This is a genomic window from Sivoneniella epilithica UHCC 1019, from assembly GCF_040830845.1.
Classification (GTDB): Bacteria; Cyanobacteriota; Cyanobacteriia; order Leptolyngbyales; family Leptolyngbyaceae; genus ULC077BIN1.
On sequence record NZ_JBFPDP010000036.1, the window covers coordinates 1 to 55,679 of the forward strand.

General features: G+C 46.4%; 59 protein-coding genes. 30 read left to right on the forward strand and 29 right to left on the reverse strand.

Annotation, left to right across the window (positions count from 1 at the left end; genetic code table 11):
* Positions 1-297: 297 nt before the first annotated feature.
* From AB3R30_RS18935 to AB3R30_RS18955, 5 genes are all read right to left on the reverse strand, one after another.
* Entirely contained in the window at positions 298-1,926 is a 1,629-nt protein-coding gene (locus AB3R30_RS18935) for a hypothetical protein (RefSeq protein WP_458650774.1), read from the reverse strand.
* A gap of 358 nt (positions 1,927-2,284) precedes the next feature.
* The gene (locus tag AB3R30_RS18940; RefSeq protein WP_458650775.1) at positions 2,285-2,968 is read right to left on the reverse strand and encodes a hypothetical protein; all 684 of its coding nucleotides are present in this window, start codon (positions 2,966-2,968) and stop codon (positions 2,285-2,287) included.
* Between the two features lie 64 nt (positions 2,969-3,032).
* Positions 3,033-3,233, reverse strand: coding sequence for a hypothetical protein (locus tag AB3R30_RS18945; protein WP_458650776.1), 201 nt, complete (start codon positions 3,231-3,233; stop codon positions 3,033-3,035).
* A gap of 115 nt (positions 3,234-3,348) precedes the next feature.
* Positions 3,349-4,692 carry a guanine deaminase gene (guaD, locus tag AB3R30_RS18950; RefSeq protein ID WP_458650777.1) on the reverse strand — a complete coding sequence of 448 codons (1,344 nt, stop codon included), beginning with the start codon at positions 4,690-4,692 and terminating at the stop codon, positions 3,349-3,351.
* A gap of 60 nt (positions 4,693-4,752) precedes the next feature.
* Positions 4,753-4,938, reverse strand: coding sequence for a hypothetical protein (locus AB3R30_RS18955; protein ID WP_458650778.1), 186 nt, complete (start codon positions 4,936-4,938; stop codon positions 4,753-4,755).
* Between the two features lie 29 nt (positions 4,939-4,967).
* Between AB3R30_RS18955 and AB3R30_RS18960 the strand changes: the two genes are divergently transcribed.
* From AB3R30_RS18960 to AB3R30_RS18975, 4 genes are all read left to right on the forward strand, one after another.
* A complete protein-coding gene (locus AB3R30_RS18960) occupies positions 4,968-6,440 on the forward strand; it encodes an N-acetylmuramoyl-L-alanine amidase family protein (protein ID WP_458650779.1) in 1,473 nt (490 codons plus the stop codon).
* 107 nt (positions 6,441-6,547) lie between these two features.
* A complete protein-coding gene (locus tag AB3R30_RS18965) occupies positions 6,548-7,534 on the forward strand; it encodes a tetratricopeptide repeat protein (protein ID WP_458650780.1) in 987 nt (328 codons plus the stop codon).
* A 216-nt stretch (positions 7,535-7,750) separates the two neighbouring features.
* Entirely contained in the window at positions 7,751-8,008 is a 258-nt protein-coding gene (locus AB3R30_RS18970; protein ID WP_458650781.1) for a hypothetical protein, read from the forward strand.
* Complete coding sequence (locus tag AB3R30_RS18975; protein WP_458650782.1) at positions 8,001-8,414, forward strand: pepsin/retropepsin-like aspartic protease family protein; 414 nt, start codon at positions 8,001-8,003, stop codon at positions 8,412-8,414. Before AB3R30_RS18970 ends, AB3R30_RS18975 begins: the two co-directional genes overlap by 8 nt.
* Before the next feature lie 123 nt (positions 8,415-8,537).
* Here the strand turns inward: AB3R30_RS18975 and AB3R30_RS18980 are convergent, their stop codons facing one another.
* The 8 genes from AB3R30_RS18980 to AB3R30_RS19015 form a co-directional block, all read right to left on the reverse strand.
* Entirely contained in the window at positions 8,538-9,800 is a 1,263-nt protein-coding gene (locus AB3R30_RS18980) for a SufS family cysteine desulfurase (protein WP_458650783.1), read from the reverse strand.
* Positions 9,801-9,856: 56 nt separating this feature from the next.
* Entirely contained in the window at positions 9,857-11,191 is a 1,335-nt protein-coding gene (gene sufD / locus AB3R30_RS18985; protein ID WP_458650784.1) for a Fe-S cluster assembly protein SufD, read from the reverse strand.
* A complete protein-coding gene (sufC, locus tag AB3R30_RS18990) occupies positions 11,188-11,973 on the reverse strand; it encodes a Fe-S cluster assembly ATPase SufC (RefSeq protein WP_458650785.1) in 786 nt (261 codons plus the stop codon). Before sufC ends, sufD begins: the two co-directional genes overlap by 4 nt.
* A 49-nt stretch (positions 11,974-12,022) precedes the next feature.
* Complete coding sequence (locus AB3R30_RS18995) at positions 12,023-12,646, reverse strand: restriction endonuclease subunit R (RefSeq protein WP_458650786.1); 624 nt, start codon at positions 12,644-12,646, stop codon at positions 12,023-12,025.
* A 27-nt stretch (positions 12,647-12,673) separates the two neighbouring features.
* The gene (locus AB3R30_RS19000; protein ID WP_458650787.1) at positions 12,674-13,108 is read right to left on the reverse strand and encodes a retroviral-like aspartic protease family protein; all 435 of its coding nucleotides are present in this window, start codon (positions 13,106-13,108) and stop codon (positions 12,674-12,676) included.
* 22 nt (positions 13,109-13,130) lie between these two features.
* On the reverse strand, positions 13,131-13,544 hold the full coding sequence (locus AB3R30_RS19005) for a hypothetical protein (RefSeq protein ID WP_458650788.1): 414 nt from the start codon (positions 13,542-13,544) through the stop codon (positions 13,131-13,133).
* Positions 13,545-13,598: 54 nt separating this feature from the next.
* Positions 13,599-15,035: a Fe-S cluster assembly protein SufB gene (sufB, locus tag AB3R30_RS19010; RefSeq protein WP_458650789.1), complete on the reverse strand. Its 1,437-nt coding sequence runs from the start codon at positions 15,033-15,035 to the stop codon at positions 13,599-13,601.
* A gap of 106 nt (positions 15,036-15,141) precedes the next feature.
* A complete protein-coding gene (locus tag AB3R30_RS19015) occupies positions 15,142-15,504 on the reverse strand; it encodes a ferredoxin-thioredoxin reductase catalytic domain-containing protein (RefSeq protein ID WP_458650790.1) in 363 nt (120 codons plus the stop codon).
* A gap of 170 nt (positions 15,505-15,674) precedes the next feature.
* Between AB3R30_RS19015 and sufR the strand changes: the two genes are divergently transcribed.
* Together sufR and AB3R30_RS19025 are read left to right on the forward strand one after the other, a co-directional pair.
* A complete protein-coding gene (gene sufR / locus AB3R30_RS19020; protein WP_458650791.1) occupies positions 15,675-16,325 on the forward strand; it encodes an iron-sulfur cluster biosynthesis transcriptional regulator SufR in 651 nt (216 codons plus the stop codon).
* Between the two features lie 21 nt (positions 16,326-16,346).
* Complete coding sequence (locus tag AB3R30_RS19025) at positions 16,347-16,724, forward strand: hypothetical protein (RefSeq protein ID WP_458650792.1); 378 nt, start codon at positions 16,347-16,349, stop codon at positions 16,722-16,724.
* A gap of 13 nt (positions 16,725-16,737) precedes the next feature.
* Here the strand turns inward: AB3R30_RS19025 and AB3R30_RS19030 are convergent, their stop codons facing one another.
* A complete protein-coding gene (locus AB3R30_RS19030; protein WP_458650793.1) occupies positions 16,738-16,917 on the reverse strand; it encodes a hypothetical protein in 180 nt (59 codons plus the stop codon).
* Positions 16,918-17,096: 179 nt separating this feature from the next.
* Positions 17,097-18,227, reverse strand: a complete 1,131-nt coding sequence (locus AB3R30_RS19035) for a CHAD domain-containing protein (protein WP_458650794.1) — start codon at positions 18,225-18,227, stop codon at positions 17,097-17,099.
* Between the two features lie 361 nt (positions 18,228-18,588).
* Here AB3R30_RS19035 and AB3R30_RS19040 point away from each other — a divergent pair, with 361 nt between their 5' ends.
* Positions 18,589-19,719 (forward strand): glycosyltransferase family 4 protein, encoded by a 1,131-nt coding sequence (locus AB3R30_RS19040; protein ID WP_458650795.1) that lies wholly within the window; start codon positions 18,589-18,591, stop codon positions 19,717-19,719.
* Here AB3R30_RS19040 and AB3R30_RS19045 read toward each other — a convergent pair.
* Positions 19,703-20,467 (reverse strand): HAD family hydrolase, encoded by a 765-nt coding sequence (locus AB3R30_RS19045; RefSeq protein ID WP_458650796.1) that lies wholly within the window; start codon positions 20,465-20,467, stop codon positions 19,703-19,705. The two genes, AB3R30_RS19040 and AB3R30_RS19045, sit on opposite strands and share 17 nt — an antisense overlap.
* 251 nt (positions 20,468-20,718) lie before the next feature.
* Between AB3R30_RS19045 and AB3R30_RS19050 the strand changes: the two genes are divergently transcribed.
* Together AB3R30_RS19050 and AB3R30_RS19055 are read left to right on the forward strand one after the other, a co-directional pair.
* The gene (locus AB3R30_RS19050; RefSeq protein WP_458650797.1) at positions 20,719-21,417 is read left to right on the forward strand and encodes a queuosine precursor transporter; all 699 of its coding nucleotides are present in this window, start codon (positions 20,719-20,721) and stop codon (positions 21,415-21,417) included.
* 185 nt (positions 21,418-21,602) lie between these two features.
* Positions 21,603-22,751 carry a hypothetical protein gene (locus tag AB3R30_RS19055; protein ID WP_458650798.1) on the forward strand — a complete coding sequence of 383 codons (1,149 nt, stop codon included), beginning with the start codon at positions 21,603-21,605 and terminating at the stop codon, positions 22,749-22,751.
* Positions 22,752-22,848: 97 nt separating this feature from the next.
* Here AB3R30_RS19055 and AB3R30_RS19060 read toward each other — a convergent pair whose 3' ends face one another.
* Positions 22,849-23,220, reverse strand: coding sequence for a hypothetical protein (locus AB3R30_RS19060; protein WP_458650799.1), 372 nt, complete (start codon positions 23,218-23,220; stop codon positions 22,849-22,851).
* A 175-nt stretch (positions 23,221-23,395) separates the two neighbouring features.
* Positions 23,396-24,781 carry a 3-phosphoshikimate 1-carboxyvinyltransferase gene (aroA, locus tag AB3R30_RS19065; protein ID WP_458650800.1) on the reverse strand — a complete coding sequence of 462 codons (1,386 nt, stop codon included), beginning with the start codon at positions 24,779-24,781 and terminating at the stop codon, positions 23,396-23,398.
* 56 nt (positions 24,782-24,837) lie between these two features.
* Between aroA and AB3R30_RS19070 the strand changes: the two genes are divergently transcribed.
* Positions 24,838-25,341 carry a hypothetical protein gene (locus tag AB3R30_RS19070; protein WP_458650801.1) on the forward strand — a complete coding sequence of 168 codons (504 nt, stop codon included), beginning with the start codon at positions 24,838-24,840 and terminating at the stop codon, positions 25,339-25,341.
* Between the two features lie 17 nt (positions 25,342-25,358).
* On the opposite strand, the gene AB3R30_RS19075 is transcribed toward AB3R30_RS19070, so the two are convergent.
* From AB3R30_RS19075 to AB3R30_RS19085, 3 genes are all read right to left on the reverse strand, one after another.
* Positions 25,359-25,829 (reverse strand): SufE family protein, encoded by a 471-nt coding sequence (locus tag AB3R30_RS19075; RefSeq protein WP_458650802.1) that lies wholly within the window; start codon positions 25,827-25,829, stop codon positions 25,359-25,361.
* An 85-nt stretch (positions 25,830-25,914) separates the two neighbouring features.
* Positions 25,915-26,286 carry a hypothetical protein gene (locus AB3R30_RS19080; protein WP_458650803.1) on the reverse strand — a complete coding sequence of 124 codons (372 nt, stop codon included), beginning with the start codon at positions 26,284-26,286 and terminating at the stop codon, positions 25,915-25,917.
* A gap of 257 nt (positions 26,287-26,543) precedes the next feature.
* Entirely contained in the window at positions 26,544-27,446 is a 903-nt protein-coding gene (locus AB3R30_RS19085; protein WP_458650804.1) for a DNA-methyltransferase, read from the reverse strand.
* A gap of 275 nt (positions 27,447-27,721) precedes the next feature.
* On the opposite strand from AB3R30_RS19085, the gene AB3R30_RS19090 reads away from it, so the two are divergent.
* Entirely contained in the window at positions 27,722-28,459 is a 738-nt protein-coding gene (locus AB3R30_RS19090) for an SH3 domain-containing protein (protein ID WP_458650805.1), read from the forward strand.
* 14 nt (positions 28,460-28,473) lie between these two features.
* Positions 28,474-29,601, forward strand: a complete 1,128-nt coding sequence (gene pheS / locus AB3R30_RS19095; RefSeq protein WP_458650806.1) for a phenylalanine--tRNA ligase subunit alpha — start codon at positions 28,474-28,476, stop codon at positions 29,599-29,601.
* Between the two features lie 36 nt (positions 29,602-29,637).
* On the opposite strand, the gene AB3R30_RS19100 is transcribed toward pheS, so the two are convergent.
* On the reverse strand, positions 29,638-29,838 hold the full coding sequence (locus AB3R30_RS19100) for a hypothetical protein (protein ID WP_458650807.1): 201 nt from the start codon (positions 29,836-29,838) through the stop codon (positions 29,638-29,640).
* A gap of 341 nt (positions 29,839-30,179) precedes the next feature.
* A complete protein-coding gene (gene gndA / locus AB3R30_RS19105; RefSeq protein ID WP_458650808.1) occupies positions 30,180-31,625 on the reverse strand; it encodes an NADP-dependent phosphogluconate dehydrogenase in 1,446 nt (481 codons plus the stop codon).
* Positions 31,626-31,866: 241 nt separating this feature from the next.
* On the opposite strand from gndA, the gene AB3R30_RS19110 reads away from it, so the two are divergent.
* On the forward strand, positions 31,867-33,285 hold the full coding sequence (locus AB3R30_RS19110) for a glycosyltransferase (RefSeq protein WP_458650809.1): 1,419 nt from the start codon (positions 31,867-31,869) through the stop codon (positions 33,283-33,285).
* 142 nt (positions 33,286-33,427) lie between these two features.
* Positions 33,428-34,768 carry a Ycf66 family protein gene (locus AB3R30_RS19115; protein WP_458650810.1) on the forward strand — a complete coding sequence of 447 codons (1,341 nt, stop codon included), beginning with the start codon at positions 33,428-33,430 and terminating at the stop codon, positions 34,766-34,768.
* Here AB3R30_RS19115 and AB3R30_RS19120 read toward each other — a convergent pair.
* Positions 34,731-36,971, reverse strand: a complete 2,241-nt coding sequence (locus tag AB3R30_RS19120) for a hypothetical protein (RefSeq protein WP_458650811.1) — start codon at positions 36,969-36,971, stop codon at positions 34,731-34,733. The genes AB3R30_RS19115 and AB3R30_RS19120 overlap by 38 nt on opposite strands.
* A 680-nt stretch (positions 36,972-37,651) precedes the next feature.
* On the opposite strand from AB3R30_RS19120, the gene ileS reads away from it, so the two are divergent.
* The 8 genes from ileS to AB3R30_RS19160 all read left to right on the forward strand — a co-directional run bounded on the left by ileS (position 37,652) and on the right by AB3R30_RS19160 (position 44,284).
* Positions 37,652-40,621: an isoleucine--tRNA ligase gene (gene ileS, locus AB3R30_RS19125; protein WP_458650812.1), complete on the forward strand. Its 2,970-nt coding sequence runs from the start codon at positions 37,652-37,654 to the stop codon at positions 40,619-40,621.
* 57 nt (positions 40,622-40,678) lie between these two features.
* Positions 40,679-41,404, forward strand: coding sequence for a GIY-YIG nuclease family protein (locus AB3R30_RS19130; RefSeq protein WP_458650813.1), 726 nt, complete (start codon positions 40,679-40,681; stop codon positions 41,402-41,404).
* 49 nt (positions 41,405-41,453) lie between these two features.
* Complete coding sequence (locus AB3R30_RS19135; protein ID WP_458650814.1) at positions 41,454-41,675, forward strand: hypothetical protein; 222 nt, start codon at positions 41,454-41,456, stop codon at positions 41,673-41,675.
* Entirely contained in the window at positions 41,672-42,112 is a 441-nt protein-coding gene (locus AB3R30_RS19140; RefSeq protein WP_458650815.1) for a type II toxin-antitoxin system VapC family toxin, read from the forward strand. The genes AB3R30_RS19135 and AB3R30_RS19140 overlap by 4 nt, the downstream gene beginning before the upstream one ends.
* A 103-nt stretch (positions 42,113-42,215) precedes the next feature.
* Entirely contained in the window at positions 42,216-42,437 is a 222-nt protein-coding gene (locus AB3R30_RS19145; RefSeq protein ID WP_458650816.1) for a type II toxin-antitoxin system HicB family antitoxin, read from the forward strand.
* Positions 42,427-42,639 carry a type II toxin-antitoxin system HicA family toxin gene (locus AB3R30_RS19150; RefSeq protein WP_458650817.1) on the forward strand — a complete coding sequence of 71 codons (213 nt, stop codon included), beginning with the start codon at positions 42,427-42,429 and terminating at the stop codon, positions 42,637-42,639. The genes AB3R30_RS19145 and AB3R30_RS19150 overlap by 11 nt, the downstream gene beginning before the upstream one ends.
* A gap of 52 nt (positions 42,640-42,691) precedes the next feature.
* Complete coding sequence (locus AB3R30_RS19155) at positions 42,692-43,471, forward strand: class II glutamine amidotransferase (RefSeq protein ID WP_458650818.1); 780 nt, start codon at positions 42,692-42,694, stop codon at positions 43,469-43,471.
* Positions 43,472-43,531: 60 nt separating this feature from the next.
* Positions 43,532-44,284, forward strand: a complete 753-nt coding sequence (locus AB3R30_RS19160) for a HEAT repeat domain-containing protein (RefSeq protein ID WP_458650819.1) — start codon at positions 43,532-43,534, stop codon at positions 44,282-44,284.
* A gap of 139 nt (positions 44,285-44,423) precedes the next feature.
* Here AB3R30_RS19160 and AB3R30_RS19165 read toward each other — a convergent pair whose 3' ends face one another.
* A complete protein-coding gene (locus tag AB3R30_RS19165) occupies positions 44,424-45,818 on the reverse strand; it encodes a hypothetical protein (protein ID WP_458650820.1) in 1,395 nt (464 codons plus the stop codon).
* A 217-nt stretch (positions 45,819-46,035) separates the two neighbouring features.
* Here AB3R30_RS19165 and AB3R30_RS19170 point away from each other — a divergent pair, with 217 nt between their 5' ends.
* Entirely contained in the window at positions 46,036-46,740 is a 705-nt protein-coding gene (locus AB3R30_RS19170; RefSeq protein WP_458650821.1) for a DUF2459 domain-containing protein, read from the forward strand.
* Positions 46,741-46,889: 149 nt separating this feature from the next.
* The gene (accC, locus tag AB3R30_RS19175; RefSeq protein WP_458650822.1) at positions 46,890-48,239 is read left to right on the forward strand and encodes an acetyl-CoA carboxylase biotin carboxylase subunit; all 1,350 of its coding nucleotides are present in this window, start codon (positions 46,890-46,892) and stop codon (positions 48,237-48,239) included.
* Here accC and AB3R30_RS19180 read toward each other — a convergent pair whose 3' ends face one another.
* A complete protein-coding gene (locus AB3R30_RS19180) occupies positions 48,240-48,533 on the reverse strand; it encodes a YggT family protein (protein ID WP_458650823.1) in 294 nt (97 codons plus the stop codon).
* A 200-nt stretch (positions 48,534-48,733) separates the two neighbouring features.
* On the opposite strand from AB3R30_RS19180, the gene psbX reads away from it, so the two are divergent.
* The 4 genes from psbX (at position 48,734) to AB3R30_RS19200 (ending at position 51,253) form a co-directional block, all read left to right on the forward strand.
* Positions 48,734-48,853, forward strand: coding sequence for a photosystem II reaction center protein PsbX (gene psbX / locus AB3R30_RS19185; protein WP_458650824.1), 120 nt, complete (start codon positions 48,734-48,736; stop codon positions 48,851-48,853).
* Between the two features lie 276 nt (positions 48,854-49,129).
* Complete coding sequence (locus AB3R30_RS19190; protein WP_458650825.1) at positions 49,130-49,924, forward strand: Ycf66 family protein; 795 nt, start codon at positions 49,130-49,132, stop codon at positions 49,922-49,924.
* A gap of 287 nt (positions 49,925-50,211) precedes the next feature.
* Complete coding sequence (locus AB3R30_RS19195; RefSeq protein ID WP_458650826.1) at positions 50,212-50,685, forward strand: TolB family protein; 474 nt, start codon at positions 50,212-50,214, stop codon at positions 50,683-50,685.
* Between the two features lie 82 nt (positions 50,686-50,767).
* Positions 50,768-51,253, forward strand: a complete 486-nt coding sequence (locus AB3R30_RS19200) for a TolB family protein (RefSeq protein ID WP_458650827.1) — start codon at positions 50,768-50,770, stop codon at positions 51,251-51,253.
* On the opposite strand, the gene AB3R30_RS19205 is transcribed toward AB3R30_RS19200, so the two are convergent.
* Together AB3R30_RS19205 and AB3R30_RS19210 are read right to left on the reverse strand one after the other, a co-directional pair.
* Positions 51,245-51,448 (reverse strand): chlorophyll a/b-binding protein, encoded by a 204-nt coding sequence (locus AB3R30_RS19205; RefSeq protein ID WP_458650828.1) that lies wholly within the window; start codon positions 51,446-51,448, stop codon positions 51,245-51,247. The two genes, AB3R30_RS19200 and AB3R30_RS19205, sit on opposite strands and share 9 nt — an antisense overlap.
* 1 nt (position 51,449) lies before the next feature.
* Positions 51,450-52,523 carry a succinate dehydrogenase/fumarate reductase iron-sulfur subunit gene (locus tag AB3R30_RS19210; protein ID WP_458650829.1) on the reverse strand — a complete coding sequence of 358 codons (1,074 nt, stop codon included), beginning with the start codon at positions 52,521-52,523 and terminating at the stop codon, positions 51,450-51,452.
* 595 nt (positions 52,524-53,118) lie between these two features.
* Here AB3R30_RS19210 and AB3R30_RS19215 point away from each other — a divergent pair.
* A complete protein-coding gene (locus tag AB3R30_RS19215) occupies positions 53,119-53,523 on the forward strand; it encodes an AbrB family transcriptional regulator (RefSeq protein ID WP_458650830.1) in 405 nt (134 codons plus the stop codon).
* A gap of 130 nt (positions 53,524-53,653) precedes the next feature.
* Positions 53,654-54,466, forward strand: a complete 813-nt coding sequence (locus tag AB3R30_RS19220; RefSeq protein WP_458650831.1) for a CPBP family glutamic-type intramembrane protease — start codon at positions 53,654-53,656, stop codon at positions 54,464-54,466.
* A 36-nt stretch (positions 54,467-54,502) separates the two neighbouring features.
* Here AB3R30_RS19220 and AB3R30_RS19225 read toward each other — a convergent pair whose 3' ends face one another.
* Positions 54,503-55,246: a DUF1868 domain-containing protein gene (locus AB3R30_RS19225; RefSeq protein ID WP_458650832.1), complete on the reverse strand. Its 744-nt coding sequence runs from the start codon at positions 55,244-55,246 to the stop codon at positions 54,503-54,505.
* Positions 55,247-55,679: the final 433 nt, after the last annotated feature.

The window sequence follows — 55,679 nt, forward strand, 5'->3', positions numbered from 1 at the left end:
GCGGGCATGGCTAACGAGGGCTTGCTCATCTTCGGGTGTCATCATTGGACTCAATACAACAGCCCTTATTCTGGCGGTATTAATCTATTTCTGCAACTTTGAGATGCTCCCTCGCATTTTAGTTGAGCGATCGCTTTAAGCCTGTTAAAAATACTTGAATTACACCTCAAATTGCTGCTAGAACTAACCGTTATATTTAGCACCGACAAGTAATCGTTGCACTACCACCAAGATATCTATACCATCCGCTACAACACGGTTGTTAGACCGCTCGTGTTAAAGCACTAATCACTGAATCTATTCGCCCTCTGTTGGTTCAACTTCCTCCTTCTCTAATAAACATTTAATTACTTCCCTGTCAGGTACTTCTCCACCTGTAGTTTCTTTAAATTCTCTTCTATTTCTAGAATCATCAAAGTAATTTGGATTAACGGCTAGAACTGTCGAAGCATAAGTTTCAATGCATTTCTGTTCTAAAATCGTTGGGTCTAAGGACAAAAGCGATGATATTGGAGTCGTATATGAAGGTATTGATTCTCCAGCCTTATCTAACAAACAGTCAGAACGCATGAGGGCACGAAGAATATCATTTATTTTTGATCTCGCTATTTGCGTATTCTCTGACAATCTATCCTTAATCTGATTCATTGTTATTAACTGATTCAAACTCCTAAATACTTCAACCAGTCCATCAATAATAGCATTTCGATATTCTGGATATGGATGCAGAGATTTCTTGTTAAAAAATTTCAGTAGTTCGTTCTTGCCAATTCTTGGTATCTCTGCTGTTTGTAATTCTTTAGTATTTTGGTGCTTATGCTCTTGATTGTTTTCTAAACCCAGAGCATTACCTATTAGTTCAATGAAGCTATCTATGCTTGCTACTGTAATTTCCCATAAACTTGTATAATCAACAGCTTGCTCACTGCTCAAATCCGCTATAACCAGGAAAGCTCTTTCCTTAGGAATTCTCATAAGCTTTCTCAGCTTAGTGTACCTTGTCAAATACTCATTGTAGTCCCGACCAGCTTTACACTCTATCCAAAGAGGTTGATTATCAATCAGGAAAAAAATATCTAACTCAAAATTTCTGCCGTTGTCAAAAGTACCTGTGATTTGTCTAAGGCTAATATATTCAAGTCCACTGCCTGAAAGAAATTTACATATTTGCTGATAAACAAACGATTCAAACCAGTCACCTGTGAAAAAATTGATCATATTGGGATTAGTAGGAGGCTTCGCTAATATGATTTTTTGAGACGGCAGATACCGACAAGGTAAGAAGGAGCGATCATTTAATAACTTACAAAAACTGGTAATTCTATTGATATCTTCCCTGTTTTTTTCATTCAATCTAAAGCTAAATTCTCCACCTTTACTTATATTAAATTTTATTTGTCGATGAAACGTTTTAAGGGTACTATATTGTTGACCAAGAGGCATAGCTACGCTGTCAAATAGAGCATCCACTTGTTGAGGCTCTTTGTAACTTTCAACAGATAAGTTGAGAGCTTTTAGCCAATCAATTATATTTGAAATCTTTGCTGTTTCTTGCTCAGAAACGTTTTCCTTTTCCTCTATCAGAGCTTGATCGGTTTGAACTGGATTCATAACTGATGTAGGCTGAAGTATGTTACTTCTCACTTCATCAATTTGGCTTTTTAGCACTATCAATCCATCTTTATTATCTATCAGTAGATGCTCTAATCTAGTTAAGGAGCCAATAATTTGCTCATTTGATAATTCTAGTACTGCGAACGTTGAAGAAGATATCTTTTGTGATCTAGTCAGAAGCGTTCCTCCAACCGCACCTGCTGTACTCGCGGCTACAAAAGCAATTGGTTTAGCAGAGGGAAGTGCAACAGATACTACGGTGCCAGCTATCAAGGCACTAGCACCTACGGTCAACCATTGTTGGTTAGGCATGATGTTTCTCCTTTGAATATCAATCTTACGATTCACTCGCATCCTACTATTTTCACAAGTAGTCTTTTGAGTGCGCCCCAAGTCAGGTTCAGAGCGCCTAACAGATTATTCTACTGAGACTTTCTTTATAACACCTAATATTTAGAGAGTTATGCAGCAATTTTCTGGGTAACACCCCATTTTGGTTGGATAGACTGAAATGCTCTGTGGCAGTTTTGGTAAATAGATAGGAACTCTCTGCATTTGTGTATTGTTTGTAGATCGGCAGAAATCCTGCTGCAAGTTGCAATGATAACTAGCAACTTTGCTCACATGCCTACAGCCTAGCCGACTCATCTAGCATATTCAAAGACGATTCCTACTTTGCTGAAATTCTGCAATCTGAAATTCTGCAATCAATGTGGGGCGATCGCACCCATAAGGCAAGTCCGCCACTGCGTCCTCGTGCTGCAATGAAGTTTTCAGTGATCAGGAAGAATGCGAAAAAGGGTAGTTTGGCGATCGCCTGCTGTTCAACGGCGATCGTTTGAGTCCCGCTGCGAAAGCTACCAGAATAGAGAGGTTTTCCGAATACAGAAAACTGTACTTCGTTAAAGTCAAACATCAACAGGTTTTTCTTACCGGGATAGCGAAATGGTCCTGTAAGCCGAAACAGAATGGAGCCTACCTGAATTTGATTACCAATTTCACCCGTGGGGCTGTTTGGCTCACTCTCAACAGGGTGGGTAAAGGAAATCTGCGCTTGGGCGATTTTAGGTACATAAATGCCTTTCGCAGCCTGGAGCGATTCTCCAGTGGAGAGGCTGCGCCAACGCCCATTCACTTTTGACAGCGTTGTGAAACATAGCCGCCAATGACCCAACAATGCTTCTAAGGGATAAGCTATTCGCTGATGCTTCGCGACTTTTTCGGCTTCTAGCATTGCAGCAATCACTGTTTGAGCCTTAGGGCGCTTCCCAGTCCCCTGAAATGCTGTGGCGGCTTGACTCAGCGTGGCGACAAAAGTGGTATCCAGCGATTGGGAAGGGTTTGAAGTTGGCATTGTTGTATCAGACAAAGGGAATAGATGAATAGTTTTATTGTTCTTAGCGAGTTTTATCTACCTGTCAGCGTCTCAAAACAACCGTAATAATCAACGTTAAAGTTGCCGACGCAATCAGTGTAAAAGCCAACTGCACTAACCACTGTGTTGCTTGCTGGTAGTTACTGAATCGCTCATTAAATCGATCCTGATCTTGAGTCAGTTTATCGAGTTTCTCAATCACATCAGATAGCGTCGGTTCCCGATTATCTTGTTCTGTCGTCATGCCCGATTTTCACCCTAGCGCTTGTCTACTATCATACCGCGATCGAAAATCAAGCAATACAGGTGTATTTGCCAGCAGTTCTCATTTTGAGTCTATTGATAATGAAAACTCGACGCTAAATAGCCGCCAAGGAATGAGCTAATTTCCCAGCGATATAAACCGCTTGAATGGCGCGATCGTCGCCCAACATCATCAATCCAAAAAGGGGTTGGGCTAATTCTTCTAGCGATTGGGCAGGAAAACTTTGATTTCGGGTTGCCATCAAGGTTGTAGCTTTGGGATCTAACACAATAAAATCGGCTTCTTTCCCAGGATTAAAGTTACCAATTTTGTCCTCTAGGGAAAGCGCTTTTGCTCCGCCCAACGTGGCAAGGTATAACGCCTTGAATGCCGACAAAGATTCGCCTTGAAGTTGGGCAACTTTATAGGCTTCATGTGCCGTATGTAAAATCGAAAAGCTGGTTCCTGCGCCAACATCGGTGCCAAAGCCGACTTTCACGGGATGCTGGCTGGATTTTGCTTGAGTAAGTTTAAATAAACCGCTGCCTAAGAATAAGTTTGAAGTAGGACAAAAGGCGATCGCAGATTTTGCATTGGACAACCGTTCAAATTCTGCATCCGTTAGGTGAATACCATGGGCAAAGATCGATTTTTCGCCGACCAGTCCGGCGCGATCGTACACATCCAAATATCCTTGACTTTCTGGAAATAGTTCCGCTACCCATGCCACTTCTTTTTTGTTTTCTGATATGTGGGTTTGCAGATAAATATCCGGAAATTCTTGCAGCAGCTTTGCGACAGTATGGAGTTGTTCAGGGGTGCTAGTGGGGGCAAATCGCGGCGTAACTGCATACAATAAACGCCCATTTTTATGCCATTTTTGAATCAACTTTTTGCTGTCTTCGTAAGCGGTTTCTGGAGTGTCGGTAATGTAGTCTGGGGCATTGCGATCCATTAATACTTTGCCAGAAATCATTCGCAAATTTCGGCGACTGGCTTCTTCAAAAAAAGCATCGACAGATTCTGGATGAACCGTGGCAAACACAAGCGCAGTTGTAGTTCCCTGTTTTATCAATTCATCAAAAAACAAGGTGGCAATTTTTTCAGCATGGGCTTTGTCTTTGAATTTTCTCTCTGTTGGAAACACATATTTGCTGAGCCATTCCAAAAGCTGTTCGCCATAGGCAGCAATCATTTCATACTGCGAATAGTGAACGTGGGTATCGATGAATCCCGGCATAATCAGTCGGTCTGGATAGGTTGTAATTGGAATGTGAGCATACTGCGATCGCAGAGTGTTATATTCGCCAAAATCCGTGATTATGCCATTTTCAACAATTAGTAATCCGTCAGAAATATAGCGCACACTGTCCGATTCAGCCGTATAAAACGGATCGTCGGTAAAGTCTAAAAAAGCACTACGAATTGCTTGAAGCGGTTGATTATCAAATGCAGGCATAGGATTAGCAAATAAAGTAAAAAGTAAGGTTAAAAGTAAGGTGAAATTGAGAATAGTAGACTATGCGGTTAAATGCTCAAGGCTAAACTGCTTCGGCGATCGCTGAAATTTTCGAGTGTTGTCAGCATACCGTAATGCTTGAGAAATCTCAGCCTCAGAAAATAGCAAAAACCGAATCTCTAAAGCAGTTTCAGGTTTGCGAAGCGCACTCTTACTCTGAGTTCGATCGAGATCGCCTGGTTTCATCCGGATCGGCTGTGTGAGGTGGAGTTTGTATGCAAGTAGCACCTCACACACCGCCCATGAATATTTCTTCTCTTCGATTTTTAGCTTGGAGCGCGATCGCCCTGAGTCCTTTTGGATTCGCCAACACTGCAATGGCGGCTCCTGGCTCTTTTGTGGTTCCCACCGTGCCGATTAATGCGCCAACCGTGAAGCCGCCATCTACGGGTGGAAACTTTCCATATTCGCGATCGCCCGGTTCTGCGGTAGTAATTCCTACAGTGCCAACTTTTCCTACTTATCCAACCGTGACCACTCCTGGCAAACTGCCGCCACTGCCCAATCAACCCACTCTTACCTCGCCGTCAACTTCCAATAGCAAGCTAGCCTATCGAGTGGTGGTGAATAATACCGATGCTGCCAAAGTGAGTGCAGTGATTCCGGGCGCATTTCGCACGACGGTAAATGGACAAAGTGTCATCCAGGTTGGCGTGTTTCAGGAACAAGGTAAGGCGACCGAATTGCAGCAGATTTTGAACCGTAATAATTTGCAAGCGGTGATCCTACCTGTGCAAGCAAGCGAACTGCCTTCTAGACAGCCTGCTCCTATTACAAACCCTTCTCCAATCGTGACCACTCCTGGCAAACTGCCACCTCTGCCGAATCAGCCCACTCCTTCCCCCATCACTCAACCTTCGACTTCCAATAGCAAGCTAGCCTATCGAGTAGTGGTGAATGGTAGCGATGCTGCCAAAGTGAGTGCTGTGGCTCCGGGCGCATTTCGCACGACCGTTAATGGGCAAACTGTCATTCAGGTCGGTTTGTTTCAGGAACAAGGTAAGGCGATCGAGTTGCAGCAGATTTTGAACCGTAATAATTTGCAAGCGATGATCTTGCCGATGCAAGCTAGTGAGGTGCCTTCTAGACAGCCTGCTCCTACCACTAACCCCTCGCGTAACCCGAACCCAATCGCAGCGCCTATTCCTAAAAGTGGTATTACCGTGGTGATCGATCCGGGGCATGGGGGTGGTGATCCTGGAGCCGTTGGCATTGGTGGGTTACAGGAAAAAGAGGTGGTGCTGTCGGTGTCACAGCAGGTGGTGGCATTGCTAAAGCAGAAAGGAGTCAATGCTGTGATGACGCGATCGCGGGATCAGGAAATCGAGCTAGCGCCACGGGTTCAGTTTGCAGAACAGGCAAATGCCGATGTGTTTGTCAGCATTCATGCCAATGCTTTCACTGCCAGTCGTCCCGATGTAAGTGGAATTGAAACCTTTTACTATGCGGGTGAAGGACAATCGCTCGCCCGGAGCATTCAAACTAATTTGGTGCAAGCACTGGGTGCGCGCGATCGCGGAGTCAAACAAGCAAACTTTTATGTGCTGAGAAATACACCGATGCCTTCTGCTTTGGTGGAGGTAGGGTTTGTAACTGGAGCAGAGGATGCAGCGCGATTAGCTAATCCAAGCGATCGCACCCGCATTGCCCAGGCGATCGCCCGTGGAATTTTGCAATATGTGCAGTAGTGAAAGCTGATAGTTATAGACATAATGAAAAAGTTAAATCGATATCGATCTTTATGAAAAGAATTAACTGTTCAATTGTCCTCGCAATCGCGTCTAGCTTTCTTCCAATGCAGATTGGAGTTGCTCAACCCACTGACCCAATTGAGCGTTACAGGTTGGATCAAAGGTTGTATTTACCGATGTGGGGTTTATCTGCACAAAGCTCGTCTTGTGTACCTTCGCCGAAAACAGGTACTGAGATTTACAAATTTATAATTTTTAATAAGCTTCTTGGAAATTCTGGATTTGGGCGGATTGATTTTTCTTCGATTCCCTATCAAGATGCTTATCAGCGTAATCCAAGAGATCCAGTAATCAACCTGGAGTTAGGTGACGCATTTTTAGCAGAATATTTCCACCACAGAAATAAAATCAGCGCGGATCTAGAAGCACGCTTCTATAGAGATGCTACTAAGGCTTATCAGAATACTTTAAACTTAGCTAAAGACGATATCTTAAAAGCATTTGCTAATTTGGGTTTAGGTCGTGTATCGACACTACAAGAACGGTATAGAGAAGCAATTGAGTATTATCAAGCTGCGATACAAATAGCCGAGAATGCTAGACCCTTGAGTGATAGAAAGAATACAGCAGTAAGTGCAGATGCTTATGTTGGGATGGGTGTGGCTTTAGGGGGACTATGTAAGCATAATGTGGCTCTTGACGCTTACCTTAAAGCAGTCGAGATGAATCTTGGTCACCCTGAAATTGATTTTCTGAACCTGAGTGGGGTTCTCAAAGCACGAAATCGGTTGAGTGATATGGTTACCATTTACCAAAGAGCGATTCAACGTAATCCAAAATTCTTTGGTAATTACGCTAGTTTGGGCGACTTACTGGCAGAGCAAGGAAATTTGACTGAAGCAATCTCAAATTATCGCCGTGCCATTCAACTCAACCCCAACAGTCCTTATTCTTACTATAGTCTGAGCAATGCACTTGTAAATCAGGGAAATTTGGATGAGGCAATTACAAACCTTCGTCGAGCGGCTCAACTTGCTCCAGATGATGCAGAAATTCAAAACGCGCTGAAAAAGATGGAACGGCGACAATAACTATCTACATAGGGCAGCGGTTGAGGCACTGTCAGGGCTTCTGGCTATAGCGAAAGAATCATTGATGGTTTAGCTGAGAATGCCGTTGAAAAACTCTACAGTCTCTTTCAACTCGGCATTAAAAATCGGTCTGGAACTATTGCCAGGATGTCGTCTGAGTTTGATGGCAGGAGTAGGATTACAATGGAATAACTCATTGCATCCGAAACAAGCAATATGTCACTCAGCGAACTGTTGCCCACTGTTAATCAGTTATCTCATCAAGATAAGCTTCGACTGATCCACTTTCTCCTCTTGGCTGTTGCCAAAGAAGATGGATGTAGCCTAAATTCTGGAGAAGGTGATTCAGAGGCTATGCTGCTCCAGAAACTTGCTTCCACTGGAGCAGTGGTATGGTCGCCTCAAGCAGATAATGCAGCGGTTGAAGCACTGTCAGGTCTTCTGGCTAAAGCGAAGGAATCATCCAATGCGTGATGGGCAACGCTATTCATTCACTGAACGAACTGACAATTTTGGGCGATCAGTGATCATGCCCTATTTACCTTTGATTCTTATGCTGGGGAATTGTTCTCTGGAAGTGATGGCATTGTTGGATACAGGTGCGAGTGTCAATGTTTTGCCTTACGAGGTTGGTGTTCAGCTAGGAGCAGTCTGGGAAAATCAAACTGTTTCCATTCCACTGAGCGGAAACTTAGCCCAAAGCAATTCACAAGGCTTGATTGTGTCTGGTGCGATCGCGCAATTGCCTCCTGTTCTACTTGCATTTGCTTGGACTGAATTGAAAGAAACGCCTGTAATTTTGGGACACATGAACTTTTTTGCAGAATTCAACGTGTGTTTTTATCGGCATGAGTTAGCTTTCGATGTTTGCCCAAGGTAAAAATCTGTTGTGGTTGAAAGGAATTGTCCCTACTTGCCATTCAAACTGCCACCAGTTAGCTGTTAGCTGGCTCTATACAGAATTCCTTCATGCTGATAGGTTTATCAACTCAACGAACTAGACTTAGCTGAGAATGCCATTAAAAAACTCCACAGTTTCCTTCAACTCGGCAATGAAGACATCGATCTCCTCGCGAGTGTTGTAGAAGTAGAGGCTGGCACGGGCAGAAGAAGAGATATTCAAAAGGCGATGGAGGGGTTGAGTACAGTGATGTCCTGAACGGATTGCCACCCCTGCTTGATCGAGCAAGGTGGATAGATCATTGGCATGAACATCGCCTACAGTGAACGCTGCTAAGGCTGCTCGTCCGCTACCGTCTGCTTTGGGTTTAGGTCCCAAGGTTTGCAGGTTGGGAATTTGCTCAAGCTGTTGAAACAGGTAAGCGGTGAGTTCTTCTTCGTAGGCGTGAATCTTGTCCATGCCGATCGCACTCAGGTAGTCGATCGCAGCACCAAGAGCAATCGCTTCTGCGATCGCGGGGGTTCCTGCTTCAAACTTATGCGGCAGTTCGGCGTAAGTCGAGTGATCAAAAAACACATCGGCAATCATCTCACCGCCGCCCATAAACGGAGGCATGGCGTTTAGCAAATCCAACTTGCCATAGAGAAAGCCAATCCCCGTCGGCGCACACATTTTATGTCCAGAAGCCACTAGCCAATCACAATCGATATCCTGAACATCAAGTGGCAAGTGGGGCGCACTTTGGCAAGCATCGATCAGCACCTTTGCCCCATAGCGATGTGCCTCCGCGCAGATTTCCTTCACCGGATTGATACAGCCTAGCGTGTTAGAAACATGCACTACAGATACAAGTTTCGTTTTGTCCGACAGCAGCGATTTGAACTGCTCAAAGTCAAATTCTTGCGTATCAGTGAGTTGGACAAACTTCAGCACTGCACCTGTTTTCTGAGCCACAAACTGCCACGGCACTAGATTGCTATGGTGTTCCATCACCGTCAGGATAATCTCGTCACCGGGTTGCAGGTTGCTCATGCCCCAGCTATAGGCAACCAGATTAATCGCTTCGCTGGCGTTGCGGGTGTAGATAATTTCATTGCGAGAAGCGGCGTGGATAAAGGCAGCAATCTTATCTCGTGCGCCTTCGTAGGCATCCGTAGCGCGGGAACTGAGGGTATGTGCGCCCCGATGCACATTGGCGTTGTCGTGTTCATAGTAGTAACGCAGGGCGTTTAATACTGCGATCGGCTTTTGAGATGTGGCGGCGTTGTCCAGATACACCAATGGTTTACCGTTCACTTCCTGACTGAGAACAGGGAAATCATTGTGAACAGTTGCAGCAAGGGTTTTAGCTTGAGTGAAGGTCATAGCGCAAAAAGAATAAGGGATTAGCAGTGTTAGGACTGTTGAGGTCGAGCGATCGCTTAAGTGCTGACTTGACAGTTCGCGCTCAGTCGGTCTTTTAATGAGGCAACGGGGATTTGATCAATTACCTCGTAGGCAAAGGCATAGGTCAGCAGTTGCCGAGCATTTGCTTCATCAATACCACGACTTTGCAGATAAAATACCTCGTCGTTGTCGAGTTGGCTAACCGTGGCTCCGTGGGCACATTTGACGTTATCAGCAACAATCTCAAGTTGAGGTTTGGTATCGATGCGCGCTTTGGGCGATAGCAACAGGGTTTTGCTCAATTGTCCGGCGTTGGTGAGTTGGGCGGCTTTAGGCACCAAGACCTTACCGTTGAAAATCGCGTGGGCGTGATCATCGACAATGCATTTGTGAAGCTGATGGCTGGTGCTGTGGGGCTTGGTGAAGGCGATCGCGCTATGAGTATCGCTGACCTGATCGCCTGTAATCATGGTCAGCCCGTTCAACACTGTGTCTGTCTGTTCGCCCGTTTGATAAACCTCTAGATTATGACGAGAGAGCTTGCCGCCAAAGCTAATCGCATTACCGATATAGCGAGAATTTTGGGCTTGAGTCGCGATCGTTTTGCCAATGTGAAACGCTTCAGCGCTATCTTGCTGTACTCTCGTGTGATTGACTTCAGCGCTATCTGAAATTACGATTTCTGTAACGGAATTGGTGAAATAGACACCTTCATGCAGCGCGACAAACTCTTCAATTAGGGTGAGCTTGCTGCCAGGTTGAACAACCACTAGACAACGGGGATGGGCGATCGCAGGTTGAGTTGCCGTTGAGACGTACAAAATTTGAATGGGGATATCAACAACCTGATCTTTTTCAACCCAAATTACAGCACCATCCGTAAAGCTAGCAGTATTCAAGGTTGTAAACACCTCTTCCGCTCCCGGCTGTTGAGCAAGATGAGTTGAGAAGTCTTTGAACCCTGCTGCTGTTGATAGATTGGTGACTAACACTCCATCGGGCAAACCATCCACTGCCGACAACGCTGGATCATACACGCCATTGACAAACACGAGGCGACTACTGACCGCTTCTGGAATGATAAACGGCTTGATGTGAGAAAATCCCAAAGTTGGATGGGCATCTACAGGCTGCAACTCGGCTTGTAGTAGTGGAGTTAAATCTGCAAACCGCCATGCTTCATCGCGAGTAGAGGGCAGCGCCAGTTCTTGGACTCTTGCAGTGGCGCGATCGCGAATCACCTGCAATCCAATCAATAACTCAGGCAGTGGAAGCCGCAGATTGAGCAAGGCTTGTAGATAAGCAGCGCGATCGCCTTTACTAGAATGTCCCACTTTACCCACTTCAGAAACAGTCGATAGTTCAATCATCGTGCTGCGACCTCCGCTTCTTCGCGAATCCAGGTGTAGCCGCGCTCTTCCAGTTCTAGCGCTAGTTCTTTGCCGCCAGTCGTGACAATCTGCCCACCTTCCATCACATGCACATAGTCCGGCACGATGTAATCAAGCAAGCGCTGATAATGAGTAATCAACACCACGGCATTATCAGGTGTAGTCAACTGGTTCACACCGCTCGACACAATCCGAAGCGCATCGATATCGAGTCCAGAATCGGTTTCATCCAAAATCGCCAGTTTCGGCTCCAGTAGCGCCATCTGCAAGATCTCATTGCGCTTCTTTTCGCCCCCAGAAAAGCCTTCATTCACACTGCGATCGAGGAATGCCGGATTCATCTGCACCACATCCAGCTTTTGCTGCACCAAGTCTTCAAAATCGAAGGTATCGAGTTCATCTAAACCCGCAAATTTGCGTTTGGAGTTGTAGGCGACGCGCAAAAAATCAAGGTTGCTAACCCCAGGAATTTCGATCGGATATTGGAAGGCGAGAAAGATGCCAGAACGCGATCTATCTTCTGCTTCCAACTCCAACAAATTTTGTCCTAAATAGGTGATTTCTCCACCCGTCACAGTGTAATCAGGATGCCCTGCCAACACTTTAGAAAAGGTGCTTTTCCCTGATCCATTCGGTCCCATAATCGCGTGAATCTCTCCCGCTTTGACTTCCAGATTCAACCCTTTGAGAATGGAAACTCCATCCACCTCAGCCGTCAAATCTTTCACCGACAAAATCACTTCACTGTTTTCTTGAATCACCGCTTTTAAACTCCCTCACTGCATCTCAAATCCACGATAGAAGAAACTTCTATAACTGTCCTAATCGCTTCAAAATTGCCAATACTGTGTAAAGCTCATTTCCGGGATTCGCAATCTCAAAAATGCGCGATCGCCCATATTGATTTCGCTCTCCACAAACTAGCTTGATAAACATAAAACTCCCGCCTGCCACAATCAATCCAAAACTAGGATGGCTTTTAGCGTTAGGCGCTGCCAGCATATAGGTCAACAACTGAGCCAACCCAACTTCCACTGAAAAAGAATTTTCTTTAGACTCGATCGCGAGTACCCATAAATCATCTTTCAGAATGATTAAATCGGCTTGTCCTCGAAGGATTATTCCTTCATCTTCTGCCGTAACTTCAATCGACTTCTCAGATCGAATATGGAACGGCGGCAGAAAAAAACCACCCGCAAATAGAAGCGGACTCAAAATAGTAATCTGAACTGTTTTTTCTAAGAGTGGCGGATACTCGATCAAGTTAAAGTAACTCTGTTTAACCAGATCTAAAAATGCTTTTTCAGCATCAGAAATGCTTGATAAATCATCTTGCCATTCCCGAAAAAACTGCTCATCTTGCACAAGCTCCAACTTGAAATTATCAATCAAGTCGCGCAATGTAACATTTCTAGCTTGTACAGTCTGAACCATCGCTTTTACCAAAATCAATCCAACACTTTACATTAATAACATTCGAGCAACATCAGGACTTTCAGGATTTACAATCAGCCGTTCTCGTTTCGGATCGATCAGCACATCCATTCCTTCCATTGGAATTGCACCTAACAAAACCTTATTGCTGTTTGGAATAACTAAAGCTTCCACTAAAACATCACGGTTTTCAAATCGAACTCCAACTGGAGCAACAACTTCAAATATTGAACTCGAACCATCTGCCATTTCAGCTTCAATTTCTCTAACACGACGTAAATCAAGCTGTTTCTTCACAAATTCAGGAATTGCAAGCATGGTGGCTCCGCTGTCTACCATCGCTCGAACGTAAATTTTGCGGACTTGATCCTGGTTCAAATAACCTTCTTCAACCAAGATTAAATCAGCACCACGAACAAGTTCAATATCTGCGTAAACCAATCCCATGCTTGCTTTATCCATTAAAAACGTCTCTTGAAAAAACTTAGCCCAACTTGATATTAATTAAATTGATGTTGATGGTAATCTTGACCTCTACTCCACCTTCTTTAATAACTTCTAAACAAGAAGCTAAAACGTCTGACGGTATCTTCGTAACATACATAGCGAAGGTTTGTGCTAAGGCTGTGTTGCTCTTCAAGAAATCAATAACTGGTTGATGAACATTAGAGAATCCCGGCACTCCTTTTCCCACATTATCAATTTTACTAATTGCTTCTCGTGAAGTAGTTGACGTTTGTCCTTGAATTGAAACAACCTCGTTGTCATAACGGTAAACGACCCCCTTTCCCGTATCTACTTTGTATCCTTTCCCTACAGCATCAACTTCGACAATGCGACCAACTAACTCAAAGCGGTCTTTCACTGCAACAATATCACCAGCACAATAACGTACCATCGTTTTACTCTCTAGTTCATGAAACTACCTAAACTAGAGTTCCCAAAATTATTTCTAACCCACGCTGCCTTCGAGTTTGAGGGCGAGGAGCTTATCGGCTTCAGCGGCGAATTCCATTGGCAGTTGATTGAAGACATCGCGACAAAAACCGCTGATGATCATCGAAACTGCGTCTTCCGCTGAAATGCCGCGCTGTTTAAAGTAAAACAGTTGATCTTCGCCAATTTTGGAAGTGGAAGCCTCATGTTCCACTCTGCCCTTGTCATTCTGCACCTGAATGTAGGGGAACGTATTTGCCTGAGCATTGTCGCCAATCAACATCGAGTCGCACTGGGAATAGTTGCGTGCGCCTGTGGCTTTGGGATTAATTTTGACCAAGCCGCGATAGCTGTTTTGAGAATTGCCAGCGGAAATGCCCTTTGAGATAATCGTGCTTTTGGTATTCTTGCCAATGTGAACCATTTTGCTACCTGTGTCCGCTTGTTGGTAGTTGTTGGTCAACGCCACCGAGTAGAACTCACCGACGGAGTTGTCGCCCACCAGCACACAGCTTGGGTATTTCCAGGTAATGGCTGACCCGGTTTCTACCTGAGTCCAGGAGATTTTGGAGTTTATGCCCTGGCACAACCCGCGTTTGGTGACAAAGTTGAAGATGCCGCCTTTGCCTTCTTTGTCTCCGGCGTACCAGTTTTGCACGGTGGAGTATTTGATGTCGGCGTTATCCATTGCCACGAGTTCCACGACCGCCGCGTGAAGCTGATTGGTATCATACATAGGAGCAGTGCAGCCTTCTAGATAGCTGACGGAACTACCTTCTTCTGCAACGATTAGCGTCCGCTCGAACTGTCCTGAGTCACCGTTGTTGATGCGGAAATAGGTGGAAAGCTCCATGGGGCATTTCGTGCCTTTGGGAATGTAGACAAAGGAGCCATCGCTAAAGACTGCCGCGTTCAGGGCTGCAAAGTAATTGTCTGCGACAGGCACAACGCTACCCAGATATTTTTTGATTAGTTCGGGATGGTCGTGAACGGCTTCGGAGATGGAACAGAAGATAACGCCAACTTCGCCCAGTTTTTCTTTGAAGGTAGTGGCGATCGAAACGCTGTCAAAAATCGCATCCACCGCCACATTGGTCAGCCGCTTTTGTTCAGATAAAGAAATACCCAACTTTTCAAAGGTATCCAGCAATTCAGGATCAACTTCGTCCAGACTCTTTTTCTTCTCTGTCACTTTAGGCGCAGAGTAGTAAATGATATTTTGGTAGTCGATCGCGGGATAGCCCACCTCAGCCCAGTTTGGCTCAGTCATCTTCAGCCATTGGCGATAGGCTTTCAGACGAAACTCCAGCATAAATTCAGGTTCATTTTTCTTTTTAGAAATCAGACGAACCACGTCTTCGCTTAAGCCACGAGGAATCGTATCGGATTCAATGTTGGTGACAAAGCCATATTTATAAGGCTGGTTAACCAGATTTTGAACGGATGCAGTCATCGAAGTGTTCTCTCTGAATGGTCGGATTTGGGACTAAAGACTTTGGATTGAAGATTGGAGATTTCGTATTTAATCTTTCAATCTCCAACCCGTTATCTAATAATTGCTATGCCTGATTGGTGACAGCACGAATTTCTTCTAGAGAAATTTCTTGTTGGTCGCCTACAAAAGGATTGTCAGTAGTGAGAAAAAGCATACAGTGACACTCTTTGCGCTCCCGCATCGGCACACAAGGGCAGTTCCAATAAACCGCAGCCGCCTCAGCTTCTTTATCTTCATAGTGACGGCAAGGGCACAGTGGAGCGCCCAAGTCATCTTTATGCTTGGCAAGTCCCTCAATCACTACGGCAGTGACGCTTAGGTCAGAACAAAAGTAAGTGCCCGTGCGCTTGGCATAGGTTTCGGAAAAGTTTTTCATTGCCTCCAAACTTTTTTCGGAAGCTTGGCTGGGTTTCATTTGAGTGTTCATGAGGCAGGCAACACTATAACAAGTGGAATAATGTAACAAATGAATTTTATAATTAAAACAACATCTTTGTTGCTTAACCTTAATTGTAAAACACTTTAGAAACACTTTTGTTGCTAAAGTTAGTTTATAGACTTAAATTGTGTTTCTCAGTCTTGACTTGATCCGCGAGAATGACAACCACTCAGCAGCCCTCAACGAAACACGATATCCTGCAATACCTTTTAAAGCAGGGACAAGCCACCGCTCAAAATTTGGCTGAATGTTTGCATATCAGTCCGCAAGCAGTGCGCCGTCACTTAAAAGATATGGAAGAAGAAGGGCTAATTGTGCATGAGGCGGTGCAGTCGGGAATGGGTCGCCCTAGCCACACGTATGGTTTAAGTCAAGCGGGGCGCGATCGCTTTCCCGATCGCTCCGACAAGTTCGCCATTTCTTTGTTAGATACGTTGGCAGAAACGGTGAGCAAAGAGCAGATGAAGTCGATTCTGCAAAAACAGTGGGAGCGAAAAGCGTTGGAGTATCGCGATCGCATGGGAAACGGTTTGCTGAAAGAGCGAGTGGAAAAGCTCGCTAAAATTCGCCAAGCAGAAGGATATATGACAGAGTGCCATTCTGTTGATGGGGATGGGTCAGCGGCAGACAAGAGATTTGTTTTAACCGAGCATCACTGCGCCATTTCTCAAATTGCAGAATCGTTTCCTAGCGTCTGTGGGCACGAGTTAGAAATGTTTGCGGTCGCCCTGCAAGACTGCACCGTAGAGCGCACCCACTGGCTAGTGAATGGCGAACATCGCTGTGGCTATCTGATTCAGCCGAAGTAATTAAAAATAATAAGAAATTTTATGCAACCTGGTTCTGATTTTTTAACGCCTGAAGAATGTGCTGAAGTGGATAAAGCGCTGCTCACGTCGCACGATAAATTTACGACGCGAGTGACCATCTATGCGCTGCGATCGCTGAAGCAAATTGCCCAGCAAGCGAATACGTCTATTGATAGCTTGCAACCAACGCAAATTGAAGAATGGGTTTATCAAGATGCCAGCTTGCAAAAAACTGGGGATAGCGAATTTCGCCAATTTTTTTCGCAGTTGGTCATTTCATCCCTTAAACCGCTCAAGCGGATCGCTAGGGAAGCTGGTGTTGAAATTGAAAGCTTAGCGATCGCCCAAGTAGTTGCCTGGTTTGAGAAAGAGGCAAAGAAAAAGCTAGAGAAAAACTGACCCTTTGGTACGCCTATTCTTTATTTTTTTGGGCAACTTTGCGTTGAGCCGCATCTCGTTCAGCCGCGTGTTCTGCGTCATCTTCTAGATGAATTTGATAAACATCAGCATCGGAGCCGATAATTTGGGCGATCGCCCCAGAATGCAACACTCGGTTAGCGATCGACAGCGAATCGGTTAGTATGCCAAACAAGGCAATAACTTCTTCTAGGTGCTGTACATTTTCTTGAACCTGAGCCGTCTCTTTGGCATCTATATGTACACAGCCTGTTAACGACTAAGAATCAACGGACGCGCCAGCCTGATAGATTTACTCAAAACTTTACAGACCAATTCCACTACTTTAGGGATAATCCACCAAACAAGCAAAGATTATGGCTTGGGAGGAACATCAGTTTTTGTCGTAGTTTTAGTAACTTTTTTGGCAGCAGATCTTTTACGAGTGCTGGCTGATGACGCTTTAAGCTCAACAACGGGTTCAACAATTGGTTCAACGGCTGGCTCCTCAACAACTGGCAAAACAGGTTCCAGCAACATTTGGTGCAGATAACTCCGAAATGCCGGATCAAGATATTGCTGCCGTACAGTATCCCAATCGGCTAACGCCTCCGATCTCGTTTGCTGAATCGTGGCTTGTAGCGCTGGCATTTCGGCACGTTTCGGCAAATATTCCTTTAAAAGATCTTGCAGCACATAGCTATCTTGTAGCTTGCCCAAGTTATCTTGCAGCAATTTGATCTCTCGAATCCAGTCTTGAAAGGGCTGACTATAAAAGGGCACAAAAAATTCTGCTTGATAGCGGACGTGCTTACACGCTTTTCGCAAATCGTGGAGAATTTCTCCACCTACCGCCGAAGAAGCATTTGCTGGGATCAGCCAACCCGGATGTAGCAGCAAATCGGCAAGCAACGGACTGAGTAGATCGGGCAGTAGAGGAATGATCGGCAAGGTTGCCAAAGCCGTATATTTGGGGTTTTCTAGCCAGTCTTGGTAGCTAGTTTTAAGATCTTGATAGCGCGATCGCGCTAGGGTTCGTTCAACCACGGCAAATGCTTGTCTTCGCTGTTTATACAGGACTTGCAGCGCCTCGTGGAGCAAATCTTCTTCAACTCCATCCACTAGAGGCAAGTAAGTCTCTTCCAATGCGGCAATTTGTACATCCAAATCACGCAGGTTGCCAAGAATTTTGGCGATCTCGCTTACCCGTTTCGGGTTTGCTTTTTTGGGCATTTGAACTGCCACCCCAAACACTTGCAATGCAGTTCGCAATTTGCGTGTGCCCACCCGCATATGGTGCAAATCTTCTGGATCGTGATCCGCTAGAACTTTCTTTTCATATTTAAAGATGCTGCGATATTGCTTACTGAGGACGGAGTGGGCATAGTCGCCCAACGTTAGTACGGGATCAGGAATTGATGCAACCTGAAATGATGTTTTTTGTGCAGTTTTCATAAACTTAAACCGAATCTCGTAAAGCTGAACCAAAAAATTGGTTAATCTCACAGTATAAACGCTGAAGGAAAGATTGAATTAACCTTGACTTAAACTCAGGCGATCGCCCCAGTATGAATCCTCAAAGTTACCAATGTTGAATCAGCGATCGCACTCTCCTAAATGCCACTGAACTAAAAATTCAATCTTCAAACCAAATACGAGCCAAATACGAGAAATTACTGAAGGACTTAGATTAGAGGACTAAGTTAGTCTAGTCACAGTTTCAGGGACATAGCAGTACGAGGAAAGGTCAAGACAACAACTGTCCGTTATTCCTGATTTCTCAAAGCTCTTTGCGCCCTAACCTACTTATCCGTTGCTATATACCGTTCAACCCGTTTATCGCTCAACTTATTAGGTTATTCAATCTATGAAAATTACGTTCATCATTCCTCATGCCGACCTATCGGGTGGAATTCGGGTGATTGCAATTTATGCAGAGCGGCTTAAAAAGCGGGGACATGATGTATTCGTTGTCTCGGCTCCAAAACCTCGCCCGACTCTCAAACAACAGGCAAAATCGGTACTCAAGCAGAAAGGCTGGATTCCCTATAACAACGACGAACCCTCCCACTTTGATAACAGTATAGTTCCGCTCAAAGTTTTGAAGCGCTATTGTCCCATTGTTGATGCAGATGTGCCCGATGCGGATGTGGTGATTGCAACCTGGTGGGAAACTGCCGAGTGGGTCGCCAAACTGTCCAAGTCGAAAGGAGCAAAAGTATATTTTATTCAACACTATGAGGTGTTTGACTACTTGCCAAAGCAAAGGGTAGAAGCAACTTGGTCTTTGCCGATGCATAAGATTGTAGTAGCCGAGTGGCTCGCTGAGATTGCCGCAAAGAAATATAAAGACAATAATGTCTCCTATGTTGCAAATGGAATCGACACAAATCAGTTTTTTGCAATTCCACGAGGTAAACAGACGGTTCCTACAGTCGGACTGATGTACGCAGAGGAGCTTTGGAAAGGATGTGACATTAGTTTGAAAGCTTTTGAGCTTGCTAAGAAGATGGTTCCTGATCTGCATTTAGTGACGTTTGGACGCTGTTCTGAGGTGGAAACTCTACCACTGCCGTCCGGATCAGAGCACTACTTGCAACCGTCTCAGAGTTTGTTGCAGGAAACCTACTCCCGATGTGATGTCTGGTTATTTGGTAGTCGCTTTGAGGGCTTTGGTTTACCAATTCTCGAAGCGATGGCATGTCGAACTCCGGTGATTGCGACTCCGGCGGGTGCAGCCCCAGAACTATTGGAACAGGGCGGCGGCATTCTAGTGAAGCCGGAAGATCCTGCTGATATGGCAACTGCGATTCAAACGATTTGCCAATTGTCAGAGGCAGACTGGAAAATGATGTCCGATCGTGCCCATGGAACGGCTATAGGCTACACCTGGGAAGATGCCACTGATCGCTTTGAAGCTGGCTTGCACACTGCCATAGATCGACAGAAACGCGGCGATTTTTCCTACTCTAAAACTGAGATCACATCCAAGCGATGAAATCTTGCAAAAATTGGGGCAAGGATAGTAAACGAATTTGCGGATTGGTTTGAATGGATGCCCGCACCGCTGGCGTATTAAACCCCCAGTCGGTCAAAAACATTTGCACGTCTCCTAAATCGGGCTGTTGTTCCACGAGGTGCAACGCTTTTACATGGTCTTCCACAAACCAAATAGTGGGATTGCCAGATGCTTTGAGCGATCGCAGCACCTCAAATTTTGGGCGGTGTGCTTGCTTCCCGTAAACCTGCTCGTCGGGTAAGATAATCCCTTGTACCTGAAATAACTCTTGGGCAAACCGCTGTGATCGATTGGTCACAATCACCAGTTGCACAGAGCTAGCCAGAATCTTGAGGAGCCGATCGCGAACACCGGGATAGAACGGCTGACAGGCTAACCAACTGGCGCGATCGCTCGCAATCCAGCGATCGCGCACCTGAATGAATCTCTCAACCACTTGGGCTTCTGTTATTTGATCTTTTGCCAAAAGCTGCGGAGCCAAGGTATACCAAGTGTCCAAAATTTCATCGTCGGGAATTTCTAACATCAACGCTCTGACTAAAAGCGCTACATCGCGATCAGTTTCAATCACCGCAGCCAACCGTCTATAGCGATCGCTGAGTCCTGCTGGCGGCTCTGTATTTGATGCATTCCAAACCTGGCAATAAGTCTGCCAACCCGACTGAAAATATTCCAACCGACCGTCACAAATGACCCCATCAAAGTCAAGAGCCAGAATAGTTGGCATCGCGACACTGCTTGAATCGAAAACCATAGAGCTAGCCCTTTACCAATGAGCATTACAGCCATACAAGGAAAGGTCAAGACAACAACTATCTGTTATTCCTCATTTCTCAAGCATCTTTGTGTCCTAACCTATGCATCCGTTGTCGTTTCTCAAGCATCTTTGTGTCCTAACTTATTCATCTGCTGCTATGCCTTAGCAGAGAACAGCCCAATATGAGGTAACCTACTCTACGCAGAGATTAGTTGCATCCCATGAATCGACCCCAGACCTATCCTGTCCATCAGAATGCTGTGAGAGCTTTTCAGCATTTAGATACGATTACTGCGCTATTTGTGGCAGTGCTGCTGATTTCCAATGTGGCTTCTACAAAAATTTTAGTCGCTGGACCTTTTACGTTTGATGGTGGCACTTTACTGTTTCCCATCAGCTATATTTTTGGCGATATATTAACGGAAGTTTATGGGTATCGGCGATCGCGCAAGGTGATTTGGTTGGGGTTTATTTCAGCAATACTCATGTCTTTTACCTTTATTTTGGTTGGCGCATTGCCCCCTGCACCAGAATGGCAATATCAGTCAGCCTACGACCAAATCTTAGGATTTACTCCTCGAATTGTAACGGCTAGTTTAATTGCTTACTTTGCAGGAGAGTTTTCCAACTCGTTTATTTTGGCAAAGTTAAAAGTATTGACTCACGGCAAATATCTTTGGATTCGCACGATGAGTTCTACTCTAGTTGGACAATTGATTGATACTGCAATTTTTAGTGCGATCGCGTTTGCAAATGTAGTTCCAACTCAATTACTCGTGATGCTAATTCTATCCAATTACATATTTAAATGTGGAGTTGAACTTGTTTTTATGCCAGTGACTTATGCACTCACTCGCTGGTTAAAACAACAAGAACAAGAAGATTACTTTGATGTTGATACGAACTTTAACCCATTCTGAAGTGATTGAAATCTAGGAACGCCCACGCCATTTTCCCATACAGCAATTTTTTGCTAAATCATTAGCGATTCGTGCAATCATGGTGCAATTGTACTATGATTATGGGGCGTAGCTGCGGTGTATCACTGCTGTCAGCGCCGATTATTTGCATAGCCAATTGTTTGTATAGGGGGGTATCCTCAGCGATGGAAGAACAAACATCACCCATTCAGTTGCCTTTTCATTCAGCACCGCCACCTTATCCAGAAACCGAGTATACACCTGTGGCGGAGGATAATGTGGTGTCAATGCCGATTCAAAGCACCATGACTGAAGATGAATGTCGTTTAAACCCTGCCGCTAAACGCAAGCAGCGCAGTTCGCCTAAAGGCAAAATACCAGCCGCGAGAGCTAGTAAAAAAGCGCTTAAAGCAGTTCGGCACAGTCAATCACCTCTGCCTTATCCCTATGCAGATGAGTTGAAACGGTTTGAAGAACATGCAACGCGAATTAATCAAATTCTTGCCGATCGCGCTCATAAAGATGATCGCATCACCCAAAAAGCAGCGATCGCTGAATCTAATTCTGATTTAATAGCACATCCCCAACCAATATTAGAAGCCTTAACTCAACCCACTCCATGGCAAGTCGTTCAACCTCCACGCCAAAACCAGCCTGTTACAAATCAGCCTATTAAAAATCAGTGGCAATCTCCTACTCCAATTGAAGAACAGCCTGTGGAAGGCTTAAACCTTCAACCCGGAAGCATCTATCAACGGTTACATGAATTGGGGTTATATGTGAATGAAACAGAGATCCGCGCTTCTGTTTCTGACAAACTCAGTGGCTCAAATCCGGTTCAGCTTCAGCAGTCTTCTATGCCAAACGCTGAAACTTGCCAAATTTCATCCTCGTTTTATCCACTCACCCCGGCAACGCCATCGCAGATTCCGCAAACTGAGCCTTTCCCTAATCCAAACAGAGGAACTGCCGCGAATCGATTCCCGCATGATCGCTACCATTCTCGCTTTGTTTCGTCGCCCATGAAGCTTCGCCGTTATTTACGAGACTGGCGCAGATGGTTATATGAGAGGCGATCGCTAGAACTCCCTCGCCAACAGATCGAGCGTCTCAGCGATGCGGCTCTATGGATTGCTACTTTTGCAATTGTGCGAGTGGCATCTCGCTATGTGCTTGCCGTATTTCCCATGCTTTCACCCATTGTTCTGGGTGTGATGCTAGCTCCGGCGATCGCTGCTATTTATCTGATAGTTTGCGCTCCCAAAGCGGGCTGGGTCTTTTACTACCGACTGTTTTTGATCATGGTGGGATTTCTCATTGGCGGAAAACTTTAGAGAAAACCAGACAAAGGACAACGCTACACAGGAATCCAGATATGGAAAAAGCCCGGTTGAACCAGGCTTTTTAGAATTGTTTACAAAAATTTGTTATTTACTTGATTTCGCAGGTGAGCGGACAAGCAGCATAAACGGAATGATTCTGGGGATTGGACTGACCACTGAGCCAGGGTAACCAGCTTACATCACTGGGGTGAGTTCCCTTCAAAGTCAGCATTGCGGCTGCAATCATCACTCCGACTAGCTGAACTGCAATAAAGCTACCCACAATCATCACTGGACCGATTCCTGGTAAGACTTCATGCAGCACCACTGCCAGCAAGGAACCAACGGTGACAATCAAAATTCCAACTGGAAACCCGACGATCAGCAAGCATACTGTTAAAATTGCAGTCCACAATAAAAAGCTTTTTAGCATTAAGCCGTAGTTTGATGGGTTGGTAGCTTGACTCTGGGAAACTGTCATGCTTAACTCCTTAATTAAAAATAAGTTGACTAAAGTCGAACAAAATACAAAACAAAATGTTGTTACGGATGCCACCCAATAAGTTTTGATGGCTTGTAATGAATTCATATCAGCTTATAGAAAGATGATTGAAAGCTGAGATTTCCCTGAAAAAAATTACATATTTTAGTAAAACTTAATTAATGCTTTTTTCTTGCTGGATGACTTGTTGGAGGGTTTCCACAAACGATGGATAGGAAATAGCGGCGGCTTCTGCCCGTTGAATAGTGGTTGTTCCTTTGGCAGTTAGAGCGGCGATCGCCAGACTCATGGCAATCCGGTGATCGGTGTGGCTATCTACTTCGGTGCCAGTCAGCGGCGTTCCACCCACAATTTCCATCCCGTCAGGAAGCTCAGTAATCTTGGCTCCCATTTGGTTAAGTTGAGTTGCCATAACGGTAATGCGATCGCTTTCCTTCACCCGCAGTTCTGCCGCATCTCGAATGATGGTTGTGCCATGAGCAAACGTCGCCGCTACCGCTAGAATGGGCACCTCGTCAATCAATTTAGGAATTAAGTCACCCTCAATCGTACAAGCTTGTAGGGGCGCACCGTCTTGTCCTTGCCGATAGCGCACTCGCAAATCTGCTACGGGTTCTCCGGCAACTTCTCGCAGATTTTCTTGGGTAATGTCTGCGCCCATCATTGCTAGTGCTTCTAAGATGCCCGTGCGGGTGGGATTCACGCCTACATTTTCAATGGTGAGATCTGATCCGGGGACGATCGCCCCCGCAACGAGCCAAAATGCCGCTGAACTAATATCTCCCGGCACAATGACGGTTTGTCCACGAAGGGTTGCCTGCCCGGTGACCGTGGCGCTACAGGTGGCTGGATCAACGATAATTTCAGCACCAAACGCTCTTAACATCCGTTCGCTGTGATCCCGTGAGAGTGCGGGTTCTGTGACAGTCGTTTGTCCTTCTGCCATGAGTCCTGCGAGTAAAATGCACGACTTTACCTGAGCAGACGCGATCGGGGAATGATAGTGAATCGGGCGTAGAGTTTGCCCTCTCACGGCTAAAGGTGCCAACGAGCCATCCTTGCGTCCCCAAATTTCGGCACCCATTTGCTGCAATGGTTTGACGACCCGCGACATGGGGCGCGATCGCAGCGAATCATCCCCTGTGACGGTGAAAAATCGCCCCGGATGGGAAGCCAGAATGCCCAGCATTAACCGCAGTGTTGTTCCAGAATTGCCCGCATTCAATACATCCAGTGGTTCCATAAGTTTTCCTAAGCCAATCCCGCGCACTCGCACTTCGTCACTATTGAGCGCTGAAATTTCTGCTCCCATCGCCTGAAAACAACTGGCAGTGCTGCGGGGATCTTCCCCTAACAGCAACCCATGAATCACCGTTTCGCCCTCTGCCAAAGCCCCCAACATTAGCGCTCGATGGGAAATAGATTTATCTCCTGGCACTCGAATCCGTCCTTGCAACGCCAGCCCAAAAACTGGGGGAACGATTGTCAGGTGGTGATGATATTCCGCTTGATTAAGGGTAATTACCTGGATAACTGCCATGGGGATCGGCTAGACTGCCATGTGGACTGCGTTAGTAATCCTACCGCTTAATTACCATGCTGACTCAACTTCGCCGACCGATTCATTTATCCTTTAGCTCTGCTGATGGCTTGCTGCTCTCAGAGTTAGAGACGGTTGGCACCCTGTATCAAAAAGAAAAAGATCGCTATCATCTAGTTCTCACGGAGCCACTGGTGATGGATTGGGAGACGCGATCGCAAGGATTGGAAGCCTCTAGCGTCAGTACGCTGACTACCACAGTTCCCACCCCGCGCCTATTGTGGATTGAGTTTTCTCCCTATCGGGTCACAATGACCATGCAGGGCAATGGTCAGTTTAGCTACCGCCATCTGTTTGAACCGGGAGTGTTGGGGCTAAGCCGCTATTTCTTACACGATGATGCGCTGTATCCCAATCGGGAGTTTCGACTCCGCAACTTTACTCGCAATTTGTGTGTAAAAGGGAATCCGCTACCCTCCTATCTGTTGCTAGAGTATGAGCTTCGGTGCGATCGCCTCCAGCTTGGGCAATACACCTTCAGCTTAGAAATTCATCACTAACCAAAATCAAGGAATGATTAAGGGTTTTCATCAGCCGGAGCCGCCGATTGCATAGACATCTCCAATTGACACAGGAGTGCTTTACGCTGCATGGCTTGAAAGATGTTGTAAAACCCATTCGCACGGGAAGGCGTAAGGCTGACATCCAAACCCGTATCTTTGATGAAATCGGGGGTAAGCTGAGCAATTTCTGAGGGAGTCAAACTATTTAATCCTTCAACCAGCAACGCTACCAATCCTTTGGTTAATTGAGCGTCGGAGTCTGCCTGAAACATCACTTTCCCATCCGTTAGGGCAGCGATGATGAAAACTTGAGACACACATCCTGGAACTTTGTTCTCAGCAGTTTTTTGATCCTCTGGCAGCGCAGGTAAGCGTTTGGCAAGCCAGAGAAGATATTCGTAGCGGCGCTTTGGATCAGTAGTTTGCTGTAAACGCCGAACAATCTTTTCTAGAACAGGTGGCAGTGGCACAGAAGAGGGAGACATTGGAACACTAGGAGCGCGATCGCGCCACAAACAGGAGTCACTACTACCTTAACGCGCAATGGATAACGCGCAATGGATCAACCATCTACGAAAGCATATTGCGAAGCTGACGGAGCGATCGCACACAAGCCGGACAATCGCAGCCAAATAAAGCAACCGTGGCATCGCTTTCTTCCACTGTCATATCAAACGAGGTTGCCGTCACATCATCTATTTCGGCGGCATCCTCCACACGCAGAGGAGATTGAGTAATGTCAAAAACCTTGGCAGTATCAGACGCTACACGCTTACAGGTAAACCGTGTTGCTGTAGCGCTTGCTGCACGTAAGCAAGTTGCCTCCTTGGAAACCTGCACCCAATTTGGTTTGTTCGCTTGAACAGGTTGAACCATAACTAAAGACATTACCGAAGCAAAGGTCGCCGGAGAGAGCAGCAGAAGCCGAAGAAACTGATTCATAGTGACTGAGTAGTGTGAAGGAATGCAGGATATCAAAAACCTGCTAATTATTCCACATTGCCGCATAAGTGATCCGCAAGTTTTGCAAAGACTTTTATTGCGTAATGCATTGCTTCAATGCCAAATAAGGTCTGTAGGCGATTATGAATGCTGAACAGCGGGGTTTCTTCAGACAATCTGGTAGCGCGTCAAATTATTAAATTAATGTGGAATAGATGGCAATATCATTATTTGATATTGAAGCACTATCTTCCAGTTTAGGTACGAATGCGGCGACGGCGTTCTTCGTCTTTGCGATCGCGACAGAACCATTCTTCATCAGAGTGCAATTCAACCGTTTCAATTCGTTGAATTGCCCATTGATGGTAGTTCAGATTAGTATCACATCCCAACCAACGACGACCCAGTTGTTCTGCAACAACAAGTGTGGTTCCTGAACCTGAAAAAGGATCAATGACTAGATCGCCGCGATTGGAAGAAGCCAGCACAAATTTACGGATAAGAGCCTCTGGTTTTTGGGTGGGGTGGGGTGTTTTCTCACGCATTCCATTGCAAGTTGTGGGAAGTTCAATCACATCTTTAGGCTTAGCTCCTTTAGGATTTGGCTGCCAGTTTTGCGAATAATGAGCATGTTTTCTACGGGTATATTGGCTAGTTTCTGCTTGCGGATGGCTGGGATATTTTAGAGTGTGCTTGCCATAGGGAATACGAATATTGTCGATGTTTATTTTGGCAATTTGGGTTTTGCGAAAGAGCAAAATGCTTTCGTGCGATCGCCCCCAACCCTGACCTAAATTTGCTTTATTTTTATAATGCCAAATCAACCATCTACAGCCAGAAAAGTGCTTACTAGCTGGATGTTTTAGGTCTGCCAATATTTCTGAAAATCCCATAATGTAAAGAGAGCCAGTCGGCTTTAAAATTCGAGCGGCTTCCACAATCCATTGAAGCGACCAATCAATATAAGCCTCTTGAGATTGAAAGGTATCCCAGTCTGCTTTGTTGAGATTATAAGGAGGATCGGCAATGATTAAATCGACTGATTCATTGGGCAAGGTGCTTAACCAAATGAGGGAATTTCCACAAAACAAGGTTCCATGATTATGGGCATAGGCGATCGCAATTGAGGCATCCAACTTTTTAGCAGCGTTTTGAATCACAGGTCTGTCTTTCTATCAATAGTTACTTGACTAGGTTCTACATTAAAGCTTAATGCTCAGTGGAGAGGCAAAGATGATCTTTCCCACAAAATAAATAAGATTGAAAAGTAAAGCCTTTAATTCAAATAATTTTAAGACCGCATTTTTTATCCTAATAAACTGCTGTCTACTCTATACATATCCTATTAGATTCTGATAGGTTAATTAATAGCTTCTTCTCCTGGCGTTCAGCAAATTGGGGCGCAGGTTATTCTGTTGTTTACCTCACTTTTACTATGAAAATTCTTGGCTCTATGGGCGCTGCTTCCAAGCAAAAAGACCCGGCTTCTAATCTTCGTTTCGCTGCAATAATGCAATTGTTTGGTCAGAGTTCATCGACTAGTTGGCTTTATCTCTTAGGGTTGGCGATCGCGGCGATTGGTGTGGGTGTTAGTGCAAATCAGGCGATCGCGCAAGTTTATTTCCAGCGTCCAATCTCGGTAACGCGAACGGGAGGCACGGTTAGCACGCGATCTGGCGTGGGTCTTAATGTCCGCTCAGGACCCGGTCTTAACTTTGACATCATTGGGTGGGCTAATGATGGGGTCACTCTAGATGTGACTGGCATTCCTACTATTGCCGATGGCTATCGCTGGCAGCGTATTACTCCTCGTGGCTGGGTTGCCACAGACTATTTGGCAGGGGGAAGCGTTAACGTGAGTTTTAATGGAAACTGCTACCAGCAAGTGTCTTTTCCGATAGACAACTGTGCGGGAGGGACTGCTGATCCGGTTCAGCCCATTTTGAGACCCATCTCTACTAGCCAGGGCGGGGCTTATATTGTTGCAGTACCGGGAACCAATCCAGTTGATTTGGTTCAAGTTCGCCGACTGGTTCCGGGGGCTTACTTTGATCGGGCACGAGAAGGTAGCTTTATCAATGCAGGCGGTTATTCAAGTTTTGAAGCGGCAAATTCCGTGTCCTATTTCCTGAGAAATAGTAACCTCAATGCGCGCGTGATCTACGGACGGTAAAAACATTTCACCCAATGCGATCGCCTAATTTTGGGCGATCGCATCAGATGACCAGCCCTAGCTCTACACTAGATAGAGGTAGGGCATTGGTTGTTTTACCCGAAAATCCGTTTGATGTTCATCTCGATACCTCTTTCCCTATGACTGTTCAGTCCACTGAATTGGAAGCCCAGTTAGAAGCCATCCGTCTAGAAGCTCAACAAGCCCTGATTGAAGCCAGTTCGCTTGATCAACTAGAGCAGTTGCGCGTGAAGTATTTAGGCAAAAAGGGTCCAATTCCCCTTGTGTTAGGCGGGATGGGGAAACTTGATCCGAGCGATCGCCCCCGGATTGGTGCCCGTGCCAATGAAGTTAAAGAAGCGATTCAATCTGAATTAGATCAGCGGCGCACGGCATTACAGTACGCTAAACTACAGGCGCAGCTAGAGTCAGAAACTTTAGATGTATCCATGCCGGGAGTCTATCGTTCCCAAGGAAGAATTCACCCACTCAACACGATCATGGATCGGGTGAATGATATTTTTGTGGGATTGGGCTACACCGTGGCAGAAGGTCCAGAAATGGAAACCGATCACTACAACTTTGAAGCGCTCAACTTCTTGCCCGATCATCCGGCACGGGATATGCAAGATACGCTTTTCTTGCCCGATGGCAACATTTTAAGAACGCACACTTCATCCGTGCAGATTCGTTATATGGAGGCAAATGAGCCGCCGATTCGGATCATTATTCCAGGGCGCTGCTATCGTCGCGATACGGTAGATGCCACCCACACAGCGGTGTTTCACCAGATCGAATTTTTGGCGATCGATGAAGGGTTGACCTTTACTGATATGAAAGGCACCGTTCGTCTGTTTTTGGAGCAGCTTTTTGGCGAAGTAGCAATCCGAATGCGTCCCAGTTTCTTTCCTTTTACCGAACCCTCTGCTGAAGTGGATATGGAGTGGAAAGGGCGCTGGCTGGAGATTATGGGCTGCGGGATGGTCGATCCCAATGTACTCAAGGCAGTCGGGTATGATCCCGAAGTTTATACAGGCTTTGCGGGGGGCATGGGTGTAGAACGATTAGCGGCTGTTTTATATCAAATTGATGATATCCGTCGCTTCTACACCAGCGATTCTCGATTTTTAGAGCAGTTTTAGTTTAAGAGAACTGCGGGTTTCAAATGGCAGCGATCGCTAACTCGCTTGACGCGGCTGTTTTCTAGCTGCCATCGCCTGCATTCGTTCTAACGGGAAATCAGAAATAAAACTATCCCAAGATCTGGCTTGCCCAGCAGCATTGTAGACGTGTAGCACACCGTTAATGATCCGGCTGGATACAATGAGGTCAAGCGCCCTAGCAAGATTGAGAGACTGAGTTAGCTCGTTTTGAGTCATTATTTTGTATAAAAAATCAGTATTCCAAACCGCCAAGTTTGACAGTTCGGTTTGTTTTTCTATCCTAGGCAGGAATGGGATGAAAGCACATCCCCGATTAGGATAGTGAAATGAAAATTATTAGATTTTTTTGGCGGGATTAGTGCAGTCAGCAGTTTTATATAGCAAGGATGCATAGGTTAGGGCACAAAGATTCCTGAAAAATAAGGAATAACGCACGGTTGTTGTCTTGACCTTTCCTCATACTGCTATATCGGTATCGTCATAACTCTTATAAAGTAAGGGTGCGCTACGACAATGCCATAACGCACCCAACAGAAGCTTTTCCCTAGAATAAACGTCTACTTCGCCATAGCTGGTTCAGGGATTTCGTCTACTACATGAATCCAATCAGTGTGATAGCTGCCGTCCTTATCTACGCGCTCGTAGGTGTGGGCACCAAAGTAGTCGCGCTGGGCTTGCGTCAGGTTCTGAGGTAAGCGATCGCGACGGTAGCTATCAAAATAATCCAGCGAGGCGCTAAACGCTGGCACAGGAATACCAACAGTTGCTGCCATTGCAACCACTTCACGCCATGCAGTCTGGCGATCTAGAATGGTTTGCTTGAACTCCGGAGCCAGCAATAGATTTGCCAAACTTGGATTCTCATCAAACGCCTTCTTAATCTTGTTCAAGAAACCTGCTCGAATAATGCAGCCACCTTTCCAAATTCGGGCACACTCACCCAAATCAAGGTCAAATCCATACTCGTCGGAGGCTTTTTTCAATAGCGCCATTCCTTGAGCATAAGAACACATCTTGGAGCAGTAAAGCGCATCGCGTACTTTTGAGACAAAGGCTTTCACGTCGCCATCAAAACTGATGGTAGGACCCGACAACTCTTTGGATGCAGCCACCCGCTCCTGCTTATAAGAAGACATGATGCGGGCAGTGACGGCAGCAATAATTGTGGGAATAGGAACACCCAGTTCCATGGCGCTGTCCACTGTCCATCGCCCGGTTCCCTTTTGAGCCGCCGCGTCTAGAATCACGTCTACTAGGGCATTACCAGTGTCGGGGTCGGACACTTTAAACACGTCAGCGGTAATTTCAATCAGGTAAGAGTTCAGTTCATCAGTTGTGTTCCACTCGCTGAAAACTTCGTGCAGTTGAGCAGCGTTCAATCCAGCAACACTTTTCAGCAGGTCGTAGGCTTCTGCAATCAGTTGCATGTCGCCGTACTCAATGCCGTTGTGAACCATTTTGACGTAATGACCTGCGCCACCAGGTCCAATGTAGGCAACACAAGGACCATCATCGACTTGCGCTGCAATTTTTGTCAGGATGGGTTCCAAATTGTCATAAGCCTGCTTTGTTCCTCCCGGCATCATGCTAGGACCGAGGAGCGCACCTTCTTCACCGCCACTTACACCCATGCCGATGAAGGTAAACTTGTCGGCTTCTAGCGCTTTAGCCCGACGCTGAGTATCGGTGAACAGTGAATTGCCACCGTCGATCAGCACATCGCCTTCATCTAGCAGGGGTTTGAGTTGCTCAATCACGGCATCCACAGGAGCGCCTGCTTTTACCATGATTAGAATGCGCCGGGGACGCTCTAGGGAGGCGACGAAATCCTCTAAGGTGTAGGCAGCGACGCAGTTTTTGCCTTGGGCGCGAGTCGCCATGAAGTGGTCAGTCTTTTCACGGCTGCGATTGTAGACGGAAATGGGAAATCCTTTGCTCTCGACGTTTAATGCTAAATTTTCGCCCATAACGGCGAGACCGATTACACCAAATTGCTGTGCCATAAAACTCTCTGGTAATGCTGCAAAGTACCGGGATTCGTTACCCCTTAGGGTAGACCAACCTCATGAGGTTATCTAGAAAGATAATATTAAGCTGTTGCGCTTTTGACGGATGCATACTGAAATACATCTTTTTTGTTAAGACATTTTGACTCAACTATCAGAGACTAGATTAGTTCAGATAGCTTTAGCTAAATAGTAGGTGATGATTCTTGAATGTGCCAAACGGTAGGGGAATGCCTGTATGACCTTCTCATTTTCAGTGATCGTGTTGATCGCTAACTGTCAGGATTCAGTTATTAGAACGTTGCAAAGTATTGAGCAAAGCATTCAATACTTTTACCAAACTTCCCCGATGAATGCTGAGGTTACGGCTGAGGTGATTGTGGTGAATGATGCATCAAGCGATCGCACCCTAGAAGTTGCGACTCAATGGATACAAGCGAATTCCCAGCGATTTGTGGTGGTCAATCATCAAACCAGTTTAGGGTTGGCAGCCGCTCGAAACACGGGCTTTAAATACGCCAAAGGAGAACTGATCTTCTTCTGCGACCCTAATAGTTTCTTTTCACTGCCCCATGTTTCCGCTTGCTTGTTGTGTTTGACTCAGCCGAACCAACCGCCTGCTCAACAGGTGGGAGAATTGACCCTTGACGTAAAACTGATTCAAGAAAACCAATATCAGATCGTTGTGCCGCCCTATGCGCTTGATGCGGTGCAAACAGGTATCCGCAGCGGCAAAGCTAGCGAGATCGCAGAACATACCCCAAATGGGCATTCTTTAAGTAACCTTTGTATTAAGCGAGAATGTCACGAGTTTCTGGAAGGTTTCTTAGAGTTGCCGCCACTCCCTGAAAACGGTCAAGAAGTGTCTGCCTATCATCGTTGGTTACGGCAGTTTTTTCTAGTGGGTAACCTTGCGGTGGAAACGGTGGAAAGTGCCGATCCGATCTCACGCTCACCTGGCATGATTGAACTGGTGCAAACGGGGCAAAATGCGGTGGCAATCCCCAAAAGCATTGCCTTTGAAAGCAGCAATGCCCGTATTATTGAAGCGCACTCCCAGCGACTTCTGCAAAAAGCGATCGGGTTCAACTCACAAGAATACGCCAGACTTTTTAAGATTTACCGCACCTACGTCAGCACGATTTCTTTAGAAGATCATGCGGTTTCTTGGGAAGCGGCTCGCTATCTATTTCAAGCCGTGCAAGCAGCCCAGCCTAAAAGAATTTTGGACTTAGGCAGTGGTTATAGTTCGTTAATTTTTAGAACTTACCAGGCAAAGTTTGCGCCAGAAATCACTGTGGTATCCGTGGACGATGATGCTGAATGGCTAGGCAAGACCAAAACTTTTTTGCAAGCGAATGACCTTAGCAGCGATCGCTGCATAACTTGGGAAAAGTTTTTAAGTGACTACGCTGACCAATCCTATGACTTCATTTTGTATGACATGGGCAACATGTACACCAGAGCCGAAAACCTCACCAAAATTGTGGATGTGATGGAGCCAACGGGCAGCCTAATTATTGACGACGTGCATTTTCCGTTTTATGCCATGGTTGTGTTCGAAGTAATTGGTAACTATCGCCTGCGGTTGCAGTCTTTGAAGCGAGAAACGCTGGATAAATATGGTCGCTATGCGGTGAAAGCTACTTACAGTTGATCAGCACTTATCGAGACTTAATTGACAAAAAATGTAATGGGTAGCGTTGCAAAAAATGATGCAAAACTTAAAGACTGAAAATCGAAAGCGCTCTCACAGAGTAGAGTGATAGGTAGTTGTTCGGCACAATGGAAACCGGAAAATGCTGGCGTATATTCTTGCATTCATGATTGGCTCAGGTAGCGTTGCCCTCTACATGGCTGCCTTCTTTTTTCCAGAAGTTCATCGCAAAAATGACTTTATTTGGAGTGGAGTCGGGCTGTTTTATGGGCTGGTGCTCTGGGTCTGTGCTGAACGGATTACAGGGGGCGTGTTGCTAGGGCAGGCAGCTAGTGTGACACTGCTGGGCTGGCTGGGCTGGCAAACATTTTTGCTGCGGCGGCAAGTGACTCCCCTCGATCAGCAAACGCCGCTGCCGACTGCGGATGATGTGAAAGCCTCGTTGACTGCGCTCACTGGATCTGAGGGTCGAGCGGAGGCGGTAGGTCAGGCTTCTAGCGTGTTAAATCAGGTGAAACAGGGGGTGCAGGGCGCGGTGGCGCGGGTGACGGCTTTAAAGCGATCGCCCCCTGAGAGTGAAATTTATGTTCCTCCGAGTTTAGAAGAATTTGGCACCGCCGGACAGGATGCGATCGCCCGATTTGCTAAAGCTGCGATTCCTGAAGCTGAGCAGAAAACGGTTGAGAGTTTGGTAGACGAGGCAACAGAGGCAGCTACCGATACTCTGGCGGAATCTGCCCAAATAGTGAACAAGGCGATCGCTCCTGTGCCTCAGCCAGTGATCAAGCCAGTGACCGAGCCAGTAATTGAGCTAATGGCTGAAACGGCTACTGAAAGCACAAAAGGTCTAGGCGGACTGTTTCAGGGATTGAACCCAAAACATCAGAAAAAAGAAAGTAAACCTGTTTATGTGCGAAAGCAGTTTCGAGAAGAAAATGCTACTGCTCCTGTGAAAACTGGCAAAAAGCCATTATCTAAGGAGAGTCAGCGAAAGGAAAATAAGCCAGCCAGTAAACCTGTTTATGTGCGAAAGCAGTTTCGGGAAGAAATTACTCCAGAACCGGAAAAACTGGTAGAAGCGGCGATCGCGGAAATCAAAGATATAGAAATCAAAAATACAGAAGCCAAGGAGCCGAAAAGCAGCAATCCTGCAACGAGCGGTGTCGATCTGTCAGCGGCGATCGCCTCTATTAGCGAAACTGTTAGTAGCGAAACGATTAGCGAAGCGGTCGTATCCGATTTGCTGGGCAACGCTCCTGTCGAAACATCAGCCGCCGAAATTGTGGAAGATTTGCTAGAAGATATTTTTGCTCAAGAAGAAAGCTTGGTGATCGAACCGACTGAGGTGATTGAGGTGGCGATCGAGTTAAGTGATGCAGTTATAGAGCCAATCACTTGGGCTGCCGAACTGGAAGACAACACAGCAATCGACCCTATGCCATCCGCTACGGACAACTCGCAACATTTACATAATTCGCCGTAGGGAGTCCCACAAAGTCATATTGGAAGGTGCCGCCATTGTTGTTGGTGTTCAAATTTGGTAAGTCAATCACCCGAAAGAGTACAACCAGTGGAAACCCAGAGAGTAAATCAAAATTTACTCCGCCAGCCCCTGGATTTTGGGCAAGGTTGCCTTGAATAGCGGCACAGATAGTCTGACCGCCAAAGTTGGCAATCCGCACATTGTTTAAGCCAGATTGGGGAATCTGGTTATTGGTCAGCCTGAATGAAGCAATTGAACTGCCGCCTTGTAATTCTGTATTGATCCCGTTTGCATCGGCTCCAGTTGTTGTGACCGTGTTGCCTGAAATCGTCGCGGTGGTAATGGAGCTATTGTTGTCGAGAAGCAGCGCAATGCCATCAGCAAAATCTCCACTCGTGGTAATGGTGTTGCCTGAAACCGTCAGCGTGGCGATCGCACTATTATTGGGGACAATAAAAATCCCCCTAGCAAAATTTCCAGTTGTGGTAATGATGTTGTCTGAAACGGTTGCGGTAGTGATGGCGCTATTGGCGTTTGAACTAATAAAAATGCCATTGGATTCAAAGCTATTAGTTGCGACAGTGTTACCGATCACTGTTGCTGTACTCGTCACATTTTGCAATTGAATTCCGTTGGTACTACCCCCCGCAACCGCCACTTGATTTTGTCGAATGGTTATATCCTGAACGCCATTGGCAAGAATCCCCACATTGCCAATAGGTGGAGTGATATTAAACCCTGCCAATGTCGTGTTGTTGCCTAGGGTTACGGTGCCCGTCACTCCGGGCAAGATACCGCTTCCAGAGAGTGGCAGTGGGGTTAATCCCTGTTGCACTGTTTGAATCTGCTGAGTTATGCCAGCAGATAGCACTTGCACGTTTGCTGGAATGGTAAACGCTGGAATTCCTGGATTGCTGCCTGCTTGCACATACACAATATCATTGCGATCGCCTCTGGTTGCTGCCAATCCACTTTCTACCGTACTAAAGGGTGCTTCAAAGGTGCCACTTCCGGCGGCTCCGCCCAGTGCCACATGTTGAAAGAACCAAGGTTGATTCGTCGCTGGATTCAGTAAGGCGATAATACCTGTGCCCGTGCTAGCAGTAGCAATATCGGTTGTGCGGCGCTGAGTTACGGCAACCGTGCTTTGGCGAAACACAAAATTTCCGGCTTCTGCCCAAGCGAGTTGCTGGGGTGCCGTGCTGCTAGACCCTATTCCGGGAAAGGAGAATGCGACACTGACGGCAGCTGTAGTGCCAAACTCGCGATCGCCCTGAATCGATAGTCCTGCCCTAAAATTCTCATTAATCCGGGCTTCCAATCGACCCCGTACTCCTACAAAGCCATCCACTCTAGGAGAACCGTAATAATACAGCCCTAAGTAGCTTTTCAAAGTGCCCACCGGACTCCACCGCGCCACTTTTACCCCTGCTTCCGCATCAAAGCCTGCCAGCGAATCTTCAAATAGGCGAGTGGTTTGAGTCGTGCGGAGAGACTGCCCACCCACTACCAAAAAGTTTCCTTGAAAACGGGGTGCCGAAGAAGTCGCTGTGATGCTATCGGTAAACACACTGCTGCTAGCGATCTCTCGGCTACGGTTCCCCACCGGCAAGTAGCCATTTAGCCTCAACTCAACAGCCGGTAGGATTGCCTCTATTCCGGCTCCAAGTTGGCTTACGGTCTGATTTCCTGTACTGCGAATATCAAAACCAAGGTAGCCACCTAGCACAGTATTCGTCGCAGGATTAAAGGCGCGATAACCCAAGAGCAAATTACCGCCCGGATCGGCAGCAGTATCTAAATTTAAGCGCCCTTGCACATAGCCAATTTCTTTTCCAGGGGTTTGCACCAGCGGTACGAATCCTTCAATGCTGCCAAAAGAGCTTTCATAGCCGACACCGGGTCCAGTGGTAAAAGACGCTCCAACTTGGGGAGGAAGAGGGCGATAGGTAAAAGTGCTAGATGATGAGTCGGCAGGAGTGCCAGCGTCAGCAGGAGTTGGCTCTACTGCTGTAGGTTGTGTCGGAAGAAGGGGCGTTAGGTCTTGAGCCGTTAGGTTGGCTTCTTTGAGAGTGCGCGGCGATCGCAAAGAAGCATCTAGGTTTTGAATTGTCTCCTGTGTGGCATGGGCAGGATTCAGCAACAACAGCGATAAACCGCCAAGCAAGGAAACACGGCTAATCAGCATAAGTAGGAAGCGCATACATCTTTATCGATAGCTAAAACAATTTCATCTTAGACTTCCTAGAATTCCTCCTTTTCAATCAAGACACTAGATTTTTAAGGAGACTTTATAGAGACTTTATGACTCTTCAGTCCAGCGATCATCCCCTCTTTAAAGTTTAGAAGTTTAGATGGATCTCTTTAAGACAGATGCTCTTTCAAGTAATTTCTAGTACAGCAGCTAGTCATTGTCATTGTCTTTGACTTCGTGATCACTAATTTCCTAAGTTTCTTCAGCGATGAAGAAGAGGAAAAATTTCTATTTAAATCCTACGACCTAGCTCATTTCAGTTCAAGTGAGTAGGCGATCGCTCCAGCAAAATTTGGACTCTACATCATCTCCACAAAGACAGAGGTCTGTACCTATTGATATAAACTTACTTATTGCTGATTCGCTCAAAGCCATCAAACAAGAAACAGAACGATGATTTGCCCAGCGATAAGTAGGCTGAAAACTTGTTGGGCGTGAACTTAATTCACCAATATTCATCTTAACTTTCAAACAAATGAGTTCTCCAGCTAACTTTAGTGATCAGGATTGATAAACTTGAAGCCTGTGAGCATTGTCCAAGATAATGGCTACATATCATTACAACAGGCGAGTTGTTATGCTACAAATACTACAAGCGCCTGTATTCCTTCAGAAAACTCATCTAAATCATGGCTGTAACCGAACCCGGATCGTATAAAGACACCGTTAACTTGCCCAAGACTCGCTTTGATATGCGGGCGAATGCTGTAAAGCGGGAACCTGAAATTCAGCAGTTTTGGGCAGAACACCAGATTTACGATCGCCTGTCGCGGGAAAATCCGGGTGATGTGTTTGTGCTACATGACGGTCCGCCCTATGCCAATGGATCGCTGCACATGGGGCACGCCATGAACAAGATTTTGAAAGATATCATCAACAAATATCAGTTGCTCAAAGGGCGCAAGGTGCGTTATGTGCCCGGTTGGGATTGTCACGGGTTGCCGATCGAGCTGAAGGTGCTGCAAGGAATGAAGCAGGAAGAACGGCGATCGCTGACTCCTTTGCAACTACGGCAAAAAGCCAAAGAGTTCGCGTTAAAAGCCGTGGATGAGCAGCGGGAAAGCTTCAAGCGCTATGGCGTGTGGGGCGATTGGGAAAATCCTTATCTAACGCTCACGCCTGAGTATGAAGCGGCGCAAATTAGCGTGTTTGGGCAAATGGTGCTGAATGGCTATATCTATCGTGGATTTAAGCCTGTGCATTGGAGTCCTAGTTCTAAAACGGCGCTGGCAGAAGCCGAACTGGAATATCCTGAAGGACACACCTCGCGATCGCTCTATGCTGCGTTTGAAGTCACCAGTCTGCCAGCCGCGCTGCAAATGCCGTTTGATCCGTTTTTGGGTGAATTGGGCGTTGCCATCTGGACGACTACTCCCTGGACAATTCCGGCAAACCTGGGCGTGAGCGTCAACCCAGAATTGGTTTACACCGTGGTGGAGGTTGGCGAGAATGCACCGGGACGGTTCAAATATCTGCTGGTTGCCCAAGATTTGGTCGATCGCCTCTCTGAAACGTTGGGCACAACCCTAACTCCCCAAGCTTCGGCAATGGGCAAAACCCTAGAGCATCTCACCTATCGCCATCCCTTGTGCGATCGCCAAAGTGAAGTGCTAATCGGCGGCGATTATGTCACCACCGATTCTGGAACGGGTTTAGTTCACACCGCGCCCGGTCATGGTCAAGAAGACTATCAAGTTGGGTTGCGCTACGGCTTGCCGATTCTGTCGCCGGTGGATGACGATGGCAACTTTACCGAAGAAGCTGGAATTTTTGCAGGGCTAAATGTGTTGGGTGACGGCAATAGCGCGGTAATTGAGGCATTACGTGAAGCCGGATCGCTGCTCAAAGAAGAACCCTATCTGCACAAATATCCTTACGATTGGCGCACCAAAAAGCCAACGATTTTTCGGGCAACGGAACAATGGTTTGCATCGGTCGAAGGCTTTCGGGATGAGGCATTGAAGGCGATCGCCGGGGTGCAATGGATTCCAGCCCAGGGCGAAAACCGGATCACGCCGATGGTTTCCGAGCGATCGGATTGGTGTATTTCTCGTCAGCGCAGTTGGGGCGTACCGATTCCCGTGTTTTACGACGAAGCCACTAACGAGCCATTGATGAACCAAGAGACGATCGCCCATGTGCAAGCGATCGTCGCTGAACATGGCTCCGATGCCTGGTGGTCACTCTCCAATGAGGAACTATTGCCCGAACCCTACCGCAGCAACGGCAAAACCTACCGCAAAGGCACCGACACAATGGACGTGTGGTTCGACTCCGGTTCATCCTGGGCGGCAGTATTAAAGAGTGATGAGTTCTCAGTTTTGAATTCTGAGTTATCAGAAAACTCAACACTCAAAACCCAAAACTTAAAACTTTCTTACCCCGCAGACATTTATCTGGAAGGCTCCGATCAACATCGCGGCTGGTTTCAATCGAGTTTGTTGACCAGCGTGGCGGTGAATGGACATGCGCCCTACAAAATCGTGCTGACTCATGGATTTGCTCTCGATGATCAGGGACGCAAAATGAGCAAATCTATTGGCAATATTGTTGATCCGGCTGGCATCATCAACGGTGGCAAAAACCAGAAAGAAGATCCTGCCTATGGTGCAGATGTGCTGCGGCTGTGGGCATCGTCGGTAGATTACACGTCTGATGTGCTGATTGGTAAAACGATCTTGAAGCAGTTGGGCGATGTGCGCGGCAAGATTCGCAATACTGCCCGGTTTTTGCTGGGCAACCTGCATGACTTTGATCCCGCTACAGATGCGGTGCCCTATGCCGACCTGCCAGAACTCGATCGCTATATGCTGCACCGGATCACCGAGGTTTTCAGCGATGTCACCGATGCCTTTGAAACCTTCCAGTTTTTCCGCTTTTTCCAAACGGTACAAAACTTTTGTGTCGTCGATCTGTCTAACTTTTACCTGGATATTGCCAAAGATCGGCTATACATCAGTGCCGAAAACTCACCGCGTCGCCGCAGTTGCCAAACGGTGATTTGGGTGGCGCTGGAAAACCTGGCACGGGCGATCGCGCCTGTTCTGTCTCACTTAGCTGAGGATATCTGGCAGTTTTTGCCCTATCCCACGCCCTACCAATCGGTGTTTGAAGCAGGCTGGTTGAACCTGGAACCTGAGTGGAACCAGCCGGAACTTGCCGAAAAATGGGTCAAAATCCGCGAGATTCGCACCGAAGTTAATAAAGTTTTGGAACAAGCCCGCACCGCTAAAGCGATCGGCTCTTCCTTAGAGGCAAAGCTGCTGCTGTATGTGGCAGACGCTAAACTGCGCGACACCTTACACGCTCTAAACCCAAACAACCACTCAAAACTCAAAATTCAAAACTCAAAACTCCCCAACCACGTCGATGAGTTGCGCTATCTCTTCCTTACTTCTCAAGTCGAGCTACTCGATTCCACGGATCGCCTAGCAGATGTCAAATATGCCGCTCAAACTGACGCGATCGCGATTGGCGTTGTCGATGCAAATGGGAAAAAGTGCGATCGCTGCTGGAACTACTCCACCCATGTCGGCGAATTTGAAGAGCATCCATTATTATGTGAACGATGTAACGAAGCGATCGCGGGAAACTTTTAATGCTCAAGCCTTCAAATACATTTTGCTTAACCAGTTTGTATAAGTAGAAAATGTCTTATGACTATGGGATACGTCTACTTGCTAGCCGAAACTGACGATGGTATCCAGCATACCGGACTTTACAAAATCGGCAAGACAACTCAAACAAGTGCCGCTCAACGTAAGAGACAGTATCAAGCTGGAAATGCTCGACCACTGGTTGTTGTACATGAAGAAGTAGTGTCCGATTGCCATAAGATCGAAGCAACTCTCAAACACTATTGGATAGAGCAGGGCAAACACTACTATTTTGAGGGCGGCGGTATTGAGTGGTTTCGTTTTGATTTAGATGATGTAGAAACTACAATCAACTTTATGAACGAATTTGCTTATCGTGAGCCTGCCTATTCTGAACCCGTATGTCATAAGCCTATTGATGAAAGTAACTATTCTGATGATTCTGAATTTCCTGTTGCTATTGTCTTGATTGCCTCAGTATTTCTGTTCGTTCTGGCAGCAGGTTTTAGTCAGTATTCTCCAAAACAAACAACGAGAACAAATGAGTCAAATTTTAACAACACTACAATAGGCAACCCTTATCAGGTTCGGTGTATTCGAGGATATCCCGATGTCAATCTGAGAGCGAGTCCATCACTTAATGCACCTATTAAGGATGTTCTTCAATGTGATACTGCAACTGTTATTGTTACAGGTGAGCCAATAGCAACCGATGATTATTGGTATCCAGTTCGCACATCAAAAGGTATGACAGGATACATTGCGAAAGTTGCTATAGATCCATAGAAATAATTAGTAATAAAGATGTAGGGAAACTTTTAGTAGGAGATTGAAAATGACGGCTCAAAAAGTGGCAGATATGACAGTTGAAGATTTAAGGGTGCTAATTGTGAAAACCGTAGGTGAGCAGTTTCCGCAGTTACGGTTTCAGCGTCCACCAAGCAAGCGCTCTGTAGCAGAAATTCTGGAGTCGATCGAACGTCATCGTTGGACTCCCCCACCTGGCTCTCCCACAATGACAGAACTTTTGCGAGAAGATAGGGATCATCGACAATGACTCGATATGTGGTTGATGCTAGTGTAATCATTCAAGCGTTGATTGCTCAATCCTATACGACAGAGGCAACTGCATTAGTAGCAAGCATCCCCCAAACAAACCAGATACATATTCCAGAATTTTGTTTGCTGGAATGTGCCAATGTTCTTTGGAAACAAGTACGCTTTCAAAAAATTTTGAAGGTGGATGCAGCCCAGTTGTTACTCGATCTCCTAGACCTTCCACTTGTTTCTGTTCCAGTTCTAAACCTTTTACCCACAGCATTAGAAATCGGATTGGCGCATCAGCTAGCGGTTTATGATTCGCTGTATATTGCATTGGCGTTGAGTTTGAATTGTCCCTTGGTGACAGTAGACGATCGCCAGTTGCAAGCCGCGATCGCCCAGAATACCGCGATCGCACTCATCACCGATTTCTCTGCTGTCTCACCTGGTTAGCGTATCTCTAAGCATAATTTCTAGAACTATCAAGTTTTAGATCAAGGTAACGGGGTATATGCTGGAACTGAATTGCTACTCAGCGTCTTTTTGAGTTTCTGCCATGAAGTCTCTACAAGATTACACAACGGTTGTGCGCCCCGACAGCAATAGTACATTTGTTGCTTATGTTCCTGCCATAGCAGGATGCCATGCTTGGGGAGCAACACCCGATGAGGCAAGGGCAGAACTAGTCAATGTGTTTGAAATGATTCAAGAGGAATATTTAGAAGCAGGAAAATTGCTGCCACGGGATGTGGAGTTGGTCATTGCCAATGGCAGCTAAAGCTAGTGAGTTAGAGAAAGTGGCTCGAAAGCTGGGATTTGAAAAGGTACGCCAGAAAGGAAGTCATGCACGCTGGAAACATACTGATGGGCGATCGACTACCATTCCAATTCATGGCAAGGCTGAAATGGGTAGCTGGTTGTTTTACGAGATTTTGAAACAGCTTGGTATTACAGAGGAAGAATTTGAAGAGTTGCGATAGAAAAGGGCGAGCATTGTACTAATTCATCGTTGAGTGATTGAGTTGCTTACTTATGTGTCAACTGTTGGGGATGAACTGCAATGTACCAACCGACATCTGCTTTTCGTTTGAGGGGTTTGCAGCACGGGGCGGCAAAACGGATGAACACCGCGATGGCTGGGGTATTGCCTTTTTTGAAGGCTTGGGTTGCCGGATATTTTTAGATGAAAAACCCGCGATCGCGTCTCCCGTTGCTGAATTGGTGCAGCGCTACCCAATCAAATCCAAACATGTGATCGCCCATATTCGCAAAGCCACCCACGGCGGCATTGCCCTCGAAAACTGCCACCCCTTTCAACGAGAACTGTGGGGACGCTACTGGGCGTTTGCCCACAACGGCAATTTGGATAATTTAGTGTACGAGCCGGGAACTTACTACCGTCCTGTGGGGCAAACCGACAGTGAGCAGGCATTTTGCAGGATTTTGGAAACCTTGCGCCAGCACTTTCCACTGGAAAAGCCGCCTCTCGACCAACTCTATCCTGTGCTGAACAGCATCACTCAAGTTCTTGCCACCGCTGGAATTTTCAATTATTTGCTGTCGGATGGCGAACACTTTTTTGCCCACTGCACCACCAAACTTTGCTACATCGTGCGGCGATCGCCCTTTGCCGCTGCCCATTTAATTGATGAGGATGTCACCGTAGATTTTCAAGAGTTGACCTGCCCCAGCGATCGCGTTGCCATTATTGCCACCACGCCCCTGACCGATAACGAAATCTGGACAATGATTTCACCGGGAGAACTGCTCGTCTTTCAAGATGGCATCCCCTTGATGCAATACTCAGAATAAAGTGAGCGAGATCGGTGACGGGGTTTCTGTTAAACGACTTCATCCTGCTAAAGTTGATGTATGTACGACGAAGACGATGAACTAATTCTCCTGACGGAGGATGAGCTAGAAAGCCCACTGGATAAGCTAGAGCCGCTGGATGAATCAGCGCCACAGCTTGATCCGGAGGAAATGTTGCGGTTGCTGGAATCGGCGGAACCGAACCAGCGAATGCTGGCAGCACGAGCATTTTGTGATCTGCAAGACGAAAGGGCGATTCCTCATTTAATTCGGTTGATCCAAGACGGCTGTCCATTGGTGCGGGTGAGTGCGGCTTATGGGTTGGGGCGCAATCCGAGTCATGATGCAGTCGAGCCGCTGATTGCTCAGTGCAACAACGATTGGAATGGCTATGTGCGAAAGGGCGCAGTTTGGGCGTTGGGCAATTGTCGCGATCGCCGCGCTTTGCCGACTCTGATTGATGCACTAAAAACCGACATTTCGGCGGTGCGACTGTGGGCGGCTAGTTCGCTGGCGCAAATGGCATCCGTGGATTATGAATCGGTCATTGCTGCGATTCCACCGCTGATTGAGGCGATGCGGCTTGATCCGATCGCAGCAGTACGAAGTAACTGTGCCTGGTCAGTGGGGCTATTGTGCCGTGAGTTACCGTCGAATGTGGTGTATGCAACTGCGATCGATGCTTTACTAGAAACCATTGTGGAAGACGAAGATCTGGGCGTAAGGGAAGATGCCAGAGCTTCTTTGTTGCGAGTTGGCGATCCCCGTGGGTTGCAGTTGATTGAAGATTTGGAGCAGGAAGGTTTTTTATAAGAGTGCTGGGTGCGGTGTACGGAGGGTGGAGTAAAAGTTTTGAGTTTTGTTCGCGTAGCGTCTCCGTAGGAGATATTTTGAGTTTTTCAACTTAGGCTAAACCCCAAACTCTGAACCCTGAACTCTACGCCTGGGAACCTTATTTAGTCAGATAGTCGTAGGTTTCGATCATTTTCTTGATCGTTTTTTGATGTTTACGGGTAATTTCAGGCGGTGCAAAATCGGAGCGGGGATTTATCACCGTTTCACCAATCATGTCTTGGGCTTGACGGTTGATGGAGTCTAACAGTTCATCCAGGCTGGTGAAACTTTCGGCGGCGATCTCGTTGAGGGTTTGCAGCGGATTATTTTCCTGGGCGATCGCTCTGAGTGCCTGAAACTCATAGTTTAAAAGCTGCACCATGAAGTTTGTCCATGGGTCAGACAGAGTATCCGCATCGTCTTTTGGCGTTGGCAATGAATCTTTAGGCGGATCTTTGGACGGATGAGGTGAAGCAGATTTTACAGGATTGGGAGAACTAGCAGGCTGTGGCGTTATTTCAGATCGACTCTTGGTTTTAGAGGAGTGTGATTTGGGGGAATCCGCTAGTTTTTTGGTGTCAGGCTTTTGGATAATATCTTTTGGGATTGGGTCTTGCAGCCTGTCTTGAGCGTGTTGATGCTGTTGTTTTAGTAAAGCAATGGTCTGATCAAGTGCCTCTTTTTCGTGTTGGCGATCGCTCACTTGAGTGTCTAGCTGCTGCAATTCGGTTTGTAGAGCAGTCACTTGAGTTTGTAGCTGCTGCAACGCTTTTTGCAGTGGATTCGCGCCAGTCTCTAGCTCTTGCTTTTTCGTTGCCACATAGGAAATATAGTCATCTAATTCAGCCCGACACTGTTCCAAGTCGTTGATATCCGCTTGTAGCTGTTGAGTGTTAGCAACGATTGTTTGTTTCTGTTGTGAGAGGTGATTAATTTCTTGTACTAACTGATCGCGAAATTGGCGATTCTCCGCTGTTTGAGCGTTTAACTGGTTCAATTCTGTCTGTAAATTATTCAGACTGGCAGTAATTTTTTGCTTGGTTGCGGCTGCCTCGGCTAAAAATTGTCGCAACTCGGCTTCTGCGGCTTTGATCGAATCGGAAGCTGTCATTTCTTCCGGGGGATGTATTGGTGATTCAACTGCATGGGTCGGCATTAAATCCCAGCTAACCCCTCTAGCAGATGGCATTTCGGCTTGGCGCGATTCCAGGTTACCCTGCATGACGGCAAGTGATCGCGCAACTCGCTCTTGTTCAGCTTCCAGTTCCAACAGAACTTGCTGTTCGGCGGCTCGATGGTGCTGCAATGTGCGAATTTGATGTTTAAGCTGGGTAATGCGGCTGTCAATGGCGTGATTACGATACCAATTGACGGCGGCGGCAGTTCCCCACGCGATCGCCAGCCCTGTCAAACCTGCCGCGATCGCACTCCCCCAATCGCGATTTATCAACAGATTGATGCTAAAGCTTGCCGCGAAAGCAATCGATCCCAGCAGTAACCAAGGGTTCAACATAAGTGGAAGATCTGCATCATTTATTCGGCAGCGAGATTAGCTTTATGGTAAGCCTCTTTTTGTCAAAGGCGATCGGATTAATGGCGAATGACGAGTGGCGAATGACGAGTGGCGAATGTTGAGTTCGTCCTTCTGCATTCGTCTTTCTGCATTCGTTTCCATTCGTCCTTCGTCATTTCACAAGGTGCTAGGGTAGCGATAGCATCTGGGTAGAGGTATGAATTGTAAAAATATTTTACGTAAAGGACTCGTGTATTTCGGGACGGGTACTTTGGCGGCAGGTGTAGTTTTGGCGATCGCGGTTCTCACACCGCGCAGATGGAGTTTTGATCAGCGAGAGCCGTGTGAATTTACCGTTTACCTGTCCAGTGATGGCTTCCATACCAACTTGTTTGTTCCCACTAAAACGGCAGTACATGACTGGACGCGAAACACTTTGGGCTTAGCGGGTGAATTTTCGGCAAGCGATCGCTATGTGCAGTTTGGCTGGGGCGATCGCCGTTTTTATATGGAAACGCCCGCTTGGGATCAGGTCAACCCGCTAGAAGCGGTGCGCGCCCTGTTTTTTTGGCAGAACCCCACGGCAATGTTTGTTAAAGGTCATGCGACTCTTCCCCGCTTTACTAACGAAGCGTTGAAATGTGTACGCTTGGGCAAAACCGATTATTTAGCGATGATGACTTTTATCGATCGCTCCTTTCAAACCAATCCCCAAGGACAAAAACAACGCTTGGGCAGTGGTCAAGATCAGCAAAGTGGTTTCTACGCTGCCACTGGATATTACTCCCTACTCAACACTTGCAACTCTTGGACAGCAAACGCGCTTCAGGCTGCCAACGTTAATACGCCGCTTTGGAGCGGACTTGCCCAGCCAATCATGAAGCATCTCCGGAATGGATGTACTTGCGATGTTAAGAAGTGATCGAGAGATGAAAAGATAAAAGAGTGAGAATCGTTCAACGCCAAATTTTGAACGCTATCCCCTTTTCGATAAACTTGATCTCCTGCCTACTTTCAGCCTGTCTCCAGAACCGTCTATTCTACTGATTACGGAATCAACGACTATAAAAGATGCAATTTTCAAAAATTTTAATTGCGAATCGAGGCGAGATCGCCCTGCGAATTCTCCGCACCTGTGAGGAGCTAGGGATTGCCACCGTTGCGGTTCATTCCACGATCGATCGCCATTCGCTGCATGTTCAATTGGCAGATGAAGCCGTTTGTATTGGCGAACCTGCCAGCATTAAAAGCTACTTGAATATTCCCAACATTATCGCAGCCGCGCTCACCCGCAACGCTACGGCAATTCATCCCGGCTATGGTTTCTTGGCAGAAAATGCCCGGTTTGCCGAAATCTGCGCCGATCATCAGATTGCTTTTATTGGTCCATCGCCTGAATCGATTCGGTCAATGGGGGATAAGTCAACGGCTAAAAAAACCATGCAAGCGGTGGGGGTGCCAACGGTTCCGGGGAGCGAAGGACTGGTGCTAGATGAAGGGGAAGCACGGGCGATCGCCCGCACCATGGGATACCCCGTGTTGATCAAAGCGACAGCTGGGGGCGGTGGGCGTGGAATGCGACTGGTTAAGGAAGATAGCGAACTGGGTGCCTTATTTGCAGCGGCTCAAGGGGAAGCAGAGGCTGCTTTTGGCAACTCTGGAGTCTATGTGGAAAAGTTTGTCCAAAAGCCGCGCCACATTGAGTTTCAAATTTTGGCAGACAGCTACGGTAACGTGATTCACTTAGGCGAGCGGGAATGCTCCATTCAGCGCCGTCACCAAAAGCTGTTGGAAGAAGCGCCTAGTACTGCTCTGACCCCTGAACTGCGGCAAAAAATGGGTGAGGCGGCTGTTTTAGCTGCGAAGTCAATTAATTACGTGGGTGCCGGAACGGTGGAGTTTTTGCTCGATCAATCTGGCGACTTTTACTTTATGGAAATGAATACTCGCATCCAGGTAGAGCATCCGGTGACTGAGATGATCACGGGACTCGATCTGATCGCTGAGCAAATTCGGATTGCCCAAGGTGAACGCCTCGGTTTGACTCAAGATCAAGTGAGATTGCATGGGCACGCGATCGAATGCCGAATTAATGCTGAAGATCCCGATCAAAATTTTCGCCCCCATCCCGGACGAATTAGCGGCTATCTCCCGCCCAGCGGTCCGGGTGTCCGAATGGATTCCCACGTTTACACAGACTATGAGATTCCGCCCTATTACGATTCGCTGATTGGCAAAATTATTGTGTGGGGCAGCGATCGCCCTGCGGCTATTCGGCGAATGCGTCGCGCCCTCCGAGAATGTGCCATCACCGGGCTGCCCACTACGATTAACTTTCATCAACGCATCCTCGAAACCCCTGAATTTCAACAAGGAGATGTCTATACCAATTTTGTCGAGCAGGTGATGAGTAAACGCTGACTAGCCGATGTGATTCATCATCGTTAACAATCCTTGCTGTCCTAATAAGATTTCTCGAATCAAACTAAAAATCCCGACCCAAACAATGGGCGTAATATCTACGCCTCCAATGGGAGAGACAATTTTGCGAGAGGGTGCCAGCAGTGGTTCTGTTAGCGCGTTAACGACATTCAGTGGAAATCGGCTTAAGTTTACTTGAGGATACCAAGTCAACACGATCCGAAAAATGAACAAGAATATCATGAGTGCCAGAATAGGACTCAAAATCAGAGCAGTCAAAGCAGCAGCCGTCATGGATCAATTACTTATGGATGGGAATAGGAATAACCTCTTGTGATCTTAACGGGATTCGCTAGTATTCTGATAGCTATAGGTTTTAAAAATGGCGTTGCGATCGCGCTAGCAATAAACAATTTGCTAAACCGCTTCTCAAGCGTGTAACAGACCATTAAAATAAGCAATAAAGCGTTGTTAATAATCAATCGAGGGATCACATGACTTCTTCACTAACCAATTTTCTGTTAAGTTTACTCGCTGGCGCAGTGGTTATTCTTATTCCTGCGACTGTGGCGCTGCTGTTTATCAGCCAAAAAGATAAGGTTCAGCGCTTCTAAACGCCTATTTCAGATGCGATCGCTCATTTTAACCTTGTTAAGCCTTGACTGATTACCAGAAAACTGTCTATCTCAGGGCATTTGGCAATCATTCGAGGCTTACTTTTCCTGATTTTGTTAGCTCTTTTAAGATCGATCGCGCTACATCGCCGTAAAACACCGTTAAACTAAAGTGCTAAATTGAACTATTAAACTGAGAGTATGGCGATCGCCCTAGTTTATTGAAGATTTTGGGCATAGCTCGCTAACATAGGACGTACTTATGAGAGGTTTTCGATGGTAAACGTAGGGCTGAATTGGAGCAGTGTTTTAGGGGTAACGCTGGCTGCATCAGGCTTAGCTCTGTACTTTCTGCGCTCCATGCGTCCCAAACTGGCGCGTGACCACGATATCTTTTTCGCGGCGGTTGCTTTGCTTTGTGGCGGTATCCTCTTTTTTCAAGGGTGGCGACAAGACCCCATTCTGCAATTTGGGCAGTTTTTGCTAACTGGGTCTGCCGTATTTTTTGCAGTAGAAAGTATACGGCTGCGCGGTGTGGCAACAGAACAAGCCCGCCGAACTGCCCCGATTGTGGATGAAGAGCGGTCAGTTAGTCGAACGTATCGAGCAGAATTAGATGATTTAGAAACTCTAGACGATCGCCCGACAACTCGACGAATCCGAGGAACAAGGGACACCCGCCCTAACCGTGATGAGTATGACGAAGGCGCTCGTCGTCGTCCTAATAGTCGTCCTAGTGCAGACGATCGCGCTAGCACTACCACGAGCGATCGCTCCCGTCGTCGTCCTTCGCGCCCCCCTGGTGAACCTATTGATACGTCGGACTCGTTTTATGGCGATACTTATGGCGACGAACCCATCCCCGATTCTAGACGGCGCACTCGCAGCAATGGGGCTTCCCGTCCTAGCAATTCCTCTGGGGACGTAGCCAAGCCTAGGCGATCCCGTCCTCCTGAACAAGACTCACCCCGTCGCCCTCGCAACGAAGAAACCGTTTCCCCTTCGGCGGAATATGTAGACTATCGCCCAATTGAAAATGATGACGAAGCAGATAATTGGAACGATGAGTAGACCAAAAAATCTGGCATTGCTGAATGCAGACATGATTTTCATTTGTAGGGGTAGCGCCTTGTGCCTATCTTTGCTGGGATAGGGGCAACCACAAGGGATTGCCCCTACAAATTTTATATCTAGATTCAGCAACGCCGGAAATCTAGTTAAAGTCTAACCGTGCTATTTGAGATCGTGCTGTTTGAGTTTGCAATGGTTCGTTGATCACTATGGCGATCGCCTATGAATACTTATTAAAGAGGGCACAGCATCGATGGTTGATACTCTTCGTCTATAGCTGTTTGGGTATGGTGACTGGTTGCTCTGTCGAAACAACAGCAATTAGCCCTGGTGAACTGAATAGTCAATTTAATGATGAACAGCCAGCCCTAAGCGGAGACGGGCGTTTTGTGGCATTGGTTTCCAATCGAGAGGGCACTCGGTCTATTTTGCTCTATGACTTACGCAACAAGCAGTATTTGAACCTGCCTCGCCTCAACCGACGAGACGCGATCGCAGAATCTCCCAGCCTCAGCACGACCGGGCGCTACATTACTTACATTGCCAGCGATAGTGCTAGACCCGAAATTGAGTTGTACGATCGAGCCACCCAACAAGTTCAAATTTTGACCCTTGGATATCGGGGATGGTTTCGCAATCCAAAAATTAGCCCCGATGGTCGCTATATCGCATTTGAAACAGGCAATCGTGGACAGTGGGATATTGAAGTCCTCGATCGCGGTGCTGGTATTGAACTTGATATTTCCGACTATCGCCGATAACCTGTTTCCTCTTCGCTTATTGCCTCTTACCCCTTGCCCCTTGCCTTTCATAGTGAAACCTTTCGTCTGGTCAATCGGAATTTTGGCACTATCGCTAAGTGGTTGTGCAACGACTCGATCGCTCAATTTTCCATTTGATCCAGGTGGGCGCAGTTTAAACAGTCCGTTTGCGGAGATTCAGCCCGCGATCGCGGGACGATACATTGTGTTTGCCTCCGATCGCCGAGGGAGTCAAGATATTTATTTATATGACATGATTGGGCGAAACCTGGTGGAAGTTCCCGGACTGAATACCCTGGATATGATTGAATCCAATCCAGTGATTTCTGAAAATGGTCGCTACATTGCTTATGTAGGTACAAGGGGTGGGGTCACCGATATTTATCTCTACGATCGCGACACTCGCCAAGCCCGAAACTTGACTGAAAGCCTGAAAGCAGAAGTTCGTAACCCCAGCATCAGCGCTGATGGCAACGCGATCGCCTTTCAATCGAGCGTCAATGGACAGTGGGATATTGTAATTCTCAATCGCTTTGGGCAAGCGATCGCTCAGCCTACCTCACCGTAATCCCAGCCAGGTTAAGAGATTCTGTTGAGTAAAAACTTCTATCAGCAGCAGCACCACAAACCCCAGCATGGCAAATCGTCCATTGATTTGCTCGGCATACGCTGTCCAACCAAACGCAGGCTCTGGCTGATTGAAAGGTTCAGGTTTTTTGTCAGCTTTATTCTTCTCAACTTCACTTTTTACAGATTCATTCATGTTAGCCTCCGGTCGGTTCAGGGGTTTCAGATGTTAGGGTCACCTGCTGAGATTTATCTAGGCTTTTGACTGACTCAATCAGCGATCGCACGTTTTCTGCACCTGCCGAGGGTTCAAATCCCAAAGGAAATTTGCGCTTTACGATCATTCGCAATCCCAAAGGCGCTAAGCTCATCAAGCCCTGCAAATCTCGAAAAGAATTTCCCACGACTTTCAAGCCAAACTCCTGTTCATTAATCCAGCCTCCTTTTTTCACCAGATCAATCAACACTTTGCGATGGCGAATTGATCGGCTGGATTGGGCATTGAATTGTGCGTCAGTCCGCTCCAAAATTTCTGATTTGATTTTGCTAATTTGCTCCATCGGCGCAACTTCCATCGGACAAACCGCATTGCAATGATAACAGCGGGTACAGCCCCAAACGCCATCCGTGCTGTGATTATATTTTTCCAGCCGTGTTTCTGTCGTTTGATCACGGGAATCTGCAACCATCCGATAGGCTTTTGCCAAAGCATGGGGACCCACAAAACCAGGGTTGACCTCGCGGGCATTGCATTCCGAGTAGCAAGCTCCACACATAATACAGTTGCCGGTCTGGTTGAGCCGCGATCGCTCCTCTGGGGTTTGCAAAAACTCTCGTTCGGGCACCTGCCGCGCCGCCGTGCTGACATAGGGATCAACCGCCTTCAGATTATCCCAAAACCCTTTCATATCTACCACTAAATCTTTAATCACTGGCATATTTCCTAGCGGTGCCAAGGCGATCGTCGGAATGGAAGCCGCCGCGTTGTCGTCGGTCTGTTCTCCAAAAGGAACTGCTTGCTCTAACCGTGCTAACTCACTGCCCACATTTTCCTTACAGGCAAGCGCCGATCGCCCATTAATCCGCATAGTACAGCTACCACAAATTGTGTTTCGGCAGTTTTTCCGAAAAGCTAGCGTGCCGTCTTGCTCCCATTTAATCCGGTTAATGCATTCCAAGATTGTGTTGCTTGGCTCGGCTTCTAAGTGATATTCCTGAATTCTAGGAACAGCACCCGGTTGTTGCCGAATTACTTTAAAGATGACGTGCATTTTCAGTTAAAAAGAAATTTTTGATGGATTAGAAAAACTCTCAATACCTTCTAGCGTAACGATAAATGGATCTTCTTTTATAAAGCTTAAGCCGAATTTCTGACTGGGTTCAAGATGGCAAAAAAGAAAAGTTCAACAGTTTTGGGTAAAGTAACTGCTTGTATCAATAGTAGAAGCGTGATTTTTCAGGTGCGATCGCATTTGTCAAATCTAAATTTTTAGAGATATCGCTTATGGATTTTCCAATAGAATAGCTTTTCGGAGGCTAGCAATCAAAAATTTATGAGAAATGCCTTTAATCTGCATTAATTTAATATTTGATACAGCTTACCAAGCTTTTTGGCATCTCAGAAATTTCTCAAATGGATCTCAAATGAGGAGGAAAGTATTGTTCCGTTTGGTTGATTCTCCTCCTAGCTAGTTTTAATTCGTGCGATTCTTGATAAGATATGACAATATTTAAAGAATATTAGTAATGAAAATATTATGCAATTCTTGTCCAGATAGAGAGGGCTAAGGATATATTTTTGATAGTGTTAAATATAGACTTATTTGTCTATCCTCGCCCTAAAGCTTTTAGGATATTTGGGAACAAATGGCAGATACACAGACCGCTCCACTTACCGGAAAAGCCTTACTTCAAAAGGTAAAAGAACTCTCCCATCTGCCGCGCCGAGAAACCGCAAAGCGATGTGGATATTATACGGTTACCAAAAACGACCAAACGCGGGTTAAGTTAACAGATTTTTATCATGCGTTGATTGCTGCACAAGGACTATCGCTTGATCCAGAAGGCACAAAAGATGGGCGCGGGCGAGAGCCAACCTATCGCGTTAGTGTGCATAAAAATGGTCAAATTGTGATTGGGGCAGCCTACACTCAATCCATGGGATTAAAAACGGGTGATGAGTTTGAGATTAAACTTGGGTACAAGCATATTCGGCTTGTCCAGCTAGATTCTAATGAAAGTAGCGGCACTAGTGCCGATGAAGAAGATTAATATTGCTGGTAATGTCTGGATTTTCTATTCAGACATTATTGGGTTTTTCTCTACAGTCCCACTCAACGTTTCAAGTAATTTCTATGAGCCGACTGATGCCATCTGAACAGTGAGTTTATGATATTTCCTTGTGAGCATTGAACAGTTTTTTTTCAACTCTCGACTAGCGATTGCTGCTTTTTTTGGGTTGTGGGTGATGCTTTGGCTGCCGATCGCGATTCCCTTAGCAATCGCTTTAAAGTGGCACCCGCCCCAACCGCCTACGATGCAGCAAAAACTGCCGTTAGTTGCCTCACTGTATGCGATCGCGCCCCTCATTTTATGGGGATTTGCCCATTTCCAGCAACAGCCTTTTTCTATCTATGGATTTGTTTGGAATGTTCACCTTCTAAGCTCCGTTTTAGGTGGATTTGGCATCGCAATTTTAGGGTTATTCAGTCTCTATGGAGTCCTCAAAACCCTAGGATGGCTAGCATGGAATTCTAATCACACTCCTGCTTTATTAGCCGCATTGTTGCCAACGTTGGGCATTGCTTTGTGGATTAGCACCACAGAAGAACTCGTTTTTCGCGGTTTTTTGCAAAATCAACTTCAGAGTGACTATCCTTTAGCGATCTCCGCGATAATTTCTAGCGCCATTTTCGCCCTATTGCATCTAGTGTGGGACGGCAAAGAGGCGTTGCCGCAACTAGCAGGATTGTGGCTACTAGGTCTGGTTTTAGTGCTAGCACGTTGGCTAGATGACGGCAGTTTAGGACTGGCGATCGGGCTTCATGCTGGCTGGGTTTGGGGAATTGCCAGTTTGGATACCGCCCAAATTTTGGAGTATCCAAACCGTAACTTGGGCTGGGTGACAGGAAACGGCAAGCCATTAGCAGGACTATTTGGTGTCTTGCTGCTGCTTATGACTGGAGGGATACTGTGGGCGATCGCCGTTCCATAGCCAACCATCACTCATTCCTAGATCAAAATCTGAGACTTAAAACTTAAAAGTTGCCCAATCCTCTTCTCGATAGTAGTGACTCATATCATCAAACTTATAAAGCTCTGCTTGATGCACTTTAAATACTTGAGGCGTTTCTACGACCCACGGCTGGTTTAAGTTAACCAAGCGATCGCCAAGTTGCATACGCTTTTCTGGCGAGGGCACAGACCCAAAATATCCCAGAGTAATATGGGGCGTGAAATAATACTGCTGCTCAATTCCTAAACCCATCAAAGGATGATTTTGGTAAATTGCCCTGCGAAATTTCAAAATACGCTCATAGGAGATTTCATCGACCGGAGCCAGACAAACACCGATTGAGCGGGGCATTAGCATCAAGCCCAACACTTGAAACGGAATAGGCTTGCCTTCACTAATGGGCTGACACGCTTGAAAAATCTGAGCAATTTGAGCTTGCAATTGAGGTTCAAATGCTGGATCTTCCTTCGCATGACGATAAGCACTATCCCAGAGTAAATCTGCTAGGGTCAGATGAAAGCTCTCAGGCGGAACAGGCGCAAAAACGGTTTCCCCAAATTCGTTAACCAAATCAGTTTGAGACTTTTCTAATAAGTCATACAGCGCTTGGTTCTCTGGAGATTCATTTCCTTTTGAGGGCGTAATGATGCTGTAACCAGGAAAGTTGGTCGGCACAAACCCTTGATCAGGATGCGGTTCAAACTTAGGGGATTCCTGGATATTCTGCAACTGAGTACGATATGCGTCTAGCAGAGTCATACGCATCGCCCGATTTAGGTAAGTCTGAAAATTTTCGTCCAATTCCTAAATACCTCATTAAGGTAACTTGATCGACTTTATGAGTATGCAAAGGATAATCGCTGATTTATCCATATGGGTTGTTCATATCATCGCTGTTCACATCATCGCTGAAATATAGCATCCTGAATCAATAATTGATTAGCATTGCTCAGCCTAAGATGTCATAACAATACTTCGGATAGTCTTTGTGAAAATGCTGAAAACCTTTGCCACGCCATTAATTGTGACCCTCATCCTAAATCCCTCTCCCAGAGCAGGAGAGGGACTTCAATCTATCTCCCCTTCTACCTTTTTGGGAGAAGGGGTTAGGGGATGTAGATGCTGTCTTGAAAGTCAAGGGGTAGTGGTGAGGAAGTTGGGGTCAAATGGACGATTCGACTTCAGTATTCCA

Bases quoted from the DNA above. Each gene is read 5' to 3' on its own strand.
- AB3R30_RS18935 (WP_458650774.1), bottom strand. From the start codon at position 1,926: ATGCCTAACCAACAATGGTTGACCGTAGGTGCTAGTGCCTTGATAGCT.
- AB3R30_RS18940 (WP_458650775.1), bottom strand. From the start codon at position 2,968: ATGCCAACTTCAAACCCTTCCCAATCGCTGGATACCACTTTTGTCGCC.
- AB3R30_RS18945 (WP_458650776.1), bottom strand. From the start codon at position 3,233: ATGACGACAGAACAAGATAATCGGGAACCGACGCTATCTGATGTGATT.
- guaD (WP_458650777.1), bottom strand. From the start codon at position 4,692: ATGCCTGCATTTGATAATCAACCGCTTCAAGCAATTCGTAGTGCTTTT.
- AB3R30_RS18955 (WP_458650778.1), bottom strand. From the start codon at position 4,938: ATGAAACCAGGCGATCTCGATCGAACTCAGAGTAAGAGTGCGCTTCGC.
- AB3R30_RS18960 (WP_458650779.1), top strand. From the start codon at position 4,968: ATGCAAGTAGCACCTCACACACCGCCCATGAATATTTCTTCTCTTCGA.
- AB3R30_RS18965 (WP_458650780.1), top strand. From the start codon at position 6,548: ATGCAGATTGGAGTTGCTCAACCCACTGACCCAATTGAGCGTTACAGG.
- AB3R30_RS18970 (WP_458650781.1), top strand. From the start codon at position 7,751: ATGTCACTCAGCGAACTGTTGCCCACTGTTAATCAGTTATCTCATCAA.
- AB3R30_RS18975 (WP_458650782.1), top strand. From the start codon at position 8,001: ATGCGTGATGGGCAACGCTATTCATTCACTGAACGAACTGACAATTTT.
- AB3R30_RS18980 (WP_458650783.1), bottom strand. From the start codon at position 9,800: ATGACCTTCACTCAAGCTAAAACCCTTGCTGCAACTGTTCACAATGAT.
- sufD (WP_458650784.1), bottom strand. From the start codon at position 11,191: ATGATTGAACTATCGACTGTTTCTGAAGTGGGTAAAGTGGGACATTCT.
- AB3R30_RS18995 (WP_458650786.1), bottom strand. From the start codon at position 12,646: ATGGTTCAGACTGTACAAGCTAGAAATGTTACATTGCGCGACTTGATT.
- AB3R30_RS19000 (WP_458650787.1), bottom strand. From the start codon at position 13,108: ATGGATAAAGCAAGCATGGGATTGGTTTACGCAGATATTGAACTTGTT.
- AB3R30_RS19005 (WP_458650788.1), bottom strand. From the start codon at position 13,544: ATGGTACGTTATTGTGCTGGTGATATTGTTGCAGTGAAAGACCGCTTT.
- sufB (WP_458650789.1), bottom strand. From the start codon at position 15,035: ATGACTGCATCCGTTCAAAATCTGGTTAACCAGCCTTATAAATATGGC.
- AB3R30_RS19015 (WP_458650790.1), bottom strand. From the start codon at position 15,504: ATGAACACTCAAATGAAACCCAGCCAAGCTTCCGAAAAAAGTTTGGAG.
- sufR (WP_458650791.1), top strand. From the start codon at position 15,675: ATGACAACCACTCAGCAGCCCTCAACGAAACACGATATCCTGCAATAC.
- AB3R30_RS19025 (WP_458650792.1), top strand. From the start codon at position 16,347: ATGCAACCTGGTTCTGATTTTTTAACGCCTGAAGAATGTGCTGAAGTG.
- AB3R30_RS19040 (WP_458650795.1), top strand. From the start codon at position 18,589: ATGAAAATTACGTTCATCATTCCTCATGCCGACCTATCGGGTGGAATT.
- AB3R30_RS19045 (WP_458650796.1), bottom strand. From the start codon at position 20,467: ATGCCAACTATTCTGGCTCTTGACTTTGATGGGGTCATTTGTGACGGT.
- AB3R30_RS19050 (WP_458650797.1), top strand. From the start codon at position 20,719: ATGAATCGACCCCAGACCTATCCTGTCCATCAGAATGCTGTGAGAGCT.
- AB3R30_RS19055 (WP_458650798.1), top strand. From the start codon at position 21,603: ATGGAAGAACAAACATCACCCATTCAGTTGCCTTTTCATTCAGCACCG.
- AB3R30_RS19060 (WP_458650799.1), bottom strand. From the start codon at position 23,220: ATGACAGTTTCCCAGAGTCAAGCTACCAACCCATCAAACTACGGCTTA.
- aroA (WP_458650800.1), bottom strand. From the start codon at position 24,781: ATGGCAGTTATCCAGGTAATTACCCTTAATCAAGCGGAATATCATCAC.
- AB3R30_RS19070 (WP_458650801.1), top strand. From the start codon at position 24,838: ATGCTGACTCAACTTCGCCGACCGATTCATTTATCCTTTAGCTCTGCT.
- AB3R30_RS19075 (WP_458650802.1), bottom strand. From the start codon at position 25,829: ATGTCTCCCTCTTCTGTGCCACTGCCACCTGTTCTAGAAAAGATTGTT.
- AB3R30_RS19080 (WP_458650803.1), bottom strand. From the start codon at position 26,286: ATGAATCAGTTTCTTCGGCTTCTGCTGCTCTCTCCGGCGACCTTTGCT.
- AB3R30_RS19090 (WP_458650805.1), top strand. From the start codon at position 27,722: ATGAAAATTCTTGGCTCTATGGGCGCTGCTTCCAAGCAAAAAGACCCG.
- pheS (WP_458650806.1), top strand. From the start codon at position 28,474: ATGCGATCGCCTAATTTTGGGCGATCGCATCAGATGACCAGCCCTAGC.
- AB3R30_RS19100 (WP_458650807.1), bottom strand. From the start codon at position 29,838: ATGACTCAAAACGAGCTAACTCAGTCTCTCAATCTTGCTAGGGCGCTT.
- gndA (WP_458650808.1), bottom strand. From the start codon at position 31,625: ATGGCACAGCAATTTGGTGTAATCGGTCTCGCCGTTATGGGCGAAAAT.
- AB3R30_RS19110 (WP_458650809.1), top strand. From the start codon at position 31,867: ATGACCTTCTCATTTTCAGTGATCGTGTTGATCGCTAACTGTCAGGAT.
- AB3R30_RS19115 (WP_458650810.1), top strand. From the start codon at position 33,428: ATGCTGGCGTATATTCTTGCATTCATGATTGGCTCAGGTAGCGTTGCC.
- AB3R30_RS19120 (WP_458650811.1), bottom strand. From the start codon at position 36,971: ATGCGCTTCCTACTTATGCTGATTAGCCGTGTTTCCTTGCTTGGCGGT.
- ileS (WP_458650812.1), top strand. From the start codon at position 37,652: ATGGCTGTAACCGAACCCGGATCGTATAAAGACACCGTTAACTTGCCC.
- AB3R30_RS19130 (WP_458650813.1), top strand. From the start codon at position 40,679: ATGACTATGGGATACGTCTACTTGCTAGCCGAAACTGACGATGGTATC.
- AB3R30_RS19135 (WP_458650814.1), top strand. From the start codon at position 41,454: ATGACGGCTCAAAAAGTGGCAGATATGACAGTTGAAGATTTAAGGGTG.
- AB3R30_RS19140 (WP_458650815.1), top strand. From the start codon at position 41,672: ATGACTCGATATGTGGTTGATGCTAGTGTAATCATTCAAGCGTTGATT.
- AB3R30_RS19145 (WP_458650816.1), top strand. From the start codon at position 42,216: ATGAAGTCTCTACAAGATTACACAACGGTTGTGCGCCCCGACAGCAAT.
- AB3R30_RS19150 (WP_458650817.1), top strand. From the start codon at position 42,427: ATGGCAGCTAAAGCTAGTGAGTTAGAGAAAGTGGCTCGAAAGCTGGGA.
- AB3R30_RS19155 (WP_458650818.1), top strand. From the start codon at position 42,692: ATGTGTCAACTGTTGGGGATGAACTGCAATGTACCAACCGACATCTGC.
- AB3R30_RS19160 (WP_458650819.1), top strand. From the start codon at position 43,532: ATGTACGACGAAGACGATGAACTAATTCTCCTGACGGAGGATGAGCTA.
- AB3R30_RS19165 (WP_458650820.1), bottom strand. From the start codon at position 45,818: ATGTTGAACCCTTGGTTACTGCTGGGATCGATTGCTTTCGCGGCAAGC.
- AB3R30_RS19170 (WP_458650821.1), top strand. From the start codon at position 46,036: ATGAATTGTAAAAATATTTTACGTAAAGGACTCGTGTATTTCGGGACG.
- accC (WP_458650822.1), top strand. From the start codon at position 46,890: ATGCAATTTTCAAAAATTTTAATTGCGAATCGAGGCGAGATCGCCCTG.
- AB3R30_RS19180 (WP_458650823.1), bottom strand. From the start codon at position 48,533: ATGACGGCTGCTGCTTTGACTGCTCTGATTTTGAGTCCTATTCTGGCA.
- psbX (WP_458650824.1), top strand. From the start codon at position 48,734: ATGACTTCTTCACTAACCAATTTTCTGTTAAGTTTACTCGCTGGCGCA.
- AB3R30_RS19190 (WP_458650825.1), top strand. From the start codon at position 49,130: ATGGTAAACGTAGGGCTGAATTGGAGCAGTGTTTTAGGGGTAACGCTG.
- AB3R30_RS19195 (WP_458650826.1), top strand. From the start codon at position 50,212: ATGGTGACTGGTTGCTCTGTCGAAACAACAGCAATTAGCCCTGGTGAA.
- AB3R30_RS19205 (WP_458650828.1), bottom strand. From the start codon at position 51,448: ATGAATGAATCTGTAAAAAGTGAAGTTGAGAAGAATAAAGCTGACAAA.
- AB3R30_RS19210 (WP_458650829.1), bottom strand. From the start codon at position 52,523: ATGCACGTCATCTTTAAAGTAATTCGGCAACAACCGGGTGCTGTTCCT.
- AB3R30_RS19215 (WP_458650830.1), top strand. From the start codon at position 53,119: ATGGCAGATACACAGACCGCTCCACTTACCGGAAAAGCCTTACTTCAA.
- AB3R30_RS19225 (WP_458650832.1), bottom strand. From the start codon at position 55,246: ATGACTCTGCTAGACGCATATCGTACTCAGTTGCAGAATATCCAGGAA.